This window comes from Rufibacter ruber, assembly GCF_001647275.1.
In the GTDB taxonomy this organism is placed as follows: Bacteria; Bacteroidota; Bacteroidia; order Cytophagales; family Hymenobacteraceae; genus Nibribacter; species Nibribacter ruber_C.
The window spans coordinates 1-41,066 of the sequence record NZ_LRMM01000045.1 but is presented as its reverse complement, the minus strand read 5'-3'; the positions used below and the strand labels follow the sequence as shown (position 1 = coordinate 41,066).

Here is a 41,066-nt window from a genome sequence, read left to right as displayed (position 1 = left end):
GGCTGTTTTGGCCAAACAGCCCTAAAACAGAACGGGTGTATTAATCCGGCGTTTTCTCAGTTTTGCGGCAGCGCAGGCTTAAGCGGCAGCTCCTCAGCTAGCCAGAGGGATTTAACCATACCTCCGCCCTTTCCTCCCCTGATTGCTCCAGCACTACAAGATTTTCCCTATTTTTACTTCTCTTGATGCCCAAAGAGGGTGCCCCTGCCGGAAAGGCTGGAGCAACCAATCTCCTTCTGGGGGAGGAGAGCCCGCTAAGGCAGATCATGTACCGGGGTGATTTTCATCATTAGGGAGTCCCTCTTGCCTTAGGTAACTTTACCGCACCGCAACCTCGGTTTCAAAGCATTCAATTTATGGCTCGGCTCGGTTTCATATTGCTCCTGGTGCTCCACGCCCTTATTCACCTACTGGGCTTTGTTAAGGAATTCCATTTAACCACACAGCACCTGCTAACGGGCAAAACCTCCGTTCCCCTGAGCCCGGCGCAGGCGAAGGCGGCGGGTATTGCCTGGCTTGTAGCCTGTCTGTTGTTTGCCATAGCAGCGCTTTTGTACCTCCTCAGAAAGGAAAGTTGGTGGCTGTGGTTTGCGGGGGCCATTCTGCTGTCACAGTGCCTGATCTTTCTATATTGGCAAGACGCCAAATATGGCACCCTCGCCAATGGTTTACTCCTGGTTGTGACGGTGGTGGCGTATGGGCAGTGGCAATTCAGCCAAATGGTGCAGGCAGAGAAAGGGCCGTTTATGACCGCTCCGGCTGAACCAGCCGATCCCCTTTCCCCCAACCAGGTCGCCCATCTTCCTGCCCCCGTCCAGAGATGGTTGCACCGGTCTAACGTGGTGGGGAAACAGCCCCTTCAGACGGCTTATCTGCAGCAGCAGGGGCAATTGCGCACCTCGCCAGACGGGGCCTGGATGCCGGTACAGGCAGAGCAGTTCTTCACCGTTGACACCCCTGGGTTCCTGTGGGTGGCCCAGGTTCAGGCGGCTCCCATGGTACACCTGGCCGGACGTGATAAATATTACCGCGGAAAAGGGCACATGCTCATTAAACTGCTCTCTCTGTACCCCGTGGCAGATGCCCAGGGCCCCAAGATAGACCAGGGCACCCTGCTCAGGTACCTGGCCGAAATGGTATGGTTCCCCTCAGCCGCCGTCAGCCCTTACCTAAGCTGGAAACCTGTGGATGATACACATGCCGCGGTAACCATGACCTATGCGGGAGTGACCGCAACCGGTACGTTCACGTATTCCCCGGCTGGAGATGTGACCCGGTTTGAAGCCTTGAGATACTATGACCGGCCTACCGGCCCCACGCTGGAAAAATGGGTGGTCACGGTGCCTGAAAACGGCTATCAGACCTTTCAGGGCATCCGGATTCCTGCCCACGCCGCCATCACCTGGAAACTTAAGACGGGTGACTTCCCCTGGTATCAGATTCAGATCACGGGGGCAGCGTTCAACAAAAACTGGCACCAGCAGCATCCATAGCACCGTTTCCCTTTTGAACACGCCCCCGGCCCCTAACCCATAGCTAAAAAATGATGATACCATTCCGCACCAACGTCCCCGCCAAACCCAAAAATCCTGAGTACTTGAAAGATCTGGTATATGGCGCGGTAGACGGGGCCGTCACCACTTTTGCCGTGGTTTCCGGGGTGGCCGGAGCCAATCTTTCCCCGCAGATAGTGGTGGTACTGGGGCTGGCCAATCTGTTTGCAGACGGGTTCAGTATGGCCATCAGCAACTACCTGGGCACCAAAGCCGAACAGCAACAGCTGCTGAAACGGCAACAGGAGATCATGGTGGAGATTACGCAGCACCCAGACAGGGCGCGGGAACAGGTTATGCAGCTTTACGCCACCAAAGGGCTGCAAGGGTCAATGCTGGAGCAGGCCGTTCAGGTCATTACCGCCACCCCGGCCTTGTGGGCAGACGCGCTTCTACAGGACGCGCACGGGGGCGGCAGCCTCAAAACCTCTCCGCACAAGGCTGCTTTGGCCACCTTTGGGGCTTTTTTAGGCATAGGGGCGCTTCCGGTGCTTCCGTTTCTAGTGAATTACTTTTTTTCGGCACCCCTCTCCCACCCCTTCTGGTGGAGCAGCGTGAGTACCGGGGTGGCTTTCTTTGGCATAGGCGCTCTCAAGAGCAGGTTTGTGAACAAGAAATGGGTTTGGTCAGGGTTAGAGACCCTTCTTTTGGGTGGGGCCGCCGCTTCGCTGGCTTACCTGGTGGGGACTCTGCTCAAAGGGATCTAGCCCAACTGCTGACCACCCCGCTGTTTCTGTTTTAGGACTGATTTTCAGAAAACAGCCCTAAAACAGAAACCGCCTTCGCACATCATTGGTGACCAACATCAGGTGGGGTATTGAGTTACATCATCCCTTTGTTTTACTTGTGAAAGGATCTTTGGGCATTTAAAACCTCACCTACTTCTGCCATCGCTATGAAAAACCAGCTTTCCCTTTCGTTCCTGGGTGCTGCCGGCACCGTGACCGGCTCCAAATACCTGCTTTCCGCTTGCGGCAAGAACATTCTCATTGACTGCGGACTCTACCAAGGCAAAAAAGAACTCAGGCTGTTGAACTGGGAGGAGCCGGATTTCCCCCCACAGGGGATAGATGTGGTGCTGCTCACCCACGCGCACCTGGACCATACCGGGTACCTGCCTAAACTGGTGCAACTGGGCTACCGCGGCGAGATCTGGGCAACTGCCCCCACCCTGGACGTGGCAGAGATCATTCTCAAAGACACCGCTAAAATACAGGAAGAAGAGGCCAAACAGGCCAACGAACAAGGGTATTCAAAGCACCACCCGGCGGTTCCCTTCTACGGGCTGAAAGACGTGGAGAAAACCATTAGGGCGTTCAGGATGAAACCGCAGGACAAATGGATTCCGCTGGGCGACCAACTGCGCTGCCGGTTCCGGTACAACGGCCACTTACTGGGGGCCTGCTTTCTGGAGCTGGACGTGGCGGGCAAGCGCCTGGTTTTCTCCGGTGATGTGGGCCGCCCCAAAGATGTACTGCTCTTTTCCCCCCACAAGCCAGAAAAAGCCGACATTCTCCTGCTGGAAAGCACCTATGGGGACCGGCTGCACCCCACAGAAAGCACCAAGGAGCGGCTCCGGGAAGTCATTACCAACACCCTGGCCAAGAAAGGCACGTTGCTCATTCCCAGTTTCGCGGTAGAGCGGGCCCAGGCATTGATGTACCTCCTCTGGCAACTGAAGATGGAGCATGCCCTGCCCTCTATCCCCGTCATCTTAGACACCCCCATGGGTGCCGATGTGCTCAAGGTGTTCTACCAGTCCCAGTCCTGGCACAAGCTCACCGCCCAGGACTGCCTGCAAATGTGTGAAGACATCAGGATTGTGACCTCTTTCAGGGAGACCTGGGAAATCATTGACCGGAAGGAGCCGAAGATTGTCATTGCCGGCAGTGGCATGCTCACCGGCGGCCGCATTCTCACCTACCTGACCCAGTACCTGGAAAACCCGGCTACCACCATTCTACTGGCGGGGTATCAGGCCGAAGGCACCCGGGGGCGGCAGTTGGAAGACGGTGCCAAAGAGCTCAAAATCTACGGCAAGACCTATGCCGTCAAAGCCGACGTGTGCAGCCTGGAGGGGTTGTCTGGCCATGCCGACCAGCAGGAGCTGCTGGATTGGCTAAGCGAGCTGCAGACCGCCCCAGAACAGATTTTTCTGGTACACGGAGAGCCTGATGCAGCAGCTGGCTTACAGAAGAAAATACGCGAAACCCTGGGGTGGGAGTGCGCTATTCCCCAGCGGAACGAGCAGTTCGTCACCACCCTTCCCCAACCAGTGGAGTAAGGGAAAACAGCCTGCCCGGCGTAACAGCCTATAAGTAAAGGCGCTTCCCTCTTTTGGCTTGCCCAGGCCTGGAAGGCAGAGCCGCTATGCCTTTCAGCCATCTGGCAGCGTGTCATTTCTGCCCATTTACAAACGGCCGGGGGAGGTCTGAGACAATTTTATGGGGTGGGCAATGCTTTTTTGCCCCTGGTTGCCAGATCAGCCCCAGCACAAGCGCCTTAGGTACAAGCTAAAAGCCGTTCCCTTGCAAGAGGAACGCTTTTAGGTGTAGCTGGTGGCTGCGCTCAGTTAGGGTTTTAGAAGCGTTTACGGCTGGTTTTGGTCTGTTTGAAGCCTTTCTCCTTTTCCCGCTCCTTCCTGAACTGCTCAAACTCAGCGGGCGGAAGGGTGACGGTATAATCTAGCGCACTGATAATGGTGACATCCTCTTCAAAGTCATACACCACCGTTACCTCCAGGCGTTTGTTTTCATTGAGCACGTACTCCCCGTCTACCTTGTCATAGACGTTGAACTCGAAATCCCCTTCGGGCTGCTTGTTCTTGTCAGCGCGGGCGAGGCAGTCACCGGTAATCACCAGCGGCGTCTCCAGCTCCTCCTCATAGGCGTAATCCTGAAAATACCGCCCGTCTTTCTTGCTGGTGACGTACTGCACCGAGCTGATGTGAATTTCCACGTTTGCCAGCTTACTGCTCCGCTGCTGGGTAATGGCCTTGATGTTGCCTACTGCTTTCATAGTCTTTACATTCACCTCCTGCCAGAAGAGATTCTCCCGTAAAGGTAAGACGAAGCACACAGAAACCCACCCCCCTCGCGCCCACTGGCAAAAGTAATCCCCCTAGAAAAAGAACAGGTATCTGTTTTGGGGCTGCTTTTCTGAAAACAGCCCCAAAACAGATACCTGTTCTTCAAGGTTGGGGACAAAAGCTTAACAGATACTTAACATATAATTCAAGATATAGACCCTTTATTGATACCGCCCCCGGCGCTGCGAATCTTCCAGGAACAGCTGCAGGAAGATCTTTTGGTCAGTGATCACTGAGCGCTGCGTAGGGTAGGCTTCCAGCCTCCGGTTGGTCGTGTACCCAAAATGCTCATACCCCAGACTCACGTTCTTAAACAGCCTCACCGTGGCACGGGGCCGCACAATGCCAATGGAGTTGGAGCCCTCCAGCCCCTCAAACGTGTTCAGCCAATAGTGGTAGTAGACAAAGGCAAGCGAGGCGTAGCGGCCCAGGCTCAGGGTGCTTTCCAGCTTGCCGTGCAACCCGGTGGTGTAGACATAGTTCCTGAGGCCATTCTCATCTGGTGCAAAACGGGTACTGTTGCCCGCCAGCGGAATCACCCCCAGATGCAGGTTGTTGTACAGGTTCACCTGCTTGCTCAGCGGCAGACGCGTAAAAAGGCCTCCGCCAAAACCCAGGGCACCCAGATCAAAATTACGGGTGTTCCAGTAGTCATAGTAATGGCAACCATTTTACGTTTTGTCAAAAAAAGCCGTATATTTGCATTGTTGACGGTTTTCAGACACGCATCCCATTTTACAAAAGTGTTTGAACATACCAAAAACAGACAGATATGATATTCATATTTGTTCATTTCGTTTGAACACTTAATTGACAAAAACTATGGAAGCGAAACCGATACTTTACCGTGGTACCGTGGTGATCTACGCCACACAGAACGGCGACACCCTACGGATCAGCACTGGCATAAAAGCCGACAGACTCACAGCGTCTGGAATGATCCCGCGCGGCGTGGCTCACAACATGGAGATGAACAGCACCATCAAACAGGTGCTGAAGAAAGTCCAGAACCTCATCGACGCGAATGAAGACCTGAAGCCTTCCGAGATCGCAAAATATTACAAGACGGGTGTACGGCCTACGCCACAGCCAACGAAGGCGAACGGCCTGAAGCTGGATCTGTTCGGCGTGATCGACCGTTTCATCAAAGCGTCGATCTCTGGTGAAAGAAGGACTGGTCGCGGGAAGAAGCTGTCGGAAGGCAGTATCGAAAACTACAGGATCATCACCAGCAAGATCCACCAGTTCGCCGAAAAGACTGGATACGACGTACGGAACTGGAAGAACATCAACGACAACTTCTACCACACATACTGTGAATACTGCTGGTACACGCTGGACAACTTCGACGGCACCGTGGGTCGCGACATCATCTTCCTCAGAACCGTCCTGAAGTGGATGATGAAGACCGAACTCACCGACGTGAAGGTGAACCTCGCGAACTGGTACATCCTGAAGGAAGAGTCCACCGACCAAGACTTCATCATCTTTTACGAAGACGAAATCAAACTTCTGGCAGAAATGCCGCTGGTGTTCACGAAGAAAGAGAAGACCGAACGCATGGAAGAGATCAGAGACTGTGTGTTGATGGGTATCTTCACCTGTCTTCGCCTTTCGGATTTGATGAACCTCACCGAAGAAGACCTTTCCATCACACCCAACGAATGGCACATCATCCGTGAGAACAAGAAGACGAAAGCCATCGTTCGGATTCCGCTCTTCGAAAAAGGGATCGAGATCATAAAGAAGTACCGTGGCAAATACCCGACCCTTCTCCCGAAGCGGATTCAGGTGACGTACAACAACAACGTCCGTACGTTGGCGGCTCACTTCGCGGCCTACGTCCAGCAACAGATCGAAGACGGGAAGACCGAAGGTATGATCCTGAACAATTGGGAGAAGTTCAAGTACACCAGAACCAGAAACGGCGTTCACGTCTCTGAAATGGTCGATACGAAGGACATGCTGTCATCGCACGTTTGCCGAAAGTCTGGAATCTCTTTCCTTCTGTCGAAGGGAATGACCGATCTGGAAGTGAAGAAGATCAGTGGTCACAAGTACAACAGCGAATCTTTCTGGAAGTATATTCGCATCGCGGAACAGGTGAAGGACAAGAAAGTGAAGTCGGCGTGGGGTGACGTATTCAAAGTGGCATAATGGCGAAAGATATTTCAAGGCAACAACTGGTAAACCTCAGTGAACTGGTGGACACGGTGAACGAGATCGGGAAAGTGGAACCCCACAAGATCCGTGAGTTCATCGACATCCACTTCCAGAACAAGCGGGTGAAGAACCCCACGGTGATGACCGACCTCAGAAACGTGGAACAACTGAAGAAAGGTCTGGATCTCCTACACGACCAGATCGGTGAAGAGATCACCGCGCTCAGGAAGCGGTTGATGGATCGCGACATCACCCTTCACCCCGACGTGAAGTTGGCCGTGAAGTACAAGCTGTCGAAGGTCGCGGAAATACTGGATGTGTCCAGAGCCACCGTGACCAACTGGACAAACTCGAAGGCGGGTGGGTATTTGCGAAGCTTCGAGGTCGAAGGATGCGCCCGTTTCGTGATCGAAGAAGATCTGGTGGCGAAGTACCGTGAACTGAAGGGTGAAGAACTTCGGATCGACAACGTCTTCAGGGAGAAACACCAGTACTTCACGAACCTATAAAAGAGTATTATGGATCATACACAGATGAACTTCACACAGAGAATGGTGGCGGTGATGCGCTTCTTCCGACCGTGGGTCACCACCATTGAAAGAACTGAGACGAAGTATAGAGCGGCGGCAGAACTCAAAGAAAATGAATTTTGGGTATATGCCAGCAAGTTCGACCCCGTGGACTTCGAGGTACCACGCGAAGCCAGAGAGACACGCGAATGGCTTGAATACTGGCAACCATACGTCACGATCGTCGATTCTTACATTCTTTATGAATTCAAGACATACTGGTACTTATGTCAGGTTGACAAGTCGAAATTTGATCCAGATGAAGTCGATGAAGAGGTACGCGACTGGATGTCACCGTATCGCGATGACGAATTCCTGTGGGTAAACGATAAATTCGAGTATTGGGATCAGGCCAACCGATAAAGAGACAGATATATATACTATGCTTGTATAAACGAAGAAACCGCCCATTCAAGGCGGTTTTACTTCATTCTACGGGTACCACTGGTCGTGTGACATAAAGACATTCCAGACGGCGGGAAAGTGGCGTGGTGGTCAGTAAAACACCATTTTATTTTACAACCTTTTATAAATCTTGTTGAATTCGGTCACCAGAGTCGTATATTCTGAAGTGGTGAATCTTTTATTCAGCTTGTCATTCCTTTTCCAGAGTTCCAATATTATATCGTCTGAAAGGATCATGTCTGTTTTATGTAGATTGCATGGTTCACAACTGGTAACGAGGTTTTTCGGATCATTATCACCACCCTTCGATCGTGGATATATATGATCTACGCGAAGTTTCACACCATCTATGATTGAACTCTTCCCACAGTAGATACATTTAAAGCCATCTCTTTCGTGTATCTTAAAGTATGTCATCTTACTTTTTTACTCTGCATAGGATTTGATCTTTTCAGCGTTTGCTTCATTATATGCCAAAGACTGACAACGTGGTGTACAGTACACCTTTTTCGGGTGATAACATTTAAACTCTTTATCACATCTTTTACAATTTCTTAAAATATAATTCGCTTCCATTCCACTTATAGAAGATGGGTCGGAAAAGTTTGATCTGGTATTCAAGTATTTTCATCATTATTTTTTATGTCATCCAGTACGATCTGGATCTTCTCTTTTCGGATCTGGTTGACCAGAACCCTCACGGCGCTGGTCTTACAATACAGACAGTGGTCGACCAGCCATCGTGTACCACTGCCATCACTTCTCCTTCATCGTTTATCCTGACCGTGTCCAGAGTGATCGGGATGGACGGTGTCTCACTGGTGCTCTGAAGGTGACTGGTCAGAGCGGCTTTGAACCGCTCCGACTGGATCATCTGTTCTGTCACTACCATACCTCACTATCTTTTGAATTTAAAGCCACATCGATCTTTCTCTTCCGATCTTCCACCCGCTTCGCCATCAAAAATGAGTTGATGAAGTCATAGTGATCCATACCCTTCCAGAGAAGTTTATGGCGGTGGGCGCGGTACTCTCTCGCCAGATCCAGTTCCCATCCTTCCAGATATCTATATCCTTGCGATGACAGATCATCGGTACTCGTTTGTGCGATGAAAGACATCAACATCCGAATACATCCGTCGAAGTTGTAGTCATCGACCTTCTTTATCTTCTTTTCTACATAGTATCTCATTTAACACCACCACCTTTCAGTATGATGTCATTCTTTGTCAACAGTTCAGCCAGTATGGCTTTGCGTCTTGCCACGCGGATCGGGTGAAGGTGTCCAGATACCACTTGTTCGTCGATGTCTGCCAGTAGGCTGTACAACAGCTTCAGCGCGTGTTCAGCGTCCAGATTTGCGTTCAGTTCAAGGTTGATCATTCTCAGTGTCTCTTCCATTTCGGTTCGTTATATTTTATAGTATATATTCCGAAGCCGACCCGCTCTTTTGCGTTATCAGGAAATATTTTCATCTGGTTCGTCAAGTATTTTCTGGATCTTCTGTTTGCGGTGCTGGATGGTCATATACTTCACCACATCGACTTCACCCACCACCTCGCGACACTGGATCGACCAGCTTTCGTCACCATAAAAGGCGAACAGATCCACGCGCCACTTCTTTCCCCAATGGTAGAAGGTCGAACCCACCGTCATCAACACCGCCACTTCGGTGTTGTACCACTCTTTGTCATCTTCGTCATATAGACTGTACATGTACATCGCTTTCTCACTTGTTTTTATCTTATATCAGTATATATCCAGAAGTTGTGTTCCCCTTCGAAAAAAAGATGTCGCAATACACTCAGTACTGAAACAAAGCCACCCAAGTCACACCAGTTCAACCAGTTACAAAGGCAGAACGGCAGATGTGCAAACAAAATGTTCAAAAAGTGGTCAAAAAGCGGCCAAAACAGACAGGTGGGATCGGGTGCGTGGCTGGATGGTCAGTCAGTTCATCCTGACACAAAAAGCCCATTTACGCACCGAAAACAAAGGTTTCTTCCCACCTACGGGTGAAAATGAACACTTTTGTAATCAATTATTACGAATTATTTCGTAGATGTCCAGATATAAAAAAAGGACACCGTACTGGTGCCCCTTCTTCTCACATATTGATCAACAGCCAGTCCTGAATATCTTCGATCAGGTCTTCCACGCGAGCCATCCAGTTCCACACGATCTCACATAGGTCGCTACGGTCAAGGAAGTTCGCGTTCGCTGGTGGTACGAAGTGAAGTTGTCTGTACCTTACCTTGAAGCGGCTCGGAAGCTTCGGATATACCAGTATGGCTTCCAAGTTTGTATATCTCTGGTGCGTGGTCAGGATCTCTTCGTAAAATTCGGATTTGTCATTCGATGTCATTCAATAGTCTCTGTATTTTTATCTTCCGTTTGGCGGCTCTGTACTCTGGTGTATCTTGGAACCAGTGGGCTTTATGACCGAGCCATACGGGTACCCTTCGGCGGTCATACGTGATGGTGTCGGTGATCTGACCGTACTGTTTGTCCATGTAGTATATACCAGCGATGAACGTTTCATCATCTGTGAGTGTCCTGAACATGAAGATGATGTTCCTGTTCTTTTCATAAGAATCGATGAAAAACAGGTACGGGTCACGGATCATGTCTTCATACTGCTGTTGGGTGATCACCCCTTCTTCATACTTTGTTATCATTCTGGTCTTCTTTTTCGAAGTGATCCAGTACGCGCTGGATCTTCCTCTTTCTGTTTTCTGCTTTGGCTTCCACCAGTGCTTCTTCCGCGACTCTGGTGAGTTCTTCGACCCGACGTTTGAAGTCTTCTGGATCGTATGGTCTGTGGCTGTGGTCGGTCATCATTATAGTCTGACATATTTCGTGTATGGACGCTCTTCAATTTCTTTCTGAAATTCGCTGTGTCGTTCTGCCAGCGGAATCAAATCACTCCATTTCAAAACTGGTTCCTTTATGATGTAACCATCACGTTCGAGATCACTGATTTTAACAAAATATCGCGGGTTCAATTGAAACCATCGGACTTCATCCTTCACCATATTGGCTTCGAAGTATGAGAAGAACCACCATTTGAACCCTTCGTGAAACCCGTATTCTTTGGCGACTTGATCAAATTGCTCACATAGAACTTCTCGGAGCCGACTGGCTTCTTCACACTTTCTACTTTCTTCTTCTCGCCTCTGGTATTCCGCTTCTTCCCGTATCTGCTTTGATACATCGATCCATATGGTCTTCTCTTTTTTATTGGTCTCTTCCGTTTTACCGAACCATCGTTTGATCATATTCATCATCTCGTTTCTATTATTTTTATACAGTATATATCACGGTGCACCTTCTCCCTTTCGGCTTTTCGTCAAAATATTATGACTTATTTTTGGAAGGCTGGTGTCTCGCTGCGCTCGCCCCCAACCATGACGTAATACTGGTTATATGATCAGATCTTCTTTTGTTTTGAATCTCTTTTAAAAATACCCAAAAAAATTTCATTATACATTAAGGTACGGCTTATTTCCACACGCGGTCATACCTTCTTTTGCTTTGCCCAAAAAAAAAATCGTTATACATTATTGATAGGATAAACTCTGGAAAGGGAAGATGAAATAAAGAATGATCTGGTTTGGTTTGGGTTTGGTTTAAAGAAGATATAAAATAGAAAGAGATATGGAATCATAATTATCTGAAGTCATTATTCAGTTTGGGTTTGTACGGTCAGAACGCCAGTGATGACCGTACCAGTCAGACAGAGTATTCCAGAATTATTCAACCAGTAGATGGTCAGCAAAAGACAAGTATATATATCATATTTGTCTCAGTGAATAAAGACAGATATATGTACTATTTATGTCTTATTTATGTCTTATTAAATAAATGTGATCAGTAAATAAAACTTTTGGTTTTGTGTGAATATAAGTGTCGAAAGTGGTCAAGGGAGACCCGCCACATTTATATATACTTTAAAACAAACCAAAAGAGAATGTACACACACGGACAGAGACATCCAGAGACCAGACTATACTGGAATGAGATCACACAGAAGTGGCTGAAGAAGCCAGTCAGACCGACCAGCAAAGGTCAAGCCGTCGGAAAGGCGAAGGGTCAAGCCATAGGGAAAGCCGTCGGGAAGACCAAAGGCAGCACGTACCAGCGTAAACTGGAAGAGATCAAAAAAGAGACGGACAAGTGGAAGTCGTTCGCATGGTTACCCATCAACCTTTCGATCGAGACCATACTTCAGAAAGCGGAAGAGCTGTGGGATGACAAATCGAAGTTCGACATCGACCGCGCCCTTTCGGTGGCCTCGCTTATGATCATAAAGAGAACCAAAGACCAGAAGAAGACCAAGTGGGCGTACCAGTGGGGATATATCAACGTCCACTCCGATGATCTGGTGAAATGGTGCGGTGTACGGTACGAAGCGTATCTGAGGTTCTTCGAAAAGGCGAAGTTCATCACCGAATACAAGAAAGGTCACAAAGGCTTCATGTCTGGTCAGTACCCGAAACAATACCGCTGGTGGCCGCTCCTACTGAAGAAGGAAGGTGACCCACGGAAGTACCACAAAGTCGAGTACCAGACCCCGCGTCTGTTGCTGAAACTGGCAGAGATGAAGCTTCAGAAGAAGGTGGAATCCCTCCGTGAGAACACCCGTTCAGCGATGGTTCAGAACGTCTTCGATCTGGTGGACACCATCGACATCAACCAGTTCACATCGTGGTGTGTGGCGAATCCCAAGGCTTTCAAGAACCAAGACGTGATGAACGATATACTGGTGACGGTCAATGAGATAAAGGATGGAAACGTATATATCAATTCACGTGACGAATACGGGTGGCGGTTCCACACCCCCTTCACCAACACGAAGAAGGTTCTGAGACAGTTCGTGATGATCGGCGGTCAGTCGGCTTCCGAACTGGACGTGAAGAACAGCCAGTTCTTTTTCATGGCCTGTCTGACAAAGTACCCGAAACAGTGTATGGAGATCCTGAAGAAGAGCGGCATGAAAGCCACTGACCTGAAGGTGGTATTCCACAACCTTTCGTATTATTACGAGACGTACGAAGACTTCAGATCTTTCGTGGACGCTGCCGAAGTCGGTGAGGTGTACCAGACCATGACCGCCCGTTTCGCCAGTGTGGGCAAGACCTACCCGAAGAAGAAGGTGAAGGACATGTGTTTCGCGGCTTTCTTCTCTGAGCGCGGCGAGTCGGTGAAGACGAAGGCGAAGCTTGCCACCCTGTACCCGATGGTGGTGGCGGCATGTGAGAACATAAATGGCGGCGAACTTCCGCTTCCGATGCTGCTCCAAAGGCTTGAAAGTGCGATGATGATCGACCGCGTGGCGGTGCTGGTGAACGATAACGCCACCCACCCTTTCACCACCGTCCATGACTCGTTTCTGGCTGGTCAGGAAGACATCGAAATGATCGAACAGGTGATCATCGAAGAGTTCGGGAAGGCTGGTCTTCCAGTGCCGAATCTGGACATAAAAAAATAATAGACACGGAAATGATAAAGAAACAATTTGTATCACACTATACCTTCAGGGAAGAGTATGGTGACCAGTGGGCACTGAAATGGTGTGAATATATGATCGAGGAATGTGGTGTCACTGAACACCCTTCAATTCTCAAATTAAAGGCACTTCCGAACGACTCACATTCGGTGTTTTTAATGCTGGTGAACGGTGAGGTGATCAACGTCGCTCACACGATCCAGCCGCTCCAATATTACTGGAATTTGATAAAACCGAAGGCACCCATTTTGATGTCGCTTTTGCCAGACGTGGTGGTGGTTAAATCGGGAATGACGAAGAAGGAAGCCGCGCAATTGAGACGCGAAGTGAAGGAGAACCCGACCCCGTATTTGCGAAAAGAAAAAATTGCAAATCTTTTAAAAGACATTTAAAACTTTTTCTTTTTTCCGCATATAATAAAAGTACGTAATGTACCGTGTTTGTAATACTCTTTTTTCTCCCGATGGAATTTTTCTGTCGGGAGTTTTTTTTTATTTATCGGGTAATTGCGACACCAGTGGCGACACCCGTGATGAAGATCAAAGACTTAAATAGTCTCGAATTCCAGAACGTCTTTTTCTCTGGAATTACCAGACCATCGACATCCACCGTTTTAAATATCGGGTTCGAATTTGTGATGGAAATTTCAGTACCGTTTTTCACCTCTTTCAGAAGGATGGTCTTTTCATTTTCCAGATCCAGTGTGTCGATGACCACCACCGTGTCGTTCACCAGAACGGGCACGTCACGGATCGCGACCTTCTCTTTTATCTGGACACCAGCCTTCACCCCTTTGGCCTGTTTCGTTTCTGAAAGAAGCTTCTTCTGGTTATCGGTCAGAAGCGCGTTCTGTCTTTCCAGATCCTTCACCACCATCACCAGAACTCTCTTTTCAGCGACCTCGCGACCGTGGCGGTCTTGGTGATAGCGTACGGAGTCACTGAGCACCGCCACCAGACTCGCGTTCGCGTCCACATCGGTCTTCAGGCGTTGGGTCTTCTGGTGCTGCCATAAAAAGAGAATGACAAGTATGATCACCATACCTGTCAGAACCTTATTCACCAGCGTCATCGGTGGACTCTTCTTTTTTCTCTTCGGGTTCGCTGCTTGGCACCGCGACACCTTTCGACTTCAGGAACTTCGGAACCAGACTGTCAAGATCCAGAATCGTTTTCAGCCACTTGTACATCTTCGGTGACACCAGCTTCGAATCCGCTTGGTGAAGGTTCTCCAGAATGGAGAAGAAATATGTGAACATGAAACCACCGATCAGGAATTCGGGAAGGTATTTGAGCACGTCACCGATCACCACCAGATCTTTGAACACCAGAGACATCTGGTACCCGACACCGACCAGCATCAAAGTGAAGAACACGTTCACCAGCATTCTCTGGAAGGTGAAAGAGTTGAATTTTTTGAGTTTGAAGGCTTTGTACGCGCCCGAAATCCAGTCCAGAGCCATGACGAACAGAAGAAGGTATATGGCGGCTTGACTTGAATACACCAGACCCAAAAGCTTCAGGATGGTGGTGATCACAGTGGTGGTGATGCTTCCGATGAAGTTGAAGGTTTTGGTCTTCAGACCCAATGTGGAAGTGATGAAATCGACGGGTGTCATGAACCCGAAGACGAATTTGCGGTTTTGGTTGGACTTGTTCAATTCATAGTTTTATTTTTTATGGTTCAATCGGGTCAAGTTCTTTTACGGCTGGATTGTGCGTGATAAAGCCTTCGGCGGTGTACACGTCACACTCTTCTACGTTGATTTCATACACCACCGTGGGTTCGTCAATATTGGTCACGGTGAAGATCTCCTGTAGAGACCCGTCCGCTTTCACGAAAAACTCGCCAGCCTTCACCGCCGTGGATTTCTTGAACAAGTACTTTTCGCCGTCATACACGAAGTGGGCGTGGGAAGCCGAAGCCACCAACATACCAGAATTGAAAGAGATCACCCGTGGAACCGTGGCGTTCTTGGTGCTCTGGACGGTGGCGGTCACCACGCTGTGATCCAGAGAAGGAACAGACCAGTTCCTGACATATTCTTCGGTCTCGTTGTCTCTGTCCAGACCCTGAATGTCATAACTCTGAACCACGTCACCCACCACCACCTCTTCGATCGGTTTGGTGGTACCGTCTGCCATCGTCACCAGCGTTCCAGCGACCAGACAGTTCGGGTCACATGACAAACCGTTGTTGTACTGGTAGTAGCCACACGCGCCGTCATGGTACACGTCCACACCTTGGTATCCAGTCGAAGAGTCACAGTAGCTGTGTGAGTACCCGTAGGCTGGACACGTGATGTGGGTGTAGCCAGCGAAGGCGTTCAGTGAGTACGGCGGTGACTGGTTCGGAAGCGTGGAAGCCCAAACCAGCGACTGGAGCGTGTATGATCCAGTCGGGTTCGTCTGGTAGATCTCCAGATACACGTCTGACATCCTTATGTTTGAATAACCTACTGACATTTCAGATCATCGATTTCTTTTTTGAGTTCCTTCACGGCGTTGACCAGTACGGCGGTCAGTCTCGCGTAATCCAGCGAAAGGATGTCGGTGTCACCGTTCTGGTGAACAAGCGACGGAAGAAGCTGTTGTACTTCCTGTGCGATGAACCCGATTTCCTGTTTGTGATCCAGATCGTTTCGGGTGTAGGTCTTCGCGTCCAGTGACATCACGGTGTCCAGAGCACCAGAAAGCGAAACCACGTTGTCTTTCAACCTCGCGTCCGAATTCGATGTCACGTTTCCAGTCGCGGTGATGGAGCCAGCCGAAGTGATGTTTCCTTGGAACCTCGCGATGTTGTCCAGATAGTGCATTTTTAACACGTTGTACTGTGGTACCGCGTTGGTCACCGTACCCATACCGACGTTTGAAAATCCATCACCAGTGTATGTGATATGGACGGCTGCGTTCCCTTTCTGGCCAGCTTCACCCACAGAGATACCAGCGGCCTGTTCGACCGTGTCAGATCCAGTCGAAGAAGAATCCAGTGTCAACCACGGGTGGTTCTTGATTATGTTGATGTCACCGACCGTGTTCACGTCACCACCGAAATGAGCGGCTTTGGTGTTCCTTATGAAATGTAAATATGAATGGCTTTTCTGCCAATCGAAGAAGCCGAGTGTGTCGGCATGTCCATACATACCGAAGCCGAGCGGTTCGGTTCCAGAGTTGAATTTGTAGTGTTTCTCACCAGACGTGATGTCGTTCACGAAAGATCTGGCAGTGATCCACCCGTTCAGGTCAAGCGAACCAGCGCGGAAGTCCAGAAGACCCGTGACCGAATCATCATATGTTTTAAAAGCCATACCGTTGTGGCCTTTCAGTATTATGTTGTGGGTGGTTCTGGTGGCGTTGTCACCGTTTCCGTTGTACAGACCGTTGGTGCCGTGGTTCAGTAATTCAAAACCGCTACCAGCCACAATTTTCGAAGCTGAGAAATTTCCGTTCCCATCCCTTTTCACGACAGTGTTGGCTGTGTTGTTGCTGGTGACTTCGCTGTTCATCACCACAGTATCCCAAGAACCCCACGTCGTGTCGACTCCGTTTCGAAGGTACAGCTTGTTCCCGTTAAACCCCATCTGGTAGTTCTTGCCACCACCACCAGACGTTTTTCCATCCCACGGAGCCACGGTGATCAGACCAGTGAAGGCTTCACCACCAGTGATCCCGATCACGGTCGATGTCTTGAACTCTGGTATCATTTTGAAACCATAGTAGTTCGGTGCACTGTTCACGCTTCTTGAATCCCAAAAATAGATGTCATTGTGGGTGTGGTTCGCGTTCGCCTTTGTGCTCATGGCACTCGCCAGATGTGTGTCCAGAACGAAGTTCCCAAGATCGGTCGCGTCCACGGTCAGCTTCAGACGGATGTTCCCGTTCCCATCTGGTGCGTTTCCCCACCCTATGTACACTTTGTTGTTCCCCTGACCGAAACCACCACCCTGTTGTACTGCTGCGAAAGATGGTATGGATTCGGCTATACTATTTAACACCACGCGAAGGTCATCGGGTGTGATGTCACCTGTGGTGTTGTCGTTTACCCGCGTGGAAATAAGCGAAAGAAGTTCGGCTGTAGTCATTTAATGTTTTATGTTTTTATGCGAAGTCGATGCTGAAGGCTGTACTGAAGGCGGTCGGTTCGATATAGGTTTCCTCACCGCTCACCACGGTCACACCCATCACGGGATCACCCTCGTACTGGATCACCCTTCCAGATCTCATCACACTGTTCGGACTCAGGCCGTTTTCCAGAAGGAAGTCGAAGACGCTTTCCAGATCACCGTTTATCTGAAGAGCCACGTCAAATATGTTCTGACCGTCCACGGCGGTGTACCTGTTCTTCAGCGAAGGAAGCTGTGTGATCTCGTTGTCACCGCTGCCAGTGTTTACATATGCCGAAGGTGAAACGAATTCACCCAGAACCCTTCCATCGGTTGCTACGGTCTTCTTCAGGAAGCGGGTCACATAGTTGTCTTTCACCACGTACTGGAAGTCAGACGGGATGGTGGTGTCATCGTTCAGATCCGTGATGTGGTTCAACACCAGAAGGTCGAAGACGCTTTCCAGATCACCACATAGTTGAAGAGACAGGTCGAAGATGGACTGGTTTTCCAGCGTTTTATATGTTGCGAGTTGCATCGATATATATTTCATTTTTGTCAAGGTCGATGATTTCCACCGCGTTGACCCTGTACCCGTCACTTTCCAGTTCCAGCTTGATCGCTTTCTTCATTTCCGCTTCCATGCCGTTCGCCTTCAGGTATTGGAGAATACCGACACCGATGAACGGGAATTCCTTGTAATGACCTTTGAAAGCCTGAACGATGTCTTTCTGGTGCTGGTGGTCAGACTCACCGATCACGAAGTCGCCTTCTGGTGAGATGTACAGATCACCGTCATCATCCAGTATAAAATCCTTTGCTGTCATATATATTTAAATTGTTTTATAGGCTTTGTTTAAGACAAAGTACCTGTTCCTGTGACTATACCAGTCTGTGTGGTGGCGGTGCCAGTTGTGGTCACTGGTGCCGTGAAATTCACGGTCGCTGACTTGACATACATATCGATTATGTCTGCCAGAGCGTTCGCCAGATGCTGGTTTGATTCGGCTTGGTTCTCCGTTCTTTTACTCAGATCTGAAAACATATTCAGAAGCTGCGCGGCGAGTGTTTCTTTGATTAACATTTAAGATTTGAATATTTTTTCCAGTCGGGTCTTGATCTGCGTGAAGGCGGCGGCGTTGACGGGAACGCCAGATGGCCCTGTGGGCGTGGGAACGGTCAACTGAGTGATCGCGTCCAGAAAGTCAGACAGGATCATCTTCAGTGACTCGTTTTCGTTTTTGATGTTGAAGTATTCCGCGACCGTCACCGATGCGACATAGGCGGTGTTCTTCGACAGGAAAGCGATGATCACATCACTTCCCACCTTCGGCACCACCAAAGGCGAACCACCGTCCGTGGCTGGAAGGATCACGTCGAAAAGTTCAAGTTCTGAGCCGTGGAACTTCACATCGCATGTCATCGCGTATTCATCGACAGATGTGACTTCGGCGTGGCTGGAATACACCCTGTCGGTGTTCTGTGCGATCTGTTGTATGGCATCACGTATGTTCATGTAAAGACTATGATATTTTTTGGGCGAGTTCGATGGTCTGTCTGAAGCCACCAGAGCCGAAGGATCTTTCGACCGTCTTCACGATGTATGACCCGTTCTTCTCTGGATGCTGCAAGTCCACCAGCTTGCACACGTCACCGTGTCTGAAGTGTGGGAACCCGAACGTGGTGAAAGAGCCGCTGAAGCCTTCGTACTTGTGTTTCTCCAGCATCTCTTCGGCGTACTTCTTCGGGTTGGGAATGGCTCCATCTGGAACCTTGAAGGTGATTTCCTGACCGTCTGGATCACCGATTTCCACTTCTTTTTTGGTCTTGCCCTCTCCTACGGTGACTTTGACCTTCACCTTCGTTTCCTCTTTGGAGCGGTACACCAGATCATCTTCGATCACCTGTTTCTGGAAGATGATTTCCTTCGTCTTTCGGTACTTCTCCGATGCTTGGGAATTATAGCTGAAGCCGACGTACAGTTCGCCGTCGCGGAAGAACGAGTTGATCCCGTATCCCTTCTTCAATTCTTCCAGAACCTGTGTTCCAGTGGCGTTGTCGATGATGAAGTTCTTCAGGTCGATGTCCACCGTCACGTTGACTTTGGGTTTGTCATCCAGCTTGGAGATCAGGAAATCGACCAGTTCTTTCAGCGATACTTTCTTGAAAGACTTGGTGTAGGACACGCGCTTCAGAAGCCACATCTGGTCTTCGCACTCGATCACGAAAGGTGTCTTCTGTTGCACCGCCGAAACGTAGCCAATGAACACGGGAACGTTCTGGAAATCATACCCACAGTGGACTTCCACTTTGTCACCGATCCTGAAGATCGAGTCGTTGCCGTTCACGATGGGTTTCCCTTGGAAAATGATCCTCTTCGGGATGGTGATGGTGGCGGTGTCGGTGAAGTCTTCGAAGGAAGATTTCATTTCAAACTCTGTCAGGAAGTTGAACTGGTGTTTCCCGATCTTAATGAGTGATGTGAGTCTTTTCAAGGCATAGGATTATATTTTTAATTCCAGAGGTGAGTCACTGAGCGCGTCCATCGTGAAGTACATCGCGTTGATGACACCTTCCTGTTGGCTGGTGCCGAAGTCGGTCACCACGATGTTGTACACCCCGAACACGTTGTTCAGAAGTTCGGACGTGACCGCCACTGGAACGGCGGCTTTGCGGATGGCCTGAAGGCTCTTCACGTCTTCCAGCGGGTATTCCTTTTTATAGTCAGCCGCGATCACCCCTTGGAATGAGATCTGGTAGTCACCGTCACAGATGTATTCCTTTATGGTGCCAGACTGACCAGCGATGGTGGTGGTCACGATCTCTTTCGAAATGCTCACATCCACCAGTACCGCTTTCAGTTGGATGGTACTCCCTTGGATGGTCACCTTTCGGTATGAATTGGTGTTCCTGTCGAACTCTTCGGTCTGGTAGTCATCCACGGTCAGAGTCACGTCGGTCTGGATCAACTGACCCAAGTACTGAGAAGCGTCGATGTCATACTTTCCAGACATGTCATCACCTTTCGGTGTCCTGTTCAACTGGTAGGTCTTCACCCGCGAAAGGATGTTGGAAGCCACCATCGCGGCGGTGTCCACGGTGATGATGTTGTAGTTTATGTCACGGCCTTTCGGGTGCTGACCCATTTCATAGTTCTTTTCCACTTGACTTGGTGTTCTTATTTTTTAATTGCCAGTGTGACCCGCTTCCACGTCACCCACGGCGGCGGCCAGTTGTTGCGCGATCATTTTTCTGATTTGCTGTGACCCTTCCTTCATGTTGGTGGTGTTCACTTCCAGCGTTTCGACCAGCTTGTTGATCGTGAGGTGGATCGAGGTCGGTCGGTTGGAAGACACGCCTGAAATCTTGCTGGAAAGTTTCTTGTCGTCTTTCTTGTCGTCTTTCTTGTCACCCGTCTTTTTCTTTGTCGGTGTGGTCGCGGTGGTGGTGGCCTTCTTCCCTTCTTCGGCTTTGGCTTCGGCGGCGAATTCATCCTTCGCCTGTTTCATACCAGATGAAAAAGCCTTGGAAAGATCCATCTTGTTGTATTCCGCGACGGCTGAAGCGATACCACCAGAGATCATCGCGGGATTGAAGGTGGCTATACCCACCAGCACTTTCCCCAAAGCACCAGCGACAGGAAGCAACGCTTTGAAGACGTTCCAGATCCCGTACAGAGACCCACGGAAGACTTCGAATTTGTTCCAGCAATAGTACACGCCAGCAGCCAGAGCCGCGATGGCTGCGATCACCAGAAACACGGGTGACATCAAAATGGTCATCGCGGTGGCGGCTACGGAAAGAGCGGTTGCCCATGCCGTGGTGGCTGTGGTAGCGATCCACGCGGTGATTGTCCAGAAGTTGGTGGCGACGGCGTACACACCCCAAGCGGCGGCGGCGGCGGTCAGACCCACGGCCAAAGATTCGAGTACGGTGGAATATTTGTCACACCACGCGTACACGTCCTTGAATGCCTGTACTGTCGAATTTATGAAGTCGATGATCCTGTTCATGAGCGGAAGCATCGATTCACCGATCTTCGTCATCGTGTTCTGGTACATACCCTGTAGAGCCGACCAGCGACCAGCGACGGTGTTGGACTGTTCATCCATCATTTTACCCCACTTGCCAGTCGTACCACCCAAGTTCTGAAGAGCCTTTTCCAGAACGGCGAACGTGATCTTCCCTTCCGAACCAAGCTTCTTCACGCTTTTCTCAGATACCTTCATCACCTTCGCGATCTCTGCGATCGCTGGAATACCAGCTTCGGTCAACTGGTTCAGGTCTTCGGCCTGTATGACACCAGATATTTTGTTCTTACCATATATGGTCGCGAGTTCATTGAAGTCCTTCCCGACCGCCGAAGAGATGTTCCCCAACATCTTCAGCTTCGATTCCACGTCGGCGGCATCGACACCGAAAGCCAAAAGGGAACGACCCGCTTTGATCACCTGCGCGTCATCGAAAGGTGTGGCGATGGAAAACTTCTGAAGGGTGGCGATCATCGCGTTCCCTTTTTCGGCATCACCCAAAAATGTCTTGAAGGCGATCCGCGTCTGTTCCATGTCGGTACCAGCCTTGACCACCTGTTGTCCGAACTCCATCACCCCCATCGCGGCAAAGGCGGCGGCGGCTGTCACTGCCATGCCTTTGATCGTGGAACCGAACCCGCTCACCTTCTGGTTTGCCCGATCGACCTTCCCTTCGAACTCGTTCACCTTCGCTGCGGCCTGTGAGATCTGTGAGGAAAATTTATCTTTTAATTCGATGATGTACTGTACAATATTTGCCATTCAAATACTTTGGTTTATACATATTTAAATGGCCGCGTCCAGTCGTGTTTGGACACAAAAAAAAGGGTGGAAATACCACCCCTGTTTTTTACTTGTACTGTTCGTTTTCCTTCTTCCGAATCCATGTCATCTGGTGCCATAATTCGACATACTTTTCTTCATCGAGATCATCGGGATCGACCTTGAAATAATAGCGCAATTGCGCGTCGATCATTCGGAAAAAGTCGTTCGGGTTTTTGTCTTTTATTTCCCGTTCTGGATCAGTTAATTTTTTTTTAAAGTGGCGGGTTTGAAGTCCACCATTTCCACGATTGCCAACGATGCGGTGAACATCGCGTCTTCATCCGTTGTCACATCAAATCCACCGATGAAACATGAGCGGATCAGGATTTCGCCACCCTTGAAAACGTCGCTGTCTTTCGCCAGTATTTTGAACAGTTGTTTCTTTGTTGCTACGTCTGGTTTCTTGAAATATGCCACCTGTTCGGTGCCTTCTGAGTCTTCCACGGTGACCGTATAAACGACACCATATTTGTCTTTCAGCTCTTTCAGTAAATCTTCCATTTAATAGTATTATTTTTTCCTTATATATATTTAAATGGAAAAGAGGTGACGTGTTTATTCGTCACCTCTTTCGGTTTTTGGTCGGGTGGTGCTTACCACTCGATGTGTGAAATGATCAGTTCCAGATCGGTTTCGATCGCGCCGTCGCTGTTCTTCAGATCACGGCTGTTCGTCACGAATTCCACCCCTCTGAGGCGGTGGGTCACGATTTCGGAGCCGTCAAGCGGTGCGAATGAGACCGTGATGTTGAACTGTGGGATGTCCTGAAGACGGCGGTTCGGCGCGGCTTTCGTCAACGCTTCGATCTCCTTCGTGTGAAGGGTGATCTTGCCACTGGCTTCGTATTTCCCGTACACTCTCGCCACTGGCATGTTGCCAGCACCGTACACGTTCTCTTTCATTTGCTTGTCATCATAGGAGATTCCAGAGATACCGTTGATCACCTGACCCATCGCACTGATGGTGATGTTTCCCCACGAATATTCAACTCCGTTTATTAAAGGTTGTGCCATATAAATTCCGTATATTATTTTTTATATTACTTCTTTGTGAAGCCCATATTCACTTGGATATTTCTCGCAATTGCAGAAGGAACCATCGATAAATTGACCACCACTTTTGAAGTACCAAGCACGTCCTGTGACGGGTTGATTGTCACTTTGAACTCGGACAATTCACCAGCGGAAACCATGCTTTCACAGGCTTGTGAAGCCAGTAATTCAAGGTGTACACATGATGTCTCGGAGATCTTTCCAGCACTTAAAAAGATGTTGGATTTGATTTCTGGAAGCAACACCGTACGCACGTTTCGAACCGCTTTGAAGAAGGTTCTCACGGCTTCGATGGAAGCGAAATCAGAAGTGGAAGCCGTACAAGTGTTCGAGTCTTCGAAGTATGATCCAGCGTATTCTGAATACTTTCTGATAAATAAATAACACTTGTCTTTCAGGTCAGAAAGAGCGGTGTCAGATAGTAATTTCACAGGCTGACCGTCTGTTGAAAGCGCGGGAATTTCCAGTTCCAAACCGTTCGAAAGGTTGAAGGCACTGGTCAGGTTTCCGATGTTCTGTGACACCTTCGCTTTTGAGACAGCGGCCAAAGTGGCACCCACGGCGGTCACCGATTTGTTTGAAAGCGTGGCGCGTAAGGCTTTGCCGTCACCACCGCCGTCTTCGGCCAAAGTCACCACCACGTATGGGGCGTTCGCCGTTGCCAGTGTTGGAACAGAAGCGACAGTCAAAGTGCTGAACTCGGCACCGTACACGATCAGAGCTGGTTTGTAAGCTTGGAACAAAGCGTCCGCGATGGTCTGAAGCGTGGTCACCTGCGCGGCTGCGAAAACGAGCGCGTTCGCCACCACACCGATCTGTTTGATCTCACCTTCCGCGAAGTTCTGCAAGGTCGTAACCTCGGAGAAGTTATATGTGGAAGCTGGAACCGCGTTGATCGACACGTACAGTTTTGCATCTGGTTGGATGCGGAAGAATTCTTTCACATGGTAGTGAATCAGTGGAACGGCGGCTTTGGTGATACCCAAAGTCTCAGCTTCTGGAAGGGAATAAACCGCTTTGATACGGTCAGAGGTAGTGAAGCCAGACGGCAAGGTTGCCGAATAAAACACGAGACCCGAAACGGAATCGTTCGTTCTCAGTTGTCTTCCAAGTCCATTTCCATTTACGTTTATTGTTACGTTATTTAATGCCATTAATGGTTCTTATTTTTTATAAGAAAAGCCAACCAATAAATGATGTATTGATTGGCTTTTCTTCAGTATTATTCGGATGAATTATCCTTGGACAAGTGCCACGATACCTTTGTTGTCAGAGCGGGTTTTGCTCGCGCCCATCCAGATTTCGGTCGATAAAACACTACCGAAGAACAGTGGGTTTTTCTCATCGTAGTACACGTCGATTCCAGACACAGCTTTTGCGACGCTGTCCTTCTGCCAAGCGATACCACCCAAGAAGTCAGTGGTAGCAGTAGCGGCACCGAAAGCCTTCAGAGCGGAAACTGTAGAATAGGAGTTTACCACGTTACGTCTCAGGATCTTGAAGCCCAAAATCTCTGGCAAGGCACCAGAACCGATGGTCGAACCACCGAAGCCGTTCACGCTCATGTTTCTGATGTCGGCATCTGCCAACAACTGGTAATACATACCCGCTGGTAACATCAAATAGCGGTCGTTTGAAGACACACCGTCTTCGTCAAACTTCTGAGCCAAACGGATTATATCCTGAAGGATCAGAGCCTTACGAGTACCAGTAGCCCCTGGGGCAAGAGCCGTACCAGACACAGCACCAGTCGTGTTGATCACGCGGTCAACTGGAAGACCAGTGGCGAATTTGTTCAAGGCAAGTGAACCCATACGCTCGATCATAGCGTCCATCTGTGAACTCAGAACAGATTTCACTTTGTCGTATGAGCTTTGGAAGTTTTCCAAGTTGGAAACGAACTGTGGGTCAGTCGTGTATTGATCCAAAGTGTACAGCAAGTTGCTGTCGGTTCTTTGGGTTGCGGTTGCTGGTAAAGTGGTTCTGTTTACCGCGATACCCGCGTTTGCGCCAGCCTGTGGCATATTGATGACGTTGTTCTGAACGTATTCATCGTGTGAGGTCACATACGATAAAAAGTCAGCTTTCTCTTTGATGGTATCTTTGATTACATCGATCCATACTTCTTTTAATAGTCCTGCCATTCATAGTTATTAATTTTTAAGGGTCACCACTTTTGGCCTGTGGTTGTATATATTTAAATAGGCTCATTCATTTTGTTTACCAGAAATTTTCACATAAAAAAAGCCACCCAAGAACAGGTGGCTTTCAGCACTATAAGGAAGGGAAATTTAAAAGTGTGCTGTTAATTCGAAGGGTAAACTTTGTATTTGTCGAAGTATAATTGGTTGTACAGGGCTGGTGATTTCTCCTTTAATTCCTGAGCCTTTCCAGATCTGAAAACTTCATCCCATGTCATATTGGAAACCTCTGCATTTTTGTTGATCACCTTGGTGACATCCACCGCCGTTTTGTTCACGATGATGTTGTCCAGAGCCTTCACGGTATTTTCAAAGTCCAATTTCAAAAGGTTCTTCCACGTGGTCTTCACTTCATTCGAGATCTTTCCAGAATCGATGGCATTGGTCACGATCTCTTCTTCTCTGGCATCTTGTAAAGCCTTCAGGCGGTCTTCCTCTTTCTTCACCAGTTCAGCGATCTGATTCTTCAGTTCCTCGTTCTCCTTCTGTAGCTGGTCAAGCTTTTCAGTGACCACCTCCATGTTCTGAACATCGATCTGAATCGAATATTTGTTTTCCACGGCTGGTGTTTCTTCCACCACCTCTTCGACGGTTTCTTCCACAATTTCTTCTGTCGCTGGAACATCTTCGGCGTTTGCGATCTCTTCCACCGCTGGTGTCTCTTCCACCGCTTCGATCACGGTTTCAACCACAGTTTCTTCCACGGTCACTTCGGTGTTGTCAGTCACTTCATTTTCAGTCATTTCATCAAAATTTATTTTATTGAAGATGTTGTACATCTCCTTCAAAGACGTGTTCGACACGTCAACCTGTACGCGTTTGCTGGTGTTGGCGACTTCATCGATGAAGCCGTACATCTTCGCTTCGTCGGCGGTGTACCATGTCTCTTTCTCCATGATCATGTCGATGAACTTTTCATTCACACCAGTCCTTTTGTTGAAGATGGTGATCAGGCTGTTCTTCACTTTGTTCAGGATTTCATCATCACCACCAGAAGGGTTGTGAAGCATCAAAAGAGCGAAGTCATTCATCACGACTTTGTTCGCTGCCATAGCGATCACGCCAGCCATAGAAGCGGCCAGACCCACCACGTGGGCGGTGATGAAGAACCTGTCTTCCATTATCGCGTCAACTATTTCCAGACCCGCAAAAACGGAGCCGCCACCAGAGTTTATTTTGATGGTGATGTCGTTGATGTCAAGCGAATCCAGATAGTTCATCTCACGAACGAACTGAGCCGAATCCAGTTCCTCACCGATGATCCCGTTCAGGTACATGGTCGCGGTGGTCACGTCGTTGTTTATGTGGGTATATCTTAATTCCATATATATTTAAATAGCTTTTTTATATCTGTTTACCCCACGTAGTAGGAAATCCCGTCCAGTGAAAAGATGTGGTTTGCGGTGTTGGTTGAACCGTAGGTGAATTCGTTTCCAGAGAAATAAAGCCTTCCGCTCTGAACGATCGTGGCGTTCGGGTATGACACGTTGATGAACACATCCTTCGGTGGTTTGTACCCCGCTGGTGGTGTCCAGAAGAAGGTCGGCTGGTTGGTGGAGTTCACATGACCTCTGAGGTGCACGAAGCCGAATTCATCCTTCATGTACTGCGGTGTCTGTCTGAAAGAAGAAGAAGTGTCGGCGGTGAAAGATGAACCAGAGTTGTTCGAAAAAACGATGTTCTGCCACACTGGCTGGACTTTGTTCGCCTTCAAAGCGATGGCACTGTTCAGCGTTCCCACCTCTGAGTCGATACGTCCAGAAAGAACGTTGTCACCATTGGTTCGGTCGGTGATTTCCTGCGTCAAGCGAGCGTCCACGCTGCCAGTGATCGAGGTTTTCAGTACTTTGTTCGGCTGTGGGTTGAAGGTGATGTATGAGCCGCTGCCAGGCTGCGAGGTAGTGACCACGGCGAAGGTTTCGATGGTCGCGTCCTTACTGAAGCCGTCACCGTAGATCCTTTGTGTCTTGGTAGGCGTACCCGCTTTCACGTAGGCTGGATATGAGCCAGTGTAGCCACCGAAGCGCATGTACTGACCATCCAGATATACGAAGCCATTCGAAATGATAAGGGTGGAACCAGAGACTGTGGCGGTACATCCAGAGATCACGAAACCAGAAGCGTCGATCCCGTTGGCAAGTGCACCGATCGCGGCGTGAAGTTCATACTCGATGCGGATGGCATCATCCACGGTGAAAGGGAAACCACCGCTTGGTACTGGATTAATCAATTTATTCATTCATAGAAATTATTTTTTAATAGGTCACCACGGTGTACTTCGTACCCGCGACTTTGTATTTGTCCACGGTTGCTCTGATTCGTGGAATCGTGGATGAAATGGAGTCGGGAACGTTCACCGTGAAAATTGCAGCCGAATTGTATTCCGCGCTGTTGTACAGGTACACGGGATCTTCACCCTCTGACATGTTGTACAGGAACAGCGGCGTGTTCTCAGTTATTTTGAAGATGTGAACGGGTTGCAGCTCGTTTGACTCAGACAGGAAGATCTTGTTCGGGTTGCCAGCGTTGTGAAGATCGTTCAACAGTTTTTCGAAGATCAGAACCACGGCGTTCCAACGGATTCGCCTTTCAACGTCTGGAAAGTAGGTCAACAGAAGCCAGTCATATACCGACTGTAGCGGTGACACCAGCGCGTTCAGGAAAGCCAGCGTTTTCGGCTTTCGCTTTGCTGGTGGAAGTATCTTGTTTATGATGGAAAGAAAAGATATGTTCATTCTTAAAATACGATCATTTGTATGGTGTCCTGTAGCGTGTACCCGTTGGTGGTATCTGGTACCACATATCCAGCGTATGGGTCATAAATTCGCGTGTGGGTCTCTGCATTGGCGGCGGTCTCAGTTGACACGCGCGTTCTGATATTGTGGATCTGGACATCCTTCACCCCTTCCACGGCCTGAATCGCGTCCTGTAGGCGAGACACGATGATCTGACCAGAGAAGTCGATGTTCTTTAAATATGTGGTGATGGCGGTGATCACGTTGGTCTTCACGGTATCTGGAAGGAAAGACGGGTCATAGTACACATCCGCGTTCACCGAAATCTGGTCGGCATCCAGAGAAGACACCATCGTTTTCTGACCAGCGGTTTTGATTTGTGCGATGTACGCCTTCAGACCGTTCACCTCGGCTTCGGTCAGCTTCACCAGATTGTTGTTCACCAGCTTCGCGACCTTCACCAGCACGTGACCCGTTTCCAAGTTCTCGCGGATCGCACATTTCGACACCACTCTTTTCGTCGCGTCTGGCACCAGATACACGGGTGTGTTGTTCACCACGGAAAGGGTCGATCCGTGCTGGTATTCCAACACCTTCGCGGAAAGGTACAGAGCCGTACCCGCGTTCGATTCATCCGCGATCTTCTCATACTCCGTCTTCTTCGCGTCCAGAATCTTTTCGAAAAGGTGGATCGCGAAAGAGATGACGTAGGAGAACAGGCGGTACACCGAAACCTGTGACGGTGAGTTTGCCGCCGAAAGGGTGGAATCCGAATTCTTCGTCTGTAGGATCTGACTGTGTATCTCGGAAATAGATCTTGCCATTTAAATACGTTTGTTTTATACATATTTAAATGGCAAGACCGTGATGTGTTTAAAATATCAATACTGTTTCACCAGCACTTTCGCCAGTGATGAAATCCGCTGAAGTCATACCCATCGCGGAAATCTCACCGATCTGTTCTGGTGTCAACTCTGGTGTCTCTGAGACGAAGAAGTTGACATCGAATACAAGTTCATCCATTATGTTCTGTTAACGATCGCTTTGATTTTCACACCCGCTGGAAGACCATTCGCGGTGTAGCGGATATATGATCCAGCCACGTTCGCGGCGGCTGCGTTGAACGGAAGCCATGTGGTACCGTTGGTCGAATATTGCCACGTGCCGAAGCCGCTTTGAGCCACGGTGTCAGACAGGATCACTATGTTTGTCTGTACGTTGTACAGTTTTATGGTCAGGTCTGGAACGCTGGTGTCGAAGGCTTCATCCAGTCTGTACGCGATCTGGCTGTTCACCAGACTCGAATATTTCGTGGAAGGCTGAAGGTGTGAATCCGTGTTCTGGTCTTCATATGTCACTGTCAGTTCTTTGATCTGCGCTGGAATACACGTGTTTCCCGCGATCCTGAAAGTGATCTTGAACTGGATCTGGTTTCCAGAAGCACCAGAAAGGTCACCTTCATCACAGGCAGTCCACGAGCCACTGTTGTCGGCGATACCGCTTGTTCTGTAAAACAGGTTGTATGTCTCACCACCCACAGCCAAAGCACCTTTCCCGTGGGTGGTCTTCGCCTTTACCAACACGCTTTCGAATTTGTGAGCGTTTGGAAGATCGAAAACTGGAGTGATCAGACCTTGGTTCTGGTTCATTAAACACTCAGCACCCAAAGGGATCGCGTACACTTGGTTGTTCAGTATCGACGTACCCATCCTCGCTGTGTGCATCACCCCGCTTTCCACCCAAGATGTGAAAGTCATTCCAGTGATCGAAGGGAACACTGGTGAATCACCTGACGCGCTGGACTGGTCAAACGTTCGCGCTTCACTCATGTAGTTAATATCGAAAGGTGATCCATCCGTTCTGTATTTTGTTATATAGCTTTTTCCGATTGTCGAAGCCGAAATATTAACAACAAAAGCGTCGATGGAATCTGAGTATTCGATACTTGAAAGTGCGGCACCAGCCTGTACTGTAGCAGAACCACCGTTCGGAACTTCCACCATCGAGTCATTGACAAATGTGGTGGAACCGTTCGTGATCCCACTCAAGGCGCATCGGTTAATACGTGTGGTGGTCACGAAGTAAATGGACTTTTCACCAGCACCCGCGCCATGTTGTGTCGTACAGATCCTCCCGTTGTTGGTCTGAGAGGCGGCACCCGTAATGGTCGCGTTACCAGTGGCAAACAGGAAAGCTTCTGACGATTTACCAGCAGACAAAGAGTTCAGCGGTTGACGGGCGTTGAATTTGTATATCTTAAAACCAGAGTTTAACAGATACACATCGTGGTTACTGAAGGAAGACATTTCGTCAACGGCGACACCCCAAGCGAGTGTGGTGGTCACCGTGGCGGCATCTGCCAGCCAGTAACACGCGCGGATGTTGTCGATGTTGGTGGCGGCTGGAATAGTCACACCCCCGTTCGCGAACGTATCAAAGTTCAATCCTTTCACCAGAAACAGACCGCCGTTCGTCACCGTGGCGTTGGTGGTCGCGATCAAACCGCGTAGTTCTTCGAAGACGAAAGGAACGTTGTTCACGGGTGCGTCCACTGGAGCGACCAAAGTGATCTGTGTGTCGGTGTCAACGGTCGCGATCTCATACCATCTGGCAGACTGCGAACGAGTAGTGGAGCCGAAAGAGATCCTTCCACCAGCGGCGAAACCAGCCGTCTTCCAAGCGGTACCAGTACCAGTCACCGTCAAACCAGAAGCCGAAACCGTACCCGTGGTGTACTGGTAATCCAGCATTCTCACGCCACGGATGGTGTGGTTCGTGGCGGTCGGGAAGGTGACTGTGATAAAGCCTTTGTACGCATACTCACCAGTCAGTTTGTTAAATTCATACAAAACCTGTCTTCTTGTTGCGGCGGCAGACCCGCAATCACTCAGGAAGACATACTGTGTATTCCCATCATATTCGATGGCCTGTGGGTAAGCGACTTCACGCGCCGAAGGTGATTCCATCGGACGCGCCACCGCGAGTGGCATCGGCCCGACATACTCACCAGACTTTCGGATCAGGTCAATGACCGTCACTTTGTCTTTGTCATATGTCTTTGTCAATGTGGCGTTCTTGAACTTTATGCTTTTATAATTCTTCATCTATAGGATTTATTTTTAATAGGTCATCTGAATCGTGATGTGGAACCTGTTCAGGTAGGTGGCATCTGAGACGTACACATTTATGGTCTCACCTTGGATCTCATATTCTTTGGTGAACTCGATCTGAGCGATGTCTTCCGTGTATAGGTTGTAGTAAGTATGTAGGCGGGAAGCAACGATGTTGCTCACCATGTCACCCATTATTTGTTTCAGGTCTTCGAAGTCCAATCCCATTTTATATTTGATTCTTTTTTATGTACAGTTTCAACTGGCAGACCTTCACGGTCGATGACACCACGTGGAATTCCAGCGCGTCACCAGCGACCAGATCATTGATCCAGTACTGGATGTATTCTTTCTTGTATGTCTGGTTGACCAGCTTCGGGAAGTTCCCTTCGATGAAGTTCGCGCCGTTCAGTTTTATGTTGAATTCGATGTCACCCGCTTCTGGTGTGGTGATCGAGTACGCCACGATGGTACCCGCGAAACCGATGGTCTTCGATCCCTTCAGACCCGTCTTCAGTGTCTTGGTGCTGGAAAGTGACACGGTGATCTCTTCCATCGCTGGTACCGTGTAGGTCTCACCTGCCGTGGCGGTGACGGTCTGGTTGGTGTTGGGATTCTGGATGGTGACGGGTAACTGGACACCGACAGCTACATACACGTCGCCTTTGTCCAAATATACCACGCTGTCACCATCGATCACTTTCGCTGGTTCAAGGTTGGCGGGTATTTCCACCACATGGTCATCGACCACGATCTGGATTCCGTCGATCTCGAATTCCACCAGATCATTGTCCTGTTGGATGTATTCGATAAACCGCGTGGTGTAAGTCAGAATATGGACGTAAACGTTCGTGAAGGACTTGTCCTGTTCTTCGCTGGTCTTGCGTAACTGGTAGAAATTCACGCCGTCGCTGTAGTTGTTCAGTACCGTGTTGATGGTGTCTTTGAACTGTTTCTGGTCGGTGAAGACGTGGCTGTAATTCTCAGATACCAGATGAAATTTGATGTCCACGGTTCCGTACTGTTTGTCGTGCGCGGATCTCATTTCATATTCCTTCTGACCAAACTCGATCAGCACCGAAGGAAGGAAAAGTTCGTCTTTGCCTTCAGCCATGTTCTGGATCTGGTTGTTGAACTCCCTCACGTCGGTGATGAAGGTCTGGTCAAGAATGCGTTGTCTCAGTATATCATAAATGATGTCCATTTATCGTGGGAATAGTTTTTTCAGCCTGTTTTCGATCAGCTTGATCACCTGAGCGTCCAGCGTTTTCGACGCGTACAGGAATTCGCGTTTGTCGATGGTGGCGGTACCGTTCTGGTGGTACTCACCATATGGAACATCGTTCTGGATCACCGTTTTGAAAAAGGAAGCCGACTTGACGTACATCCCGTCTCTGAGGTCACCAGACTTCACCAGAAGTTTCCTGTTCACTTTCCACTTCCGCTCCTTCCACTTGGTGAACCCGTCCTTCTCCGTACCCTCTTTGTTGAAGTTTTTCCTGAAGAAGAGAAGTGAGTGTTGCGCCACGCTTTTCGCGATGTCCTGTTTCTGGTTGATGAACTCGTGTTTGATCTTCCAGAACCCGAATTTGTCCTTTCCTGCCATATATATTTAAATGGCTGGTACGTCTTGTGTTTGCACAAAAAAAGGGATGATCACGTCATCCCTTTTGCTCTTTATCTCGCGTCACCTTTGAAGGTTCTGTTCGCGGCGTACTCATTCAACTGTTTTACTGTTTCATCATCCAGATCCTGAAAATATGTATGGTTACCGCCGAAGATGGCTTGTTCCTTGCCAGCGTTAAAGTTGAAGGCGGTGTCACCATGATACGTCTCTTCCCGCTTCATTTTCGTGATACCTTCGGCCTGTGCGTCGGCTTCCGAAAGTTTCCTGACAGTGCAGCGGCACCCGAAGCCATTCACGGGAAAGTGGGTGTTCCAGAACGGGTGATCCACTGGTAATACGTGGCGGTGCCACTTGGAATGTTCATCGCGTACGCGGTCATCATCCTTGGTGACGTACATCAAATACGGGAACCTGTCTTTCGTCTTCTGGACATCATTCCAGATCGCGATGTTCTTCGCCGTTTCCGTGGCGGCGTTGTATTCCGCTTTCAGCCAGTGTTTGTGGTGGTTCAGCGATATCTTCAGTGCTTCCTGTTCGAACTCTTCATACGCCACCTGTTTCCCTTTCTTGGTCAATAGTGACGCGATGGCTTTCTGTTCTTGGTGCGACTTGAAGACAGAAAAGACATTCAAATTTGTCTGAAGTGCTCCGATCACACCGCGATCGCGCTGTTGACCGTACCCGCTTTTCACGGCGTTGTTCAGGTACCCATACGTGGTCTTCACCACGTTTTCATCCACCAGAGCATCATCGACACCGCCCGTCTGGTAGATGCGTTTGTACATATCTGTCAGAAACGGAAGGAAGGTCTTGAAGAAGTCGATGTTCACCAGATCACCAGTGTGGCGGTGATGGAATTCCACACTGGTATTTAAAAATTTCCAGCGGTGTCTTCGTCTTGGTTCGGTGCTACTGGTACGGCGGGTTTGATGTCAGATTTGATCACGGGAATACCGAATTCTTTGATGATGTAGTCTTCAGGAATCTCGTATTTGCCAGTGTTCAGGAGTTCCTTCACCCATGTGAACTTTTCGGTCAGGCTGGTTTTCACTGAGGTGTCGAACTGGAAGGTCAGACCTTTCAGCGGGTACCCGTGTTTGATCAGTTTCGGGATCAGAAGGTCATTCACGATGAACTCCATTTTCCTTTGGTCGGCTTCGGCGTAGTCTTCCGCGACACCTTCGTGGACGGTGGCCTGTGCTTTGCTGGAACCGTTGTTGGAAGTCATGGTCTGACCTTGGATCACCTTCGCGATCTGGTTGTCGATGTATGTCAGAATAGTCTGGAACACTTCGCCGTTGCCTTTGGTGGTTTCGATGAATTCCACCAGTTCGGTTTCATCCACGACCATCCAGCCAGCCGCGCCAGCATTGTCCAGCATGTTCTTCATACGCTCGATCTTCGTCTGGTTCTGCATGTCGGTTTTACCCACGCGAAGCGGCATCCCGAACAGTTCGGCAAACTGGACGTTTGCCGCCAGAATCATATCCTTGTATAGAAGTATTTTGGCTACTTTCAGCAAAACACCCAAACCGCATTCATCGATCTCGATGTTCCACGCGGCCTTCTCTGGTTCTCTGTAGTCCACACCGACCACATCGAAAGATGAAGCCACCACCAGACCCAATTCTGGTTTGACGTGGAAACGATCCACCAGTGTGATTTCGGAAAGCTTGCCGTCTTGGATGTCACCCATCTGGATCAGTGAGTGACCGTACAGTTGCGCTTCCAGCGCGTACTTCATGAAGTTACGGAACCATGAAGTCTTGAACAGCGCGGTCTTCTCCGCGTCTTCCTTCCCGTTCTTGTCCACCAGTTTGAAGTCTTTGGCGAAGGTCTTGTTGAAGCGGCTCTGGATCTGGCTGTAAATCTCTGGGTCGTTCAGGATGTTGGTGTAAATCTGGTACAGGCGGTACCGCGAAGGGTTCGCGATGGAACCAGCCGCTTCGATGGCGTGGTTCAGATCCTGTACGTCCTTTCTGGCCTGTGACTGTGGAAGCTTGTTGAAATTCTTGTCCAGACGCGTGTGTTCTGGCTGTGGCTTGTTCAGGAAGTTGTTGATTCGGCTCCCCCAATTACTCAGTATATTCACTTACATATTCTTATTTTTTATAAGCCGTAGCGGAAAGGCTTGTTACCACCATAAAAGAAGGTGGTGGCGGTCTCTTCGGTCTGGATCAGTGGAAGGTCTGGTATCAGTTCGCCTTTCCTCACCATGTTCAACCATTTGATCGCGTTGTCATATCTCGCGATTCTGGCTTCTGAGACGGCGCGTGGGTTGACCCGTGACATAAGGTGGAAAACAGCGATGTCACACGCGTACATCACGATCTGTTCGTTTCTGGTGGCGGTCGGCTGCGTGAATATCGCGTTCACGTCAAACCTCTGTTTCAGGTATGACTGGATTTCCGCGATGGCTACGTCCACGGCGTTTTCAAGTATGGTCGGGTCTGACTGTGTGATCTGGGAAATGGATTCCTGTTTGATGATCAGATCAAAATCGGAAGGGGTTAAAAAGTACATTCTTCACCATTTATTTATACATATTTAAATGGTGAAGAATGCTTGTGTTTACAGATATCTGGATGACCGCTTGTTGTAACCGATCACGTACGGAAGGACGGTCTTCCCGCGCTGGAATATCTTCCATTCGACTTCGAAGACCTTACACATCGCGTAGTCAAAACAGTCACTGGCATGACCCAATTTTTCGTAAACGGAGCCTGTGACTTTGTCCTTCGCCTTCGGCTTCACCTTGCCTTTGATGTCTTCCTTCTGGTAGGAGAAGTCATTGATCAGAATTTTGCAGTCTGGTGAGATCAACACCGTGATGTCTTCGAAGTTGTTTTCGAAAATGTCGTTGATGAACTGACCGCGCTGTTTCTGTGGCGGGTGACCACCATCGACATAAAATTCTGGAGAATAGTCGGTCAGTTCCTGTTCGATGATCTTGTAATCGTTCACGCTGTTGGCCGCGCTGTTCGCCTTACCAGCGGGATCACCTGTGACGTACAGTCCAGAGTGATGATGTGGGTACCTGCGTTTGAATTCCTGACAGTTTGATTTGATGGAGTTGTTCGGGTACTTCATCGCGATCTCATCGAAGAAATGGATGGTGGTGTCATCGTGTAGCTGGAACAGAAGCGTGGTGGAATGCGGGAGGAAGTTGAAATCCCAAGACATATAAATCGCTTTGTCTGGATCATACTTGACCTTCTTCGACACGTGCTTGAATTCGTCGAACTTCTTATAAAAGCGACCTTCCTGTGACTCCGTACCCCATTTATTTTCGAGGTACACCTGTTTGGCCTTCGCGTCATTTTTGATACGACCCATCAACGCTTTCTTGTACTCTTTGGTCAGGAAGGCATTGTCACGGAAGGTGGATTCGATCACCAGCGTGTCTTCATCCACGTCTTTGTCGAAGAATTCTTCCTTCAGCCACAGCGTCTCAGATGTCGGGTTGAAAGACAGGATGATCTGTGGGTAATTACCCGTGGCATCGCGAAGGCGAAGGTCAAGCTGAAGTACTTCTTCCTTGGTGCTTTCACTGGCTTCCTCATACCAGACACCAGAAATACCTTTTATAGATTTGATCTTCTCCGCGCCGTTGTCAGACATGCCGTAGAACAGCACTTCGTTCCCGTTGTACTTGTTGATGATCTTCAGCGGCTGTGTCCTGAACTCGAAGAGCGAAGCGAAACCCATGTCGGTGATGGTGTCTTTTAACGTCCTGAAGACGGATTCCGCGAGCGTGGTGGCGGTTTGCCTTATAACCAGAAAGCGGTGGTTCCTTTCGGTAACCATCCGCAAAACTATTTTCTGAGCGACACCGATGGACTTTCCAGAACCACCGCCACCTTTCAATATGATGTATCTGTGTTGTGATGGGATCAGCTTATCCGCGACCCATTGATTGACTTTTATGTTTAAACTCACCCATAGTATTTTATTTTATGATTCCAGATCTTCATCGCTTTCTGGTGCGATTGGAAGGATGTTGATCCCACCACCCATCAACTGTTTCAGGAAGGCTGGAACGTCATCGGTCTTACCGTCACGGCCTTTGTACAGTGACAGCCAGAAGTTCACTTTGTCTTTCGGTGGAAGGGTGTTGTATGCTTTGATCACATCCACAAAGGTGTCCTGAAGGAAGGTGTCAATACCTTCTCTCAGATCCTTTCCTTTCACCTTTGTAGTGGTCGCGACTGAACCGACTTTCCGTCCAGCACCTTTCGGGTTTCTCCCTACATTCTTTTCTTCCATTCGCTGTCGATATTTTTTATGGCTGGATCTTCTTCCAGCATTTTGTTCACCAGTTGTCGCGCTTCGTACAGGCGGTTCCGAACGATGTCGAAACTGATTTCCAGTTTCTTCGCGATCTCCTTGTATGTCATGTTTCTGGATTTCTTGTTGGAGTCCACCGACGTGTTGTAGTATTTAAGTCTGAAGACGCTGGAAAGGTGCGGCGGTAGTTGATCCAGATATTTGTTCTTGATCTGGTGTGATTTCACTTTGTCGATATACTCTTTCAACTCGCGTTCGCTTGCCGCGCCGTACTCCTCTATATATATAAATGCTGGATGGGTCTGGTGTTTGCTCTGGTCAAGCTGGTCGTTCTGGTTGTGGTGCTTCGGCATCACGGTGAACTCGCCTTCGCCGTAGGTATAGCCCAAAAAGCTTTCTTCTGAGCCGCTGACATCCAGATGGGTTTTGTGTTTTTTCTGGTTCGCGATGTTGGTGTTCACATACTCGTTCCTGAATGTGGTGTAGAAATAGTCGCGGTACGCGCTGTCATCTACGGCGGTGAATCCTTTCTTCAGGATGGCTTCATATGCCTTCAGGATTGCGTCTTGGTAATTGTCGTTGAATGCTTCGGTGTAGTACCCGAACCTTCGGATCAGATAGGATTTAAAGTTCTTTCTTGCTGTCTTGTCTTCTGCAACCACGCGGATAAATCTGTCCGCGTGGTCTTTGTTTGATAGGTCTTTCAATTCTCATATAATTATTTTTTAAGGGTGTTCAATTCGTCTTTTATTATATCCACGATTTCATAAAAGTTTGAAAATTGGCCGCTGGAATTATAGTAGAGCCAGTGTACTTTCTTGTCGTATTTCTCCGTGAAACTGGTGTTCTTGTCCGTATCTCGTTTGATGATGGATGGGTCAACCCCTTTGTATGTCTCTGGCTTGATCTGAATGGCTCCCACACACTTCGCGGTGCTGTTGCCGTACACCAGATCGACGGCGTACTTTGAATCAAAATCGGTCGGTACGGTCTTGAAAGTGATTGTGTCACCAGAGAAGGTGGCGTTGAAGTGGTTCTTCGCTTTGGTCTCCATGTCACCACCTCGCATGGATCTGCGGATGAAGACATCGTAAACGAACAGTTTTATTTCTTCCAAGCTGTGGCGGCTCTCACCGCTGAAATGTACGGTCTGGAAATCGTACACGTATTGACTGGCTTCATCCAGATTCATCTTCGAATACTGGTTGAATAATGCTTCCAATTCATCCAGTGTTTTCGGGTTGAATCGGTTCTTCAGATCCATCATATAGACGGTCTTGGATGCGTTGTTGACGCGGCTTGAATTAAATAAAAGGTTCAGTGATTTCTCGTTCCTGAATTTTCCATCGGTTGTTAAAAATGACATTCTTCATGTGATTATTTTTTAAGGTTATTCTATAGGTATATATATCTGTAAATAGTCGCCGTTTTGGTTTTTGACCGTTTTCGACCGAAAATATTTCAACTTTTTTTTCTGACCCAAACAAGCCAGACCCATCCATTTAAATATGTATGGTGAAAGAGTACAGATTGGAGTTTTTGGGGAAGTGGCTGTCGATTAACGAAGCGTATTCGGTGAACCGATGGAAGCGGAACGCGGTGAAGAAAGAGTGGAACGAGCGGTTCAAACTCATGATCGCGGAAGCTGGTATCCAGCCGTTCACGGTCTTTGAACTGGAAATCGTGTTCAGATCCAGAATGGACGTGGAGAACGTCGCGGCTGGAACGAAGATTCTGGTGGACACGCTGAAGACCGAAGGCATAATCCCGAACGATGACGGTCGGTACTACAAATCATTCACATCCAGACGTGACCAGTCACTGGCTCACAACACCCACCAGATCACCATCCGTGTGATCGAAGAATAAAAAATAATGTATGAACCTTGAAGATTTCGAAGAATGGAATCGAACTGATAAAGCGGTTCGAAGGGTTGCGCCTGAAGGCGTACCTGTGTAGTGCGAAGGTGGCGACCATCGGGTACGGCACCACGAAGTACCCGAATGGGAAGGCGGTAAAATTGGGTGACACCTGTACGCTGGAAGAAGCGGAAGCGTACCTGAAGAACGATCTGAAGGTCTTTGAATTCTTCGTCGGTAAGTGCCTGACCAGAGCGGTCAACCAGAACCAGTACGACGCGCTGGTATCGTTTGCGTACAATTGCGGCGCGGAAGCTTTGCGGAAGTCCACCCTTCTGAAGAAGGTGAACAATGATCCGAGCGACGCGACCATCGCTGGTGAGTTCCAGAAGTGGGTGAACGCTGGTGGCGTGAAGGTGAAAGGTCTGGTGACCCGACGCACCACCGAAGCGAACCTGTACTTCGCATAAAAGAAAAGGGAATCCAGAGCGGGTTCCCTTCTTTGTTTTTGGGGTGATCGGTCACCCTATTTTTGGCGGCAGTTTGAACAAAAACAGCCCGTTTCGTTTGCACATTGGGGTGTTCAAGGTTTGAACATCACACTTTTTCGCCTATAAGTAATTGATTATCAGTGTAGAAAAAATATTTGTTTGAATAGTCATAGTACTGAAAGAAACCGGTGAGCAGGTCCATTTTACCCAGTTTGCCGTTTCTGCCGAACAAAATGCCGTAGCCCGTGATGTTGTTGATCACCCCCGCGGTGGTGTCTTTGCCCCCGGCGCTCAGTTCCACCCGCAACCGGAACAGGTCAAAGGGTTTGCGCTTCTGCACTTCAAACGGATTGCCGTAGTCCAGCTGCGCGTTGAACATCACCTTGGTGTCACCGTCGCCGAAGACGTCATCCTGCTCCTGGTTCTGGCGGTGCACCCCGGCAAAGAACGTCAGGTTGATGGGTTCCTTCTCGTAGACCTCCCTGTTGGTCACCTGCCGGGTTTTGCCCTGCAGGAGGCGGTTCAGGCCGCGCATGGGGTTTACCAGCCCGGCAGCTACCTCCCGTATCACGCGCTCACGGCCGGTGGTGCGGTCATCCAGAATGTTGGAACTCAAGCGGTACAGGATTTCGCCCAGGGCGGCGCCGTTCAGCGGCGTATAGATCAGGTCATTGTAAGACGGCAGGGTGTTCTCGCCAAAGTACTCCCAGGTGAGGCTTCCGCCTACGGCGAAGGGCAGTGACTGCCAGTAAGTATAGCCTTGGGAACGGGCGGCGTTAAAGTAGAGGGTGCCCTGGTACGGATGGCCAATGAAGTTGATCCCAAATTCATCTGTGTCCCATTCCGGTTCGGTGCGCAGGTTGCGTTTCCAGGACTGGGTGCTCACGTAGCCGTAATCTGCCTTGGCAATGAACCGGTTATAGCCCATAAACACGGCATTGATGCCCACCACCTGCGCCACAGGTTTCCAGAGGGGCTGGCGCGGGTTGTACTCAGGGTCGTCATGGAGCAGGTCGCCGTATTTGTTGAACAGGGTGGTGTCCAGCAGAAAGGTGTTGGCGGGCTCCGTGCCGCCCACAGAGTCTCTGAACAGCCGTTTCTGCCGTTCTTTGATTCGCTTTAGCTGCTGCTCCCGGTTGCCCAAGCCAGGCTTGATGGAATCTGGGGCGGTAATCACCTGTGCCTGCAGTAATGCTGCTGACCAAAGGCAGAAAAACAGGGTGTAGAATATTCTCATAGAAATGGGGTGTGGGGCAGGCAGAGTATGCCCCACGCCATGCGCCTGCATGCCCAGGAGGTGTCGCCTGTACCTACACGCGTTCTACGTATAAACACGGTAAAAGTGGCCGTAGCCCTTGCTGCCCCACCTAAACCCTTTACATGCAGCTGATTATTTTTCTGTTTTCGCTGTTTTCAGAAAAACAGCCCGAAAACAGAAACTGGTGCCCCTGGTAACCTC

The 41,066-nt window shown here is 49.2% G+C and carries 52 protein-coding genes; 12 read left to right on the top strand and 40 right to left on the bottom strand.

Features of this window, described 5'->3' with window-relative positions; genetic code table 11:
- From A8O25_RS23540 to A8O25_RS15515, 4 genes are all read left to right on the top strand, one after another.
- Positions 1 to 186: hypothetical protein (locus A8O25_RS23540; RefSeq protein WP_206598698.1), on the top strand; the 186-nt coding region annotated here is incomplete at its 5' end.
- A 170-nt stretch (positions 187 to 356) separates the two neighbouring features.
- Positions 357 to 1,493, top strand: coding sequence for a BRCT domain-containing protein (locus A8O25_RS15525; RefSeq protein WP_066836521.1), 1,137 nt, complete (start codon positions 357 to 359; stop codon positions 1,491 to 1,493).
- Between the two features lie 50 nt (positions 1,494 to 1,543).
- Complete coding sequence (locus A8O25_RS15520) at positions 1,544 to 2,260, top strand: VIT1/CCC1 transporter family protein (RefSeq protein WP_066836520.1); 717 nt, start codon at positions 1,544 to 1,546, stop codon at positions 2,258 to 2,260.
- A 188-nt stretch (positions 2,261 to 2,448) separates the two neighbouring features.
- Positions 2,449 to 3,837, top strand: coding sequence for an MBL fold metallo-hydrolase RNA specificity domain-containing protein (locus tag A8O25_RS15515; RefSeq protein WP_066836519.1), 1,389 nt, complete (start codon positions 2,449 to 2,451; stop codon positions 3,835 to 3,837).
- A gap of 296 nt (positions 3,838 to 4,133) precedes the next feature.
- Here A8O25_RS15515 and A8O25_RS15510 read toward each other — a convergent pair whose 3' ends face one another.
- Positions 4,134 to 4,571, bottom strand: a complete 438-nt coding sequence (locus tag A8O25_RS15510) for a hypothetical protein (protein ID WP_066836518.1) — start codon at positions 4,569 to 4,571, stop codon at positions 4,134 to 4,136.
- A gap of 231 nt (positions 4,572 to 4,802) precedes the next feature.
- Positions 4,803 to 5,210, bottom strand: coding sequence for a hypothetical protein (locus A8O25_RS15505; RefSeq protein WP_066836517.1), 408 nt, complete (start codon positions 5,208 to 5,210; stop codon positions 4,803 to 4,805).
- A 253-nt stretch (positions 5,211 to 5,463) separates the two neighbouring features.
- Here A8O25_RS15505 and A8O25_RS15500 point away from each other — a divergent pair, with 253 nt between their 5' ends.
- The 3 genes from A8O25_RS15500 to A8O25_RS15490 are packed head-to-tail and all read left to right on the top strand — an operon-like array spanning position 5,464 to position 7,736.
- The gene (locus tag A8O25_RS15500; RefSeq protein ID WP_066836515.1) at positions 5,464 to 6,798 is read left to right on the top strand and encodes a site-specific integrase; all 1,335 of its coding nucleotides are present in this window, start codon (positions 5,464 to 5,466) and stop codon (positions 6,796 to 6,798) included.
- On the top strand, positions 6,798 to 7,313 hold the full coding sequence (locus tag A8O25_RS15495; protein ID WP_066836513.1) for a MerR family transcriptional regulator: 516 nt from the start codon (positions 6,798 to 6,800) through the stop codon (positions 7,311 to 7,313). Before A8O25_RS15500 ends, A8O25_RS15495 begins: the two co-directional genes overlap by 1 nt.
- Before the next feature lie 9 nt (positions 7,314 to 7,322).
- The gene (locus A8O25_RS15490) at positions 7,323 to 7,736 is read left to right on the top strand and encodes a hypothetical protein (RefSeq protein WP_066836511.1); all 414 of its coding nucleotides are present in this window, start codon (positions 7,323 to 7,325) and stop codon (positions 7,734 to 7,736) included.
- A gap of 153 nt (positions 7,737 to 7,889) precedes the next feature.
- Here the strand turns inward: A8O25_RS15490 and A8O25_RS24385 are convergent, their stop codons facing one another.
- The 7 genes from A8O25_RS24385 to A8O25_RS15445 all read right to left on the bottom strand — a co-directional run bounded on the left by A8O25_RS24385 (position 7,890) and on the right by A8O25_RS15445 (position 11,064).
- Entirely contained in the window at positions 7,890 to 8,195 is a 306-nt protein-coding gene (locus tag A8O25_RS24385) for an HNH endonuclease (RefSeq protein ID WP_066836509.1), read from the bottom strand.
- Between the two features lie 468 nt (positions 8,196 to 8,663).
- Positions 8,664 to 8,969 (bottom strand): hypothetical protein, encoded by a 306-nt coding sequence (locus A8O25_RS15475; RefSeq protein ID WP_066836507.1) that lies wholly within the window; start codon positions 8,967 to 8,969, stop codon positions 8,664 to 8,666.
- Positions 8,966 to 9,178 (bottom strand): hypothetical protein, encoded by a 213-nt coding sequence (locus A8O25_RS15470; protein ID WP_066836506.1) that lies wholly within the window; start codon positions 9,176 to 9,178, stop codon positions 8,966 to 8,968. The genes A8O25_RS15475 and A8O25_RS15470 overlap by 4 nt, the downstream gene beginning before the upstream one ends.
- A 57-nt stretch (positions 9,179 to 9,235) precedes the next feature.
- Entirely contained in the window at positions 9,236 to 9,493 is a 258-nt protein-coding gene (locus A8O25_RS15465) for a hypothetical protein (protein ID WP_153042778.1), read from the bottom strand.
- Between the two features lie 635 nt (positions 9,494 to 10,128).
- The gene (locus A8O25_RS15455; RefSeq protein ID WP_066836502.1) at positions 10,129 to 10,455 is read right to left on the bottom strand and encodes a hypothetical protein; all 327 of its coding nucleotides are present in this window, start codon (positions 10,453 to 10,455) and stop codon (positions 10,129 to 10,131) included.
- The gene (locus tag A8O25_RS15450; protein WP_066836500.1) at positions 10,439 to 10,618 is read right to left on the bottom strand and encodes a hypothetical protein; all 180 of its coding nucleotides are present in this window, start codon (positions 10,616 to 10,618) and stop codon (positions 10,439 to 10,441) included. Before A8O25_RS15450 ends, A8O25_RS15455 begins: the two co-directional genes overlap by 17 nt.
- Positions 10,618 to 11,064, bottom strand: coding sequence for a hypothetical protein (locus tag A8O25_RS15445; RefSeq protein ID WP_066836498.1), 447 nt, complete (start codon positions 11,062 to 11,064; stop codon positions 10,618 to 10,620). The genes A8O25_RS15450 and A8O25_RS15445 overlap by 1 nt, the downstream gene beginning before the upstream one ends.
- Before the next feature lie 683 nt (positions 11,065 to 11,747).
- Between A8O25_RS15445 and A8O25_RS15440 the strand changes: the two genes are divergently transcribed.
- Positions 11,748 to 13,268, top strand: a complete 1,521-nt coding sequence (locus A8O25_RS15440) for a hypothetical protein (protein WP_066836495.1) — start codon at positions 11,748 to 11,750, stop codon at positions 13,266 to 13,268.
- Positions 13,269 to 13,279: 11 nt separating this feature from the next.
- A complete protein-coding gene (locus tag A8O25_RS15435) occupies positions 13,280 to 13,678 on the top strand; it encodes a hypothetical protein (protein WP_066836493.1) in 399 nt (132 codons plus the stop codon).
- 103 nt (positions 13,679 to 13,781) lie between these two features.
- Here the strand turns inward: A8O25_RS15435 and A8O25_RS15430 are convergent, their stop codons facing one another.
- The 8 genes from A8O25_RS15430 to A8O25_RS15390 form a co-directional block, all read right to left on the bottom strand.
- Positions 13,782 to 14,357 (bottom strand): hypothetical protein, encoded by a 576-nt coding sequence (locus A8O25_RS15430; protein WP_066836491.1) that lies wholly within the window; start codon positions 14,355 to 14,357, stop codon positions 13,782 to 13,784.
- Positions 14,341 to 14,946 carry a phage holin family protein gene (locus tag A8O25_RS15425; RefSeq protein ID WP_066836489.1) on the bottom strand — a complete coding sequence of 202 codons (606 nt, stop codon included), beginning with the start codon at positions 14,944 to 14,946 and terminating at the stop codon, positions 14,341 to 14,343. Before A8O25_RS15425 ends, A8O25_RS15430 begins: the two co-directional genes overlap by 17 nt.
- 16 nt (positions 14,947 to 14,962) lie before the next feature.
- Positions 14,963 to 15,724, bottom strand: coding sequence for a Hint domain-containing protein (locus tag A8O25_RS23025; protein WP_153042777.1), 762 nt, complete (start codon positions 15,722 to 15,724; stop codon positions 14,963 to 14,965).
- A gap of 17 nt (positions 15,725 to 15,741) precedes the next feature.
- A complete protein-coding gene (locus tag A8O25_RS15415; RefSeq protein ID WP_066836486.1) occupies positions 15,742 to 17,367 on the bottom strand; it encodes a tail fiber domain-containing protein in 1,626 nt (541 codons plus the stop codon).
- Between the two features lie 16 nt (positions 17,368 to 17,383).
- Positions 17,384 to 17,941 (bottom strand): hypothetical protein, encoded by a 558-nt coding sequence (locus tag A8O25_RS15410; protein ID WP_153042776.1) that lies wholly within the window; start codon positions 17,939 to 17,941, stop codon positions 17,384 to 17,386.
- Entirely contained in the window at positions 17,907 to 18,215 is a 309-nt protein-coding gene (locus A8O25_RS15405) for a hypothetical protein (RefSeq protein WP_066836484.1), read from the bottom strand. Before A8O25_RS15405 ends, A8O25_RS15410 begins: the two co-directional genes overlap by 35 nt.
- Positions 18,216 to 18,472: 257 nt before the next feature.
- A complete protein-coding gene (locus A8O25_RS23410; protein WP_066836481.1) occupies positions 18,473 to 18,904 on the bottom strand; it encodes a hypothetical protein in 432 nt (143 codons plus the stop codon).
- 7 nt (positions 18,905 to 18,911) lie between these two features.
- Positions 18,912 to 19,697, bottom strand: coding sequence for a hypothetical protein (locus A8O25_RS15390; protein ID WP_153042775.1), 786 nt, complete (start codon positions 19,695 to 19,697; stop codon positions 18,912 to 18,914).
- Between A8O25_RS15390 and A8O25_RS23020 the strand changes: the two genes are divergently transcribed.
- Positions 19,686 to 19,868 (top strand): hypothetical protein, encoded by a 183-nt coding sequence (locus tag A8O25_RS23020; protein ID WP_153042774.1) that lies wholly within the window; start codon positions 19,686 to 19,688, stop codon positions 19,866 to 19,868. The two genes, A8O25_RS15390 and A8O25_RS23020, sit on opposite strands and share 12 nt — an antisense overlap.
- 24 nt (positions 19,869 to 19,892) lie before the next feature.
- Here A8O25_RS23020 and A8O25_RS15385 read toward each other — a convergent pair whose 3' ends face one another.
- The 22 genes from A8O25_RS15385 to A8O25_RS15285 all read right to left on the bottom strand — a co-directional run bounded on the left by A8O25_RS15385 (position 19,893) and on the right by A8O25_RS15285 (position 38,622).
- Positions 19,893 to 20,552: a DUF6046 domain-containing protein gene (locus tag A8O25_RS15385; protein WP_066836477.1), complete on the bottom strand. Its 660-nt coding sequence runs from the start codon at positions 20,550 to 20,552 to the stop codon at positions 19,893 to 19,895.
- Positions 20,553 to 20,573: 21 nt separating this feature from the next.
- Positions 20,574 to 22,181, bottom strand: coding sequence for a tape measure protein (locus A8O25_RS15380; protein ID WP_066836475.1), 1,608 nt, complete (start codon positions 22,179 to 22,181; stop codon positions 20,574 to 20,576).
- Between the two features lie 264 nt (positions 22,182 to 22,445).
- Positions 22,446 to 22,745, bottom strand: coding sequence for a hypothetical protein (locus A8O25_RS15375; RefSeq protein WP_066836473.1), 300 nt, complete (start codon positions 22,743 to 22,745; stop codon positions 22,446 to 22,448).
- Positions 22,746 to 22,837: 92 nt separating this feature from the next.
- Positions 22,838 to 23,257: a hypothetical protein gene (locus A8O25_RS15370; protein ID WP_066836471.1), complete on the bottom strand. Its 420-nt coding sequence runs from the start codon at positions 23,255 to 23,257 to the stop codon at positions 22,838 to 22,840.
- A gap of 26 nt (positions 23,258 to 23,283) precedes the next feature.
- Complete coding sequence (locus tag A8O25_RS15365) at positions 23,284 to 24,450, bottom strand: DUF2586 family protein (protein ID WP_066836469.1); 1,167 nt, start codon at positions 24,448 to 24,450, stop codon at positions 23,284 to 23,286.
- Positions 24,451 to 24,531: 81 nt separating this feature from the next.
- Entirely contained in the window at positions 24,532 to 25,440 is a 909-nt protein-coding gene (locus A8O25_RS15360) for a hypothetical protein (protein WP_066836467.1), read from the bottom strand.
- A gap of 161 nt (positions 25,441 to 25,601) precedes the next feature.
- Positions 25,602 to 26,822, bottom strand: a complete 1,221-nt coding sequence (locus A8O25_RS15355; protein WP_066836465.1) for a Clp protease ClpP — start codon at positions 26,820 to 26,822, stop codon at positions 25,602 to 25,604.
- 29 nt (positions 26,823 to 26,851) lie between these two features.
- Positions 26,852 to 27,736, bottom strand: a complete 885-nt coding sequence (locus A8O25_RS15350; RefSeq protein ID WP_066836463.1) for a hypothetical protein — start codon at positions 27,734 to 27,736, stop codon at positions 26,852 to 26,854.
- A gap of 16 nt (positions 27,737 to 27,752) precedes the next feature.
- Entirely contained in the window at positions 27,753 to 28,040 is a 288-nt protein-coding gene (locus A8O25_RS23015; protein WP_153042773.1) for a hypothetical protein, read from the bottom strand.
- 194 nt (positions 28,041 to 28,234) lie between these two features.
- Positions 28,235 to 28,699 carry a baseplate J/gp47 family protein gene (locus A8O25_RS23280; protein WP_161947766.1) on the bottom strand — a complete coding sequence of 155 codons (465 nt, stop codon included), beginning with the start codon at positions 28,697 to 28,699 and terminating at the stop codon, positions 28,235 to 28,237.
- Between the two features lie 406 nt (positions 28,700 to 29,105).
- Positions 29,106 to 29,255, bottom strand: coding sequence for a hypothetical protein (locus tag A8O25_RS23275; protein ID WP_161947765.1), 150 nt, complete (start codon positions 29,253 to 29,255; stop codon positions 29,106 to 29,108).
- Entirely contained in the window at positions 29,255 to 31,336 is a 2,082-nt protein-coding gene (locus A8O25_RS15335; protein WP_066836457.1) for a hypothetical protein, read from the bottom strand. Before A8O25_RS15335 ends, A8O25_RS23275 begins: the two co-directional genes overlap by 1 nt.
- A 15-nt stretch (positions 31,337 to 31,351) precedes the next feature.
- Positions 31,352 to 31,570 (bottom strand): hypothetical protein, encoded by a 219-nt coding sequence (locus A8O25_RS15330; protein WP_066836455.1) that lies wholly within the window; start codon positions 31,568 to 31,570, stop codon positions 31,352 to 31,354.
- Position 31,571: 1 nt separating this feature from the next.
- Complete coding sequence (locus A8O25_RS15325; RefSeq protein ID WP_066836453.1) at positions 31,572 to 32,546, bottom strand: hypothetical protein; 975 nt, start codon at positions 32,544 to 32,546, stop codon at positions 31,572 to 31,574.
- Positions 32,547 to 32,948: a hypothetical protein gene (locus A8O25_RS15320; RefSeq protein WP_066836451.1), complete on the bottom strand. Its 402-nt coding sequence runs from the start codon at positions 32,946 to 32,948 to the stop codon at positions 32,547 to 32,549.
- 71 nt (positions 32,949 to 33,019) lie between these two features.
- Positions 33,020 to 33,832 (bottom strand): phage head morphogenesis protein, encoded by an 813-nt coding sequence (locus A8O25_RS15315; protein WP_066836449.1) that lies wholly within the window; start codon positions 33,830 to 33,832, stop codon positions 33,020 to 33,022.
- 8 nt (positions 33,833 to 33,840) lie between these two features.
- Complete coding sequence (locus tag A8O25_RS15310) at positions 33,841 to 35,061, bottom strand: phage portal protein family protein (protein WP_066836447.1); 1,221 nt, start codon at positions 35,059 to 35,061, stop codon at positions 33,841 to 33,843.
- 17 nt (positions 35,062 to 35,078) lie between these two features.
- Complete coding sequence (locus A8O25_RS15305; protein ID WP_066836445.1) at positions 35,079 to 35,492, bottom strand: DUF1320 domain-containing protein; 414 nt, start codon at positions 35,490 to 35,492, stop codon at positions 35,079 to 35,081.
- Between the two features lie 48 nt (positions 35,493 to 35,540).
- The gene (locus tag A8O25_RS15300; protein WP_066836443.1) at positions 35,541 to 36,908 is read right to left on the bottom strand and encodes a PBSX family phage terminase large subunit; all 1,368 of its coding nucleotides are present in this window, start codon (positions 36,906 to 36,908) and stop codon (positions 35,541 to 35,543) included.
- Between the two features lie 15 nt (positions 36,909 to 36,923).
- Positions 36,924 to 37,160: a hypothetical protein gene (locus A8O25_RS15295; RefSeq protein ID WP_153042772.1), complete on the bottom strand. Its 237-nt coding sequence runs from the start codon at positions 37,158 to 37,160 to the stop codon at positions 36,924 to 36,926.
- A 56-nt stretch (positions 37,161 to 37,216) separates the two neighbouring features.
- A complete protein-coding gene (locus tag A8O25_RS15290) occupies positions 37,217 to 37,963 on the bottom strand; it encodes an RNA polymerase sigma factor (RefSeq protein ID WP_066836439.1) in 747 nt (248 codons plus the stop codon).
- Positions 37,964 to 37,974: 11 nt separating this feature from the next.
- On the bottom strand, positions 37,975 to 38,622 hold the full coding sequence (locus tag A8O25_RS15285; RefSeq protein WP_066836437.1) for an MjaI family restriction endonuclease: 648 nt from the start codon (positions 38,620 to 38,622) through the stop codon (positions 37,975 to 37,977).
- Positions 38,623 to 38,768: 146 nt separating this feature from the next.
- Here A8O25_RS15285 and A8O25_RS15280 point away from each other — a divergent pair, with 146 nt between their 5' ends.
- Both A8O25_RS15280 and A8O25_RS15275 read left to right on the top strand, forming a co-directional pair.
- Complete coding sequence (locus A8O25_RS15280; protein ID WP_066836435.1) at positions 38,769 to 39,125, top strand: hypothetical protein; 357 nt, start codon at positions 38,769 to 38,771, stop codon at positions 39,123 to 39,125.
- A gap of 17 nt (positions 39,126 to 39,142) precedes the next feature.
- The gene (locus tag A8O25_RS15275) at positions 39,143 to 39,586 is read left to right on the top strand and encodes a lysozyme (protein ID WP_066836433.1); all 444 of its coding nucleotides are present in this window, start codon (positions 39,143 to 39,145) and stop codon (positions 39,584 to 39,586) included.
- Between the two features lie 127 nt (positions 39,587 to 39,713).
- Here the strand turns inward: A8O25_RS15275 and A8O25_RS15270 are convergent, their stop codons facing one another.
- Positions 39,714 to 40,844, bottom strand: coding sequence for a DUF3943 domain-containing protein (locus tag A8O25_RS15270; RefSeq protein ID WP_161947764.1), 1,131 nt, complete (start codon positions 40,842 to 40,844; stop codon positions 39,714 to 39,716).
- Between the last annotated feature and the right edge of the window lie 222 nt (positions 40,845 to 41,066).

What these genes read in the sequence shown, in the direction of transcription:
- A8O25_RS15525 (WP_066836521.1), top strand. Translation starts at nt 357, where the DNA reads ATGGCTCGGCTCGGTTTCATATTGCTCCTGGTGCTCCACGCCCTTATT.
- A8O25_RS15520 (WP_066836520.1), top strand. Translation starts at nt 1,544, where the DNA reads ATGATGATACCATTCCGCACCAACGTCCCCGCCAAACCCAAAAATCCT.
- A8O25_RS15515 (WP_066836519.1), top strand. Translation starts at nt 2,449, where the DNA reads ATGAAAAACCAGCTTTCCCTTTCGTTCCTGGGTGCTGCCGGCACCGTG.
- A8O25_RS15510 (WP_066836518.1), bottom strand. Translation starts at nt 4,571, where the DNA reads ATGAAAGCAGTAGGCAACATCAAGGCCATTACCCAGCAGCGGAGCAGT.
- A8O25_RS15500 (WP_066836515.1), top strand. Translation starts at nt 5,464, where the DNA reads ATGGAAGCGAAACCGATACTTTACCGTGGTACCGTGGTGATCTACGCC.
- A8O25_RS15495 (WP_066836513.1), top strand. Translation starts at nt 6,798, where the DNA reads ATGGCGAAAGATATTTCAAGGCAACAACTGGTAAACCTCAGTGAACTG.
- A8O25_RS15490 (WP_066836511.1), top strand. Translation starts at nt 7,323, where the DNA reads ATGGATCATACACAGATGAACTTCACACAGAGAATGGTGGCGGTGATG.
- A8O25_RS24385 (WP_066836509.1), bottom strand. Translation starts at nt 8,195, where the DNA reads ATGACATACTTTAAGATACACGAAAGAGATGGCTTTAAATGTATCTAC.
- A8O25_RS15475 (WP_066836507.1), bottom strand. Translation starts at nt 8,969, where the DNA reads ATGAGATACTATGTAGAAAAGAAGATAAAGAAGGTCGATGACTACAAC.
- A8O25_RS15470 (WP_066836506.1), bottom strand. Translation starts at nt 9,178, where the DNA reads ATGGAAGAGACACTGAGAATGATCAACCTTGAACTGAACGCAAATCTG.
- A8O25_RS15465 (WP_153042778.1), bottom strand. Translation starts at nt 9,493, where the DNA reads ATGTACAGTCTATATGACGAAGATGACAAAGAGTGGTACAACACCGAA.
- A8O25_RS15455 (WP_066836502.1), bottom strand. Translation starts at nt 10,455, where the DNA reads ATGATAACAAAGTATGAAGAAGGGGTGATCACCCAACAGCAGTATGAA.
- A8O25_RS15450 (WP_066836500.1), bottom strand. Translation starts at nt 10,618, where the DNA reads ATGATGACCGACCACAGCCACAGACCATACGATCCAGAAGACTTCAAA.
- A8O25_RS15445 (WP_066836498.1), bottom strand. Translation starts at nt 11,064, where the DNA reads ATGATGAATATGATCAAACGATGGTTCGGTAAAACGGAAGAGACCAAT.
- A8O25_RS15440 (WP_066836495.1), top strand. Translation starts at nt 11,748, where the DNA reads ATGTACACACACGGACAGAGACATCCAGAGACCAGACTATACTGGAAT.
- A8O25_RS15435 (WP_066836493.1), top strand. Translation starts at nt 13,280, where the DNA reads ATGATAAAGAAACAATTTGTATCACACTATACCTTCAGGGAAGAGTAT.
- A8O25_RS15430 (WP_066836491.1), bottom strand. Translation starts at nt 14,357, where the DNA reads ATGACGCTGGTGAATAAGGTTCTGACAGGTATGGTGATCATACTTGTC.
- A8O25_RS23025 (WP_153042777.1), bottom strand. Translation starts at nt 15,724, where the DNA reads ATGTCAGACGTGTATCTGGAGATCTACCAGACGAACCCGACTGGATCA.
- A8O25_RS15415 (WP_066836486.1), bottom strand. Translation starts at nt 17,367, where the DNA reads ATGACTACAGCCGAACTTCTTTCGCTTATTTCCACGCGGGTAAACGAC.
- A8O25_RS15410 (WP_153042776.1), bottom strand. Translation starts at nt 17,941, where the DNA reads ATGAAATATATATCGATGCAACTCGCAACATATAAAACGCTGGAAAAC.
- A8O25_RS15405 (WP_066836484.1), bottom strand. Translation starts at nt 18,215, where the DNA reads ATGACAGCAAAGGATTTTATACTGGATGATGACGGTGATCTGTACATC.
- A8O25_RS23410 (WP_066836481.1), bottom strand. Translation starts at nt 18,904, where the DNA reads ATGAACATACGTGATGCCATACAACAGATCGCACAGAACACCGACAGG.
- A8O25_RS15380 (WP_066836475.1), bottom strand. Translation starts at nt 22,181, where the DNA reads ATGGCAAATATTGTACAGTACATCATCGAATTAAAAGATAAATTTTCC.
- A8O25_RS15375 (WP_066836473.1), bottom strand. Translation starts at nt 22,745, where the DNA reads ATGGAAGATTTACTGAAAGAGCTGAAAGACAAATATGGTGTCGTTTAT.
- A8O25_RS15370 (WP_066836471.1), bottom strand. Translation starts at nt 23,257, where the DNA reads ATGGCACAACCTTTAATAAACGGAGTTGAATATTCGTGGGGAAACATC.
- A8O25_RS15365 (WP_066836469.1), bottom strand. Translation starts at nt 24,450, where the DNA reads ATGGCATTAAATAACGTAACAATAAACGTAAATGGAAATGGACTTGGA.
- A8O25_RS15360 (WP_066836467.1), bottom strand. Translation starts at nt 25,440, where the DNA reads ATGGCAGGACTATTAAAAGAAGTATGGATCGATGTAATCAAAGATACC.
- A8O25_RS15355 (WP_066836465.1), bottom strand. Translation starts at nt 26,822, where the DNA reads ATGGAATTAAGATATACCCACATAAACAACGACGTGACCACCGCGACC.
- A8O25_RS15350 (WP_066836463.1), bottom strand. Translation starts at nt 27,736, where the DNA reads ATGAATAAATTGATTAATCCAGTACCAAGCGGTGGTTTCCCTTTCACC.
- A8O25_RS23275 (WP_161947765.1), bottom strand. Translation starts at nt 29,255, where the DNA reads ATGGATGAACTTGTATTCGATGTCAACTTCTTCGTCTCAGAGACACCA.
- A8O25_RS15335 (WP_066836457.1), bottom strand. Translation starts at nt 31,336, where the DNA reads ATGAAGAATTATAAAAGCATAAAGTTCAAGAACGCCACATTGACAAAG.
- A8O25_RS15330 (WP_066836455.1), bottom strand. Translation starts at nt 31,570, where the DNA reads ATGGGATTGGACTTCGAAGACCTGAAACAAATAATGGGTGACATGGTG.
- A8O25_RS15325 (WP_066836453.1), bottom strand. Translation starts at nt 32,546, where the DNA reads ATGGACATCATTTATGATATACTGAGACAACGCATTCTTGACCAGACC.
- A8O25_RS15320 (WP_066836451.1), bottom strand. Translation starts at nt 32,948, where the DNA reads ATGGCAGGAAAGGACAAATTCGGGTTCTGGAAGATCAAACACGAGTTC.
- A8O25_RS15305 (WP_066836445.1), bottom strand. Translation starts at nt 35,492, where the DNA reads ATGTACTTTTTAACCCCTTCCGATTTTGATCTGATCATCAAACAGGAA.
- A8O25_RS15285 (WP_066836437.1), bottom strand. Translation starts at nt 38,622, where the DNA reads ATGTCATTTTTAACAACCGATGGAAAATTCAGGAACGAGAAATCACTG.
- A8O25_RS15280 (WP_066836435.1), top strand. Translation starts at nt 38,769, where the DNA reads ATGGTGAAAGAGTACAGATTGGAGTTTTTGGGGAAGTGGCTGTCGATT.
- A8O25_RS15270 (WP_161947764.1), bottom strand. Translation starts at nt 40,844, where the DNA reads ATGAGAATATTCTACACCCTGTTTTTCTGCCTTTGGTCAGCAGCATTA.